49 protein-coding genes, 4 tRNA genes and 1 other RNA gene (1 of these 54 only partly in view) are annotated in these 57,211 nt (G+C 69.3%); 22 read left to right on the plus strand and 32 right to left on the minus strand.

Annotated elements, in window-relative coordinates; translation table 11 throughout:
* Positions 1-18 precede the first annotated feature (18 nt).
* The 3 genes from C3481_RS02945 to C3481_RS02955 all read right to left on the minus strand — a co-directional run bounded on the left by C3481_RS02945 (position 19) and on the right by C3481_RS02955 (position 315).
* Positions 19-90, minus strand: a tRNA-Val gene (locus tag C3481_RS02945).
* 27 nt (positions 91-117) lie between these two features.
* Positions 118-188 (minus strand) — tRNA-Cys (locus C3481_RS02950).
* A gap of 55 nt (positions 189-243) precedes the next feature.
* Positions 244-315: transfer RNA gene (locus tag C3481_RS02955), tRNA-Gly, on the minus strand.
* Positions 316-466: 151 nt separating this feature from the next.
* Here C3481_RS02955 and C3481_RS02960 point away from each other — a divergent pair.
* A tRNA-Val gene (locus C3481_RS02960) sits at positions 467-543 on the plus strand.
* A gap of 150 nt (positions 544-693) precedes the next feature.
* On the opposite strand, the gene C3481_RS02965 is transcribed toward C3481_RS02960, so the two are convergent.
* The 4 genes from C3481_RS02965 to zapE form a co-directional block, all read right to left on the minus strand.
* The gene (locus C3481_RS02965; RefSeq protein WP_103840722.1) at positions 694-1,428 is read right to left on the minus strand and encodes a VIT family protein; all 735 of its coding nucleotides are present in this window, start codon (positions 1,426-1,428) and stop codon (positions 694-696) included.
* Positions 1,429-1,562: 134 nt separating this feature from the next.
* Positions 1,563-2,126, minus strand: coding sequence for a type II toxin-antitoxin system PemK/MazF family toxin (locus C3481_RS02970; protein ID WP_219817636.1), 564 nt, complete (start codon positions 2,124-2,126; stop codon positions 1,563-1,565).
* 181 nt (positions 2,127-2,307) lie between these two features.
* Positions 2,308-3,576, minus strand: a complete 1,269-nt coding sequence (locus tag C3481_RS02975; RefSeq protein ID WP_023951284.1) for an ammonium transporter — start codon at positions 3,574-3,576, stop codon at positions 2,308-2,310.
* 165 nt (positions 3,577-3,741) lie between these two features.
* Positions 3,742-4,770: a cell division protein ZapE gene (gene zapE, locus C3481_RS02980; protein ID WP_023951286.1), complete on the minus strand. Its 1,029-nt coding sequence runs from the start codon at positions 4,768-4,770 to the stop codon at positions 3,742-3,744.
* 33 nt (positions 4,771-4,803) lie between these two features.
* Here zapE and C3481_RS02985 point away from each other — a divergent pair, with 33 nt between their 5' ends.
* Positions 4,804-5,511: a dihydrofolate reductase family protein gene (locus tag C3481_RS02985; protein WP_258039005.1), complete on the plus strand. Its 708-nt coding sequence runs from the start codon at positions 4,804-4,806 to the stop codon at positions 5,509-5,511.
* Here C3481_RS02985 and C3481_RS02990 read toward each other — a convergent pair.
* Positions 5,465-6,685: a S9 family peptidase gene (locus C3481_RS02990; RefSeq protein WP_103840726.1), complete on the minus strand. Its 1,221-nt coding sequence runs from the start codon at positions 6,683-6,685 to the stop codon at positions 5,465-5,467. The two genes, C3481_RS02985 and C3481_RS02990, sit on opposite strands and share 47 nt — an antisense overlap.
* A 25-nt stretch (positions 6,686-6,710) precedes the next feature.
* On the opposite strand from C3481_RS02990, the gene C3481_RS02995 reads away from it, so the two are divergent.
* From C3481_RS02995 to C3481_RS03010, 4 genes are all read left to right on the plus strand, one after another.
* Complete coding sequence (locus C3481_RS02995; RefSeq protein ID WP_023951295.1) at positions 6,711-7,301, plus strand: DUF3000 domain-containing protein; 591 nt, start codon at positions 6,711-6,713, stop codon at positions 7,299-7,301.
* On the plus strand, positions 7,294-8,490 hold the full coding sequence (locus tag C3481_RS03000; RefSeq protein WP_103840728.1) for an HRDC domain-containing protein: 1,197 nt from the start codon (positions 7,294-7,296) through the stop codon (positions 8,488-8,490). Before C3481_RS02995 ends, C3481_RS03000 begins: the two co-directional genes overlap by 8 nt.
* 72 nt (positions 8,491-8,562) lie before the next feature.
* The gene (locus C3481_RS03005) at positions 8,563-9,780 is read left to right on the plus strand and encodes a thiolase family protein (RefSeq protein WP_023951298.1); all 1,218 of its coding nucleotides are present in this window, start codon (positions 8,563-8,565) and stop codon (positions 9,778-9,780) included.
* An 11-nt stretch (positions 9,781-9,791) separates the two neighbouring features.
* Positions 9,792-11,936 (plus strand): 3-hydroxyacyl-CoA dehydrogenase NAD-binding domain-containing protein, encoded by a 2,145-nt coding sequence (locus tag C3481_RS03010; protein WP_103840730.1) that lies wholly within the window; start codon positions 9,792-9,794, stop codon positions 11,934-11,936.
* A gap of 59 nt (positions 11,937-11,995) precedes the next feature.
* Here C3481_RS03010 and pepN read toward each other — a convergent pair whose 3' ends face one another.
* Positions 11,996-14,500, minus strand: a complete 2,505-nt coding sequence (pepN, locus tag C3481_RS03015; protein ID WP_103840732.1) for an aminopeptidase N — start codon at positions 14,498-14,500, stop codon at positions 11,996-11,998.
* A 64-nt stretch (positions 14,501-14,564) separates the two neighbouring features.
* On the opposite strand from pepN, the gene C3481_RS03020 reads away from it, so the two are divergent.
* Both C3481_RS03020 and C3481_RS03025 read left to right on the plus strand, forming a co-directional pair.
* Entirely contained in the window at positions 14,565-15,242 is a 678-nt protein-coding gene (locus C3481_RS03020) for a TetR/AcrR family transcriptional regulator (RefSeq protein WP_064956738.1), read from the plus strand.
* Complete coding sequence (locus C3481_RS03025; RefSeq protein WP_103840734.1) at positions 15,239-15,841, plus strand: hypothetical protein; 603 nt, start codon at positions 15,239-15,241, stop codon at positions 15,839-15,841. The genes C3481_RS03020 and C3481_RS03025 overlap by 4 nt, the downstream gene beginning before the upstream one ends.
* On the opposite strand, the gene dxs is transcribed toward C3481_RS03025, so the two are convergent.
* The 5 genes from dxs to dut form a co-directional block, all read right to left on the minus strand.
* A complete protein-coding gene (gene dxs, locus C3481_RS03030; RefSeq protein WP_103840736.1) occupies positions 15,823-17,811 on the minus strand; it encodes a 1-deoxy-D-xylulose-5-phosphate synthase in 1,989 nt (662 codons plus the stop codon). The genes C3481_RS03025 and dxs overlap by 19 nt on opposite strands.
* 102 nt (positions 17,812-17,913) lie before the next feature.
* Positions 17,914-20,772 (minus strand): aconitate hydratase, encoded by a 2,859-nt coding sequence (locus C3481_RS03035; protein WP_088380324.1) that lies wholly within the window; start codon positions 20,770-20,772, stop codon positions 17,914-17,916.
* 133 nt (positions 20,773-20,905) lie between these two features.
* Positions 20,906-21,673, minus strand: coding sequence for a DUF3159 domain-containing protein (locus C3481_RS03040; protein WP_023951312.1), 768 nt, complete (start codon positions 21,671-21,673; stop codon positions 20,906-20,908).
* A complete protein-coding gene (locus C3481_RS03045) occupies positions 21,670-22,248 on the minus strand; it encodes a DUF3710 domain-containing protein (RefSeq protein WP_023951313.1) in 579 nt (192 codons plus the stop codon). Before C3481_RS03045 ends, C3481_RS03040 begins: the two co-directional genes overlap by 4 nt.
* A complete protein-coding gene (dut, locus tag C3481_RS03050; RefSeq protein WP_064956743.1) occupies positions 22,245-22,697 on the minus strand; it encodes a dUTP diphosphatase in 453 nt (150 codons plus the stop codon). The genes C3481_RS03045 and dut overlap by 4 nt, the downstream gene beginning before the upstream one ends.
* A 12-nt stretch (positions 22,698-22,709) precedes the next feature.
* On the opposite strand from dut, the gene C3481_RS03055 reads away from it, so the two are divergent.
* Positions 22,710-23,207 carry a DUF3093 domain-containing protein gene (locus C3481_RS03055; RefSeq protein ID WP_023951315.1) on the plus strand — a complete coding sequence of 166 codons (498 nt, stop codon included), beginning with the start codon at positions 22,710-22,712 and terminating at the stop codon, positions 23,205-23,207.
* Positions 23,208-23,280: 73 nt separating this feature from the next.
* Here the strand turns inward: C3481_RS03055 and C3481_RS03060 are convergent, their stop codons facing one another.
* The gene (locus C3481_RS03060) at positions 23,281-23,574 is read right to left on the minus strand and encodes a DUF4193 domain-containing protein (protein WP_023951316.1); all 294 of its coding nucleotides are present in this window, start codon (positions 23,572-23,574) and stop codon (positions 23,281-23,283) included.
* A gap of 228 nt (positions 23,575-23,802) precedes the next feature.
* Here C3481_RS03060 and sepH point away from each other — a divergent pair, with 228 nt between their 5' ends.
* On the plus strand, positions 23,803-24,840 hold the full coding sequence (sepH, locus tag C3481_RS03065; protein ID WP_103840738.1) for a septation protein SepH: 1,038 nt from the start codon (positions 23,803-23,805) through the stop codon (positions 24,838-24,840).
* 30 nt (positions 24,841-24,870) lie between these two features.
* Here the strand turns inward: sepH and C3481_RS03070 are convergent, their stop codons facing one another.
* Entirely contained in the window at positions 24,871-25,998 is a 1,128-nt protein-coding gene (locus tag C3481_RS03070) for an alkaline phosphatase family protein (protein WP_103840740.1), read from the minus strand.
* Positions 25,999-26,061: 63 nt separating this feature from the next.
* On the opposite strand from C3481_RS03070, the gene C3481_RS03075 reads away from it, so the two are divergent.
* Complete coding sequence (locus tag C3481_RS03075) at positions 26,062-28,521, plus strand: DNA topoisomerase (ATP-hydrolyzing) subunit A (RefSeq protein ID WP_023951319.1); 2,460 nt, start codon at positions 26,062-26,064, stop codon at positions 28,519-28,521.
* A 110-nt stretch (positions 28,522-28,631) separates the two neighbouring features.
* On the opposite strand, the gene C3481_RS03080 is transcribed toward C3481_RS03075, so the two are convergent.
* The gene (locus C3481_RS03080; RefSeq protein ID WP_374754834.1) at positions 28,632-30,701 is read right to left on the minus strand and encodes a type IIA DNA topoisomerase subunit B; all 2,070 of its coding nucleotides are present in this window, start codon (positions 30,699-30,701) and stop codon (positions 28,632-28,634) included.
* A 193-nt stretch (positions 30,702-30,894) separates the two neighbouring features.
* Between C3481_RS03080 and C3481_RS03085 the strand changes: the two genes are divergently transcribed.
* Positions 30,895-31,113: a hypothetical protein gene (locus tag C3481_RS03085; protein ID WP_023951321.1), complete on the plus strand. Its 219-nt coding sequence runs from the start codon at positions 30,895-30,897 to the stop codon at positions 31,111-31,113.
* Positions 31,114-31,194: 81 nt separating this feature from the next.
* Here C3481_RS03085 and C3481_RS03090 read toward each other — a convergent pair whose 3' ends face one another.
* From C3481_RS03090 to C3481_RS03110, 5 genes are all read right to left on the minus strand, one after another.
* On the minus strand, positions 31,195-32,202 hold the full coding sequence (locus tag C3481_RS03090) for a sugar-transfer associated ATP-grasp domain-containing protein (RefSeq protein WP_103840743.1): 1,008 nt from the start codon (positions 32,200-32,202) through the stop codon (positions 31,195-31,197).
* 50 nt (positions 32,203-32,252) lie between these two features.
* A complete protein-coding gene (locus C3481_RS03095) occupies positions 32,253-33,266 on the minus strand; it encodes a sugar-transfer associated ATP-grasp domain-containing protein (protein ID WP_258039006.1) in 1,014 nt (337 codons plus the stop codon).
* 10 nt (positions 33,267-33,276) lie between these two features.
* Entirely contained in the window at positions 33,277-33,975 is a 699-nt protein-coding gene (locus C3481_RS03100) for a coenzyme F420-0:L-glutamate ligase (RefSeq protein ID WP_023951326.1), read from the minus strand.
* Positions 33,972-35,294 carry an RNA polymerase sigma factor gene (locus tag C3481_RS03105; RefSeq protein ID WP_023951328.1) on the minus strand — a complete coding sequence of 441 codons (1,323 nt, stop codon included), beginning with the start codon at positions 35,292-35,294 and terminating at the stop codon, positions 33,972-33,974. The genes C3481_RS03100 and C3481_RS03105 overlap by 4 nt, the downstream gene beginning before the upstream one ends.
* A 230-nt stretch (positions 35,295-35,524) precedes the next feature.
* On the minus strand, positions 35,525-36,451 hold the full coding sequence (locus C3481_RS03110) for a proteasome assembly chaperone family protein (RefSeq protein ID WP_023951330.1): 927 nt from the start codon (positions 36,449-36,451) through the stop codon (positions 35,525-35,527).
* A 91-nt stretch (positions 36,452-36,542) separates the two neighbouring features.
* On the opposite strand from C3481_RS03110, the gene C3481_RS03115 reads away from it, so the two are divergent.
* The 3 genes from C3481_RS03115 (at position 36,543) to sucB (ending at position 41,150) form a co-directional block, all read left to right on the plus strand.
* Entirely contained in the window at positions 36,543-38,009 is a 1,467-nt protein-coding gene (locus C3481_RS03115) for a leucyl aminopeptidase (RefSeq protein WP_103840747.1), read from the plus strand.
* A complete protein-coding gene (gene lpdA, locus C3481_RS03120) occupies positions 38,006-39,376 on the plus strand; it encodes a dihydrolipoyl dehydrogenase (RefSeq protein ID WP_103840749.1) in 1,371 nt (456 codons plus the stop codon). Before C3481_RS03115 ends, lpdA begins: the two co-directional genes overlap by 4 nt.
* Positions 39,377-39,440: 64 nt before the next feature.
* On the plus strand, positions 39,441-41,150 hold the full coding sequence (gene sucB / locus C3481_RS03125; RefSeq protein ID WP_103840751.1) for a 2-oxoglutarate dehydrogenase, E2 component, dihydrolipoamide succinyltransferase: 1,710 nt from the start codon (positions 39,441-39,443) through the stop codon (positions 41,148-41,150).
* Positions 41,151-41,168: 18 nt separating this feature from the next.
* Here the strand turns inward: sucB and C3481_RS03130 are convergent, their stop codons facing one another.
* Positions 41,169-42,488, minus strand: coding sequence for a hypothetical protein (locus C3481_RS03130; protein ID WP_146053614.1), 1,320 nt, complete (start codon positions 42,486-42,488; stop codon positions 41,169-41,171).
* 120 nt (positions 42,489-42,608) lie between these two features.
* On the opposite strand from C3481_RS03130, the gene C3481_RS03135 reads away from it, so the two are divergent.
* Entirely contained in the window at positions 42,609-43,319 is a 711-nt protein-coding gene (locus tag C3481_RS03135) for a DUF4191 domain-containing protein (protein WP_064956943.1), read from the plus strand.
* Positions 43,320-43,346: 27 nt separating this feature from the next.
* Here the strand turns inward: C3481_RS03135 and C3481_RS03140 are convergent, their stop codons facing one another.
* Positions 43,347-43,781 (minus strand): RDD family protein, encoded by a 435-nt coding sequence (locus tag C3481_RS03140; protein WP_023951343.1) that lies wholly within the window; start codon positions 43,779-43,781, stop codon positions 43,347-43,349.
* 133 nt (positions 43,782-43,914) lie between these two features.
* Here C3481_RS03140 and glnA (C3481_RS03145) point away from each other — a divergent pair, with 133 nt between their 5' ends.
* Both glnA (C3481_RS03145) and arr read left to right on the plus strand, forming a co-directional pair.
* Positions 43,915-45,339, plus strand: coding sequence for a type I glutamate--ammonia ligase (gene glnA / locus C3481_RS03145; protein WP_023951345.1), 1,425 nt, complete (start codon positions 43,915-43,917; stop codon positions 45,337-45,339).
* 109 nt (positions 45,340-45,448) lie between these two features.
* A complete protein-coding gene (gene arr, locus C3481_RS03150; RefSeq protein ID WP_023951347.1) occupies positions 45,449-45,856 on the plus strand; it encodes an NAD(+)--rifampin ADP-ribosyltransferase in 408 nt (135 codons plus the stop codon).
* Positions 45,857-45,862: 6 nt separating this feature from the next.
* On the opposite strand, the gene C3481_RS03155 is transcribed toward arr, so the two are convergent.
* Entirely contained in the window at positions 45,863-46,534 is a 672-nt protein-coding gene (locus tag C3481_RS03155; protein ID WP_181021871.1) for a triacylglycerol lipase, read from the minus strand.
* Positions 46,531-47,328, minus strand: coding sequence for an alpha/beta fold hydrolase (locus tag C3481_RS03160; RefSeq protein WP_103840755.1), 798 nt, complete (start codon positions 47,326-47,328; stop codon positions 46,531-46,533). Before C3481_RS03160 ends, C3481_RS03155 begins: the two co-directional genes overlap by 4 nt.
* A gap of 98 nt (positions 47,329-47,426) precedes the next feature.
* Here C3481_RS03160 and C3481_RS16490 point away from each other — a divergent pair, with 98 nt between their 5' ends.
* A complete protein-coding gene (locus tag C3481_RS16490) occupies positions 47,427-47,570 on the plus strand; it encodes a hypothetical protein (RefSeq protein ID WP_172407810.1) in 144 nt (47 codons plus the stop codon).
* A gap of 3 nt (positions 47,571-47,573) precedes the next feature.
* Here the strand turns inward: C3481_RS16490 and C3481_RS03165 are convergent, their stop codons facing one another.
* The 4 genes from C3481_RS03165 to C3481_RS03180 are packed head-to-tail and all read right to left on the minus strand — an operon-like array spanning position 47,574 to position 53,072.
* Positions 47,574-48,476 (minus strand): DUF808 domain-containing protein, encoded by a 903-nt coding sequence (locus C3481_RS03165; RefSeq protein WP_071918265.1) that lies wholly within the window; start codon positions 48,474-48,476, stop codon positions 47,574-47,576.
* 8 nt (positions 48,477-48,484) lie between these two features.
* Positions 48,485-51,475 carry a bifunctional [glutamine synthetase] adenylyltransferase/[glutamine synthetase]-adenylyl-L-tyrosine phosphorylase gene (locus C3481_RS03170; RefSeq protein WP_103840757.1) on the minus strand — a complete coding sequence of 997 codons (2,991 nt, stop codon included), beginning with the start codon at positions 51,473-51,475 and terminating at the stop codon, positions 48,485-48,487.
* A gap of 4 nt (positions 51,476-51,479) precedes the next feature.
* The gene (glnA, locus tag C3481_RS03175) at positions 51,480-52,817 is read right to left on the minus strand and encodes a type I glutamate--ammonia ligase (protein ID WP_064956796.1); all 1,338 of its coding nucleotides are present in this window, start codon (positions 52,815-52,817) and stop codon (positions 51,480-51,482) included.
* A 33-nt stretch (positions 52,818-52,850) separates the two neighbouring features.
* On the minus strand, positions 52,851-53,072 hold the full coding sequence (locus C3481_RS03180) for a hypothetical protein (RefSeq protein ID WP_023951361.1): 222 nt from the start codon (positions 53,070-53,072) through the stop codon (positions 52,851-52,853).
* Between the two features lie 78 nt (positions 53,073-53,150).
* On the opposite strand from C3481_RS03180, the gene ppgK reads away from it, so the two are divergent.
* From ppgK to C3481_RS03200, 3 genes are all read left to right on the plus strand, one after another.
* The gene (ppgK, locus tag C3481_RS03185; protein ID WP_023951363.1) at positions 53,151-53,975 is read left to right on the plus strand and encodes a polyphosphate--glucose phosphotransferase; all 825 of its coding nucleotides are present in this window, start codon (positions 53,151-53,153) and stop codon (positions 53,973-53,975) included.
* A 242-nt stretch (positions 53,976-54,217) separates the two neighbouring features.
* A complete protein-coding gene (locus C3481_RS03195; protein WP_258039007.1) occupies positions 54,218-54,622 on the plus strand; it encodes an IS5 family transposase in 405 nt (134 codons plus the stop codon).
* A 9-nt stretch (positions 54,623-54,631) separates the two neighbouring features.
* Positions 54,632-55,165 (plus strand): hypothetical protein, encoded by a 534-nt coding sequence (locus C3481_RS03200; RefSeq protein ID WP_146053616.1) that lies wholly within the window; start codon positions 54,632-54,634, stop codon positions 55,163-55,165.
* Between the two features lie 140 nt (positions 55,166-55,305).
* Here the strand turns inward: C3481_RS03200 and rnpB are convergent.
* Together rnpB and C3481_RS03210 are read right to left on the minus strand one after the other, a co-directional pair.
* An RNA gene (gene rnpB, locus C3481_RS03205) (RNase P RNA component class A) lies at positions 55,306-55,664 on the minus strand.
* Positions 55,665-55,705: 41 nt separating this feature from the next.
* Positions 55,706-57,211, minus strand: the 3' portion of a protein-coding gene (locus C3481_RS03210; protein ID WP_103840766.1) for a bifunctional 3'-5' exonuclease/DNA polymerase. 183 nt of this gene lie beyond the right edge of the window; the window shows 1,506 of its 1,689 coding nt (coding positions 184-1,689); the start codon falls outside the window, past its right edge; it ends in the stop codon at positions 55,706-55,708.

Below are 57,211 nucleotides of genomic sequence, written 5' to 3' on the forward strand. Positions count from 1 at the left end.
ACCGGGGGTTTTACTCGGTGCGCGATACTGGGATCGAACCAGTGACCTCTTCCGTGTCAGGGAAGCGCGCTACCGCTGCGCCAATCGCGCCTATACAGGCTGTTCAGTTATGAGGCGAGGTGGCGACGGGATTCGAACCCGTGTAAACGGCTTTGCAGGCCGGTGCCTAGCCGCTCGGCCACGCCACCGTGTGTGGTTCTGACCCACGTGCCGGATCCCCCTCACGGGAGATCCTCGCACTCGAGCGGATGACGAGATTCGAACTCGCGACCCTCACCTTGGCAAGGTGATGCGCTACCACTGCGCTACATCCGCATTTCGTTCCGGATCGCTCCGGCACTTGTTAAACATTAGCCGACGATCGCACGAGTGCAAAACCGGCGACGCCCCGCGCGTGTCTCGCCTCCGCGTTCGGGAACCGTCGCGGCATCCGGTATGCTCGTGTCTCGGCCCTCACGGGCCAGATGGGCGATTGGCGCAGTTGGTTAGCGCGCTTCCTTCACACGGAAGAGGTCGTGGGTTCGAGTCCCGCATCGCCCACCATCCCCCGCCCCGGTCGCCACGACCGGGGCGCTTTTCGTTGTCGTGTGCTCTGCGCCCGCCGAGCACGCACGGTCACGACGAGAACGCACCGCACATGGTGCGCGCTCGCCGCAGCGGTGCGTCCTCGCGGTGCACGAGATCCGCGCCGGGTCAGACGGCGCCGGAGACGCCCAGCAGCGAGCCCACCGTGAAGGTCGCGATCAGCGCGAGAGCCCCGCCGGCGACGACGCGCGCAACGGGACGCAACGGCGGACTGTCGCCCAGGCGCGCGCTCAGATACCCGGTGAGAGCGAGAGCGATGAGCACCGCCACGAAGGTGACGGGAACCCGGATGTCGGCGGGCGGCAGGAGGATCGCGAGAAGCGGCAGCAGCGCACCGACGGTGAACGCGAGCGCGCTGGCGCCGGCCGCCGCCCACGGGCTCACGACCTCGTCCTCGGTCAGCCCCAGCTCGGCCTCGAGGTGCGCGGCGACGACATCGTGCTCCGTCAGTTCCTCCGCAACCCGCCGCGCAGTCTCGGGCGAGAGCCCGCGCTGTTCGTACAGCCCCGCGAGCTCGACGAGCTCAGCCGCGGGGTCTTCGGCGAGCTCGCGGCGCTCCTTGGTGATCATGGCGCGCTGGCTGTCGCTCTGACTGCTGACCGATACGTACTCACCGAGCGCCATCGAGATCGCGCCGCCCACGAGTCCCGCAACGCCGGCGGCGAAGATCGGCGCCGTCTCCGTCGTCGCCCCCGCGACGCCGACGACCAGGGCGGCGGTCGACACGATGCCGTCGTTCGCGCCCAGGACGCCCGCGCGCAGCCAGTTCAGCCGCCCCGACATGGATGACGCGTGGGGCTCGCCCGGGTGCGCCCCCGGTACCTCCGAGAACGATTCGCTCATGTCGCCATGAAACCACCCCCGCCTCGATCACGGCAGGCCCCCACGCACCGAGGACGCACTGCCGCTGCGAGAGCGCATGGTTCCCGGTACGTTCTCGCCGAGAGGGTGCACTCTCGGCGCGGGACTAGCGCAGGTCAGCGGGCGGCGCGCCACCCGTAGCGCTGCGAGAGCGATTGGGCGACCCGAGCGTAGGTGGCGCGGTCGAGGGCTCCGGCGGTGCGGCGGATCCCGCTCGCGGGGACGAGGTAGATCTGGTCGACGTCGAGCCACGACGGGCGCCGCTCGCGGTCCCAATCCCCCGCCCCGAGCGGGATGTGGTCGCGCTCGCCGTCGTGCGGCTTGCTCGTGAGCTTCATGGCCCAGCTCTGGCCGCCGTCGGCGCGCGCGAGCACGAGCAGCGGGCGATCCTTGCCGCGCGCGGCATCCTCCGCATACGGAACCCACGCCCAGACGATCTCGCCGGGATCGGGCTGCCCGTCGGGCGTCGGCTCGTAGGCGAGCCGCAGGCCGACGGCATCGGGGAGAGCGACCTCGATGACGGACGCCGCGCCGGCGACCCCGCCGCCCGGCGCGGAGGGCCTGCTCGGGCGAGCCGGTGCGACGGTCGCCGACCGCGGACGCGCTGTGGCCGGCCGACCCGAGCCACCCGCCGTCCGACGCGGTCGCAGCAGATCCCACACACGCGAAAGCACACCCATGCGCCCAAACCTACCCAGCCCGCGAGGCGCGCCCCGCCTCATCCTCCGCCTCACCTGGCAGCTCGCGCCCCTTCACCTCCCGCGAAGCGGCGGCGCCTGCCAACCGAGCGCCCACGAGAAACAGGGCGGGGCACCGCGGAGTGATCCGCGATGCCCCGCCCGAGTCAGAGCCGAGGCCTGATCAGACCTTGGCGTCGGAGAGGGTGTACCCGACCTCGCCGTGCATGACCGTGTCGATGCCGGCGATCTCGTCCTCGTTCTTCACGCGGAATCCGATCGTCTTCTCGATCGCGAACCCGATGATGAAGGCCAGCACGAAGGAGTAGACGAGAACGGCGAGGGCCGCGATCGCCTGGACGATCAGCTGGCTGGCGTCGCCGCCCATGAACAGGCCCGTGCCGTTGGCGAAGAAGCCGAGGTAGAGCGTTCCGATGAGGCCGCCGACGAGGTGGATGCCCACGACGTCGAGCGAGTCGTCGAAGCCGAGCTTGTACTTGAGCTCGATGGCCAGCGCGCAGGCGGCACCGGCGATGAGGCCCAGCACGATCGCCCAGATGGGGTCGACCGAGGCGCACGCGGGGGTGATGGCGACGAGACCCGCGACCGCACCCGATGCGGCGCCGACGGAGGTGGGCTTGCCGTCCTTGATCTTCTCGACGAGGAGCCAGGCCAGCAGAGCGGCGGCGGGAGCAGCGATCGTGTTGATGAAGGCGAGCGCGGCGGTGCCGTCGGCGGCGAGCTCGGAGCCCGCGTTGAAGCCGAACCAGCCGAACCACAGCAGACCGGCGCCGAGGAGCACGAACGGCGGGTTGTGGGGAACGTGGACGCCCTTCTGGAAGCCGACGCGCTTGCCGAGGACCAGAGCGAGGGCGAGAGCGGCAGCACCGGCGTTGATATGCACCGCGGTGCCACCGGCGAAGTCGATCGCTCCGACACCGAAGACGTCCTGCAGCCCCTTGGTGATCCAGCCGCCGTATTCGAACGAGCCGTCATCGGCGAGGCCGAAGTTGAAGACCCAGCTCGCGACCGGGAAATAGACCACGGTCGCCCAGACACCGGCGAACAGCATCCACGCGCCGAACTTGGCACGGTCGGCGATCGCTCCGGAGACGAGCGCGACGGTGAGGATCGCGAAGGTGGCCTGGAAGCACACGAATGCCATGGGCGGGAAGGCGGCGTCGTCGGGGGTCTCGAGCAGGCTGCTCAGACCGATCGCGCTCCAGTCGATCGACCACGGGGCTACGGTTCCCTCAGCGCCGGGGAAGGCGATGGCGTAGCCGAAGAGCACCCAGAGGACGCCGATGAGTCCGAGGGCGCCGAAGCTCATCATCATCATGCTGATGACGCTCTTGGCCTTGACGAGACCGCCGTAGAAGAATGCGAGTCCTGGCGTCATCAGCAGGACGAATGCGGCCGCGATGAGTATGAATGCGGTGTTGCCTTGATCCATCTCGAAGGGAACCTCTCTGCAGGGACGCAGGTGTAGCGTCGGGTCCCCTCAGTGTCGAGGCACCCAGTTTCCCCCGACGGCGCAGTCGTGTTTCCGAACGGTTACGCGAGCGCTCCCCCGGTAAACATCAGGTTTCCTGGCGCCGCGCGAGCCCTGCGCAGGTGCTCAGGAGTGGGTGAGAGCCACGAGGCGCGAGATGGCGCGCAGGTACTTCTTGCGGTATCCGCCGCCGAGCATCTCGTCGCCGAAGACCTCGTCGAGAGGCCGGCCCGTGGCGCGGATCGGGATCTGCGCGTCGTAGGCGCGGTCGACGAACGCGACGAAGCGGAGGGCGGCCGACTGATCGGTCAACTGCGTGACGTCGCGCAGACCGATCGTGGAGATGTCGTCGACGAGGCGGATGTAACGCGACGGGTGGACGGTCGCGAGGTGCGCGATGACGTCGGCGAAGGGGTCGTCCGAGACGAGACCGGATGCCGCGGCTTCCGCGATCGCCGCCTCGTACTTCTCGGGCGCGAGCGCGACGGCGTGCCCGTCGACGGCACGCTGCCGGTAGTCGGTGCCGTCGATCCGGATGGTCTGGAAGCTCGCCGACATCGCGTGGATCTCGCGCAGGAAGTCCTGAGCGGCGAAACGCCCCTCGCCCAGCGCGTTGGGCGGCGTGTTCGAGGTCGCCGCCAGACGCGTGCCCGATGCGACGAGCTCGCCGAGGAGCCGGGTCATCACCATCGTGTCGCCCGGGTCGTCGAGCTCGAACTCGTCGATGCACAGCAGGTCGGCGCCGCGCAGCAGCTGCACCGTGTTCTGGTACCCGACGGCTCCCACGAGGGCGGTGTACTCGATGAACGAGCCGAAGTACTTCCGGCGTGCCGGCATCGCGTGGTAGATCGCGGCGAGCAGGTGGGTTTTGCCGACGCCGAAGCCGCCGTCGAGGTACACCCCGGGCTTCGTCTCGGGCGCCTTCTTCGCGCGGCGGAACAGTCCCCCGCGGGCGGCCGGCGCCCCACCGCCGGCGAAGGTCTCGAGGAGGTCTTTCGCCTCCTGCTGCGACGGGTACTGCGGGTCGGCCCGGTACGAATCGAACGTCGCCTCGTCGAACTGCGGCGGCGGCACCAGGGCGGCGAGCATCTCGGTGCCGCTCACCTCGGGACGGCGGTCGCTGAGGCGCAGGATTCCGGCGGATGTGCTCGTCACGGATCAACCCTAACCGCGTGAAAGGATGACGCCGTGCGTGTGACCGAGATGCTTCCGGAAACCGGCGAGAGCGCCGATTCCACGACGGATGCCGGACGGGTGTGGCTCGCAGGGCGCTACCGGCGAGCGCCCGGCGGATACGTCCGCGTGAACATGGTCACCACCCTGACCGGGTCGGCCTCCGGCGGCGACGGGACGAGCGAGACGATCACGAGCCCGACCGATCGCAGCATCCTCGGCATCATCCGCCGGGACGCCGACGTCGTCGTCGTGGGCGCGGAGACCGTCCGCGCGGAGGGCTATGTCGTTCCGCGTACGGCGGCCCTCGCCATCGTCTCGCGGTCGGGGCGTCTCGACGGCCACCGCCTGACCGACGCCGAGGTGGGGCGGGTCGTCCTGATCGTTCCCGACGGCGCCCGTCCCGAAGCGCCCGCCGGCGTCACCGTTGTCACCGCCGGCAGCGGGCCCGACCTGTCCCCCGCCGACGTGCTCGCCGTCCTGTCGGCCCGCGGGTGGGAGCGCGTGGTCTGCGAGGGCGGACCGACCCTCGCTGCGCAGTTCATCGCCGCGGGCGTGGCCGACGAGATCTGCCTCACGGTCGCGCCGCGGATCGGACCGGTCCGGCATCCCGTCCTGCCGGTTGCGGATGAGGTGCCGACCGCCGTCGCGGGTGCGCTGATGGATGCCGCGGGCTTCAGCTATCTGCGGCTGAGCGTCGGCGCTCGAGCCAGTCGCGGATGACCGAGGTCCAACGCTCCGGATCGTAGTTCCACAGCTTCGTGTGCCGGGCGGTCCGGAACACCTCCAGCTCGACCAGATCGGGACGCGCCTCTGCCAGCTGATACGACGCGTCAGCCGGGACGAAGCCGTCGTCGTCGCTGTGCAGGATGAGAATCGGATGCCGAAGCTCGGCCGCACGGGCGACCACATCGAGCCGGTCGAACGGGATCGGGGTGTTCAACCCGACGACCCGCGACCCCCACGCGCTGTCGAGCGCGCGCACGGCGGTGCTCGCGACGGGGGCGGGGATGCGCAGCAGGTGCGCCTGGTAGTCGAGCACGATGCGCCAGTCGATCGCCGGCGACTCGAGCAAGACTCCGGCGATGATGTCGCGATGGGCCGAGTTCAGGGCGACCTGGAGGGCGATCGCGCCGCCCATCGACCACCCCATGAGGAAGATGCGGCGCGCGCCGCGGCGGCGGGCCGCTCCGATCGCGGCATCCACATCGCGCCATTCGGTCGCACCGAGCATGTACGTGCCCGATCGGCTGCGCGGCGCCTCGCCGTCGTTGCGGTACGACACCAGCAGGGACGACACACCGGCGGCGTGGAACACCGGCACCGCACGCAGCGTCTCGGCCCGTGTCGTGCCGCGCCCGTGAATCTGGATGACCCACGTGTCGCTCGGCTCCCCCGCCGCGTCCGCGGCCGGGAAGAACCAGGCGGGGCAGGGTCCGAGCGGAGACCCGACGAGCTCGGAGTGGTAGGGCAGGTGCAGCTCCGCCGGATCGGAGTAGTACCACCCGCTGAATGCCGCGGCGGCTGACAGCCGGTCGTCCGTTCCGATCTGCGTGAGCAGCTTGCGCTTGACCGACGTCTCGTCGAGCGCCAGCACGGCACCGACCTTCACGTACGAGGCGGTGCCCGTCGTGAACAGTCCGTACCGCCCCGGCAGCTCGGTGTCGGGAGTGCGCGAGAGGGTGAGCGTCTGCGCGGCGACGTCGACCGCGAGCAGCTGCGTGTCGGGCACCCGCCCGGCGGGCGTCACGACCTTGCGGGCTACGCGCATCGAAACGATGCCGAGCGCCGCCAACGAGATCCCGAGGGCTCCGGCCAATGCCGCGATCGTCGTCTTCGCCGCGGTGGCTGCTGCGGGAGATGCGCCCGCAGCCCCGGCGCGCCTGGAACCCATCATCGAGGCCTCACTCTAGTCTGTCGACGTGGCCGATTCCCGTCCTCCCGCCGACGCGACGGCATTCGTCGTCGCACGCGAGGCGGTGCTGGCGATGACCTTCCGCGACGACCTCGTGGTCCGCGAGATCCCTGCCCCGACCGGCCTCGCGCCCGACGCCCTCGCGCTTGCGGGCGATGTGCGACCCGAGGATCACGCCGTCGACTCCCCCTACGGCACCGGCCGCATCGTTGTCCTCCACGACGACGACGAGCCGGATGCCTGGGGCGGGGCGTGGCGCATCGTCGCATTCGCCCAGGCGCCGCTCGAACCCGAGATCGGCGTCGATCCGCTTCTCGCCGAGGTCGCCTGGTCGTGGCTCATCGACGCGCTCGATCATCGCGGCGCCTCGTTCCACTCCATCTCGGGGACCGCGACGAAGACGCTCTCGCGCGGTTTCGGAAGTCTCGCCGACGAGGGCGACGGTGCGCAGATCGAACTGCGCGCTTCGTGGACCCCCGTCGGCGACATCACCGCCCACATCGACGCCTGGGCGGAACTGACCTGCATGCTGGCCGGCCTTCCTCCGGGGTCGGAGGGCGTCGCCGTCTTCGGAGCACGCCGGGGGAACCGTGGCTGAATACACCGTCATCGCCGATGACGCCGGACTCGAACGCGCCGCGCAGCTGCTCGCGGCCGGCGACGGACCCGTCGCCGTAGACGTCGAGCGAGCGTCGGGCTTCCGCTACTCGCAACGGGCCTATCTCATCCAGGTCTTCCGCCGCGGAGCCGGCGTGCACCTGTTCGATCCCCCGGCGATCACGACCTTCGCCCCTCTCCAGTCCGCCATCGGCGACGTCGAGTGGGTGCTGCATGCCGCGAGCCAGGACCTGCCTTCGCTCCGCGAGGCCGGGCTCGACCCGACGTCGATCTTCGACACCGAGCTCGCCGCACGCCTGCTCGGGCACGCCCGCGTCGGGCTCGGCGCCGTCGTCGAGGACACCCTGGGCATCGTCCTCGCCAAGGCGCACTCGGCGGCCGATTGGTCGACACGCCCGCTGCCGCAGTCGTGGCTCGAGTATGCAGCCCTCGACGTGGAGCACCTCATCGACGTGCGCGATGCGCTCGCAGGCGAGCTCGAGGCGCAGGGCAAGGTCGAGTTCGCCGCACAGGAGTTCCAAGCCGTGCTCGACCGGCCGGTCAAGCCGCCGCGCGAAGACCCCTGGCGCCGACTCAGCGGTCTGCACACGATTCGGGGCCGCCGCGCGCTCGCGGTGGCGCGAGCACTGTGGACCGCGCGCGAGGAGTACGCCCGCGAGCAGGACATCGCCCCCGGCCGGCTCGTCCCTGACCGCGCGCTCGTCGCGGCGCTCGCCGCCGACCCCAAGACGAAGCAGGACCTGGCGAAGGTCAAGGACTTCACCGGCCGCGCGAGCCGCTCGCAGCTCGACCGCTGGTGGGCGGCCTTCGAGGCCGGCCGGGCCGAGCAGTCGCTGCCGCCGGACCGGCTGCCGGGCGACGGCCTGCCGCCCGTGCGGGCCTGGGTCGACCGCAACCCTCCCGCCGACGCCCGCCTGAAGGCTGCCAAGCCGCTCGTCGAGCAGCGCGCGGAGGAGTTGTCGATGCCGACGGAGAACCTGCTCACTCCTGAGCTGCTGCGCCGCGTGGCATGGGCACCGCCCGCGGAGACCTCGGCCGAGACGGTCGGGACGGCACTCGCGGAGCTCGGCGCGCGGCCGTGGCAGATTGAGCAGACTGCACAGCTGATCGCTCAAGCCTTTGTGGATTCCGTGAACGGGGATGCCGCACCTTCCTCGGCCGGTTCGTAGGTTCGACCCAACCGATTTTCCCGGCCTCCGCGGCTCTCTAGGCTGGGGAAGATCCCATCTTCTGGAGGCAAAGTGGCCGAGATCTCGGACGTCTACTTCATCGACGGTATGCGCACCCCGTTCGGGCGCGCCGGCGAGAAGGGCATGTACTGGAACACCCGAGCGGACGACCTCGTCGTCAAAGCGATCCGGGGCGTGATCGAACGCAACCCCGATGTGCCGCTCGACCGGATCGATGACGTGGCGATCGCCGCAACGACCCAGCAGGGCGACCAGGGCCTGACCCTCGGCCGCACCGCAGCGATCCTCGCCGGCCTCCCGCAGAGCGTGCCGGGCTTCGCGATCGACCGCATGTGCGCGGGTGCGATGACGAGCGTCACCACGATGGCCGGCTCGATCGGCATCGGCATGTACGACCTCGCCCTCGCGGGCGGCGTCGAGCACATGGGTCGACACCCCCTCGGCGGCGGCGACACCGATCCCAACCCGCGCTTCCTCACCGAGAAGCTCGTCAGCGCAGACGCCCTGAACATGGGTATCACCGCCGAGCGGCTGCACGACCGCTTCCCGGTCCTCACGAAGGAGCGCGCCGACCGGTTCGGAATGCGCAGCCAGCACAAGGCTCAGGCCGCGTACGAGGCGGGCAAGCTGCAGCCTGATCTCGTTCCCGTCGCGGTGAAGTCCGCGGACGGCGCCTGGGGCCTCGCGACCGAGGACGAGGGCCGCCGGCCCGAGACCACGATGGAGGGCCTCGCTCAGCTGAAGACGCCCTTCCGCCCGCACGGACGCGTCACCGCGGGCACGTCCTCACCTCTCACCGACGGCGCGACCATCAGCCTCCTCGCCGGCTCGCGCGCGGTGAAGGAGCTCGGCCTCACTCCGAAGATGCGGATGGTCTCGTTCGGCTTCGCCGGCGTCCAGCCCGAGGTGATGGGCATCGGCCCCATCCCCTCGACCGAGAAGGCGCTCGCCAAGGCCGGCCTGACGATCGACGACATCGGCCTGTTCGAGCTCAACGAGGCGTTCGCGGTGCAGGTGCTGTCGCTTCTCGACCACTTCGGCATCGACGACGACGATCCGCGCGTCAACCCGTGGGGCGGCGCCATCGCGGTCGGTCACCCCCTGGCGGCATCCGGTGTGCGTCTGATGATCCAGCTCGCCGCTCAGTTCGCCGAGCGTCCGGACGTCCGTTACGGACTGACGGCCATGTGCGTCGGCCTCGGCCAGGGCGGTTCCGTGATCTGGGAGAACCCGCACTACACCGGCAAGAAGAAGACCGCGAAGAAGTGAGGCGCGCCGACATGACCTACGACGACATCGACTTCTCCCCCCTCGACGCCCTGACCGGCGACGAGGTCATCACCCACTCGCTCGTGCGTGATGTCCGGCTCCCCTCGGGCCGCACGCTCGCGCTCATCACCCTCGACAACGGTCGCGACCACACCCGACCGAACACGCTCGGTCCGGCGACGCTCGCCGAGCTGGGCGGCGTCCTCGATACGCTCGCCGCGCGTGCGGCAGCGGGCGAGATCGATGCCGTCGGCATCACCGGCAAGCAGTACATCCTGGCCGCGGGAGCCGACCTCTCCGATGTCTCACGGTTGCCCTCGAAGGAGATCGCGAAGCTCGTCGCGCAGCGCGGGCACCAGGTGCTCGGGCGCCTGTCGCAGCTGGGTGTCCCCTCCTTCGCTTTCGTGAACGGCCTCGCCCTCGGCGGCGGTCTCGAGATCGCGCTGAACAGCACCTACCGGACCGTGGATGCCTCCGCGGCGGCCATCGCCCTGCCCGAGGTCTTCCTCGGTCTCATCCCGGGCTGGGGCGGCGCCTACCTGCTGCCGAACCTCATCGGCATCGAGAACGCGCTCGAAGTGGTCATCAGCAATCCGCTCAAGCAGAACCGCGTGCTCAAGCCTCAGCAGGCGTTCGACCTGGGCATCATGGACGCGATCTTCCCCGCGGTGAGCTACCTCGAGGACTCGCTCGCCTGGGCTGACCGCGTACTGTCGGGTGCCGTCTCGGTCACGCGCAAGAACGAGCCCGGCAAGCTCGAGCGCCTGACGAAGTGGCCGATCGCCGTCAAGGTCGCTCGCGGGATGCTCGAGTCCAAGATCGGCACCGTGCCGAAGGCGCCCTACCTGGCGCTCGAGCTGCTCGAGAAGGCCCGTAGCGGATCGCGCGAAGAAGGCTTCGCCCGCGAGGACGACGCTCTCGCCGAGCTCATCTCGGGCGACCAGTTCGCCGCGTCGATGTACGCCTTCGACCTCGTGCAGAAGCGCGCGAAGCGGCCCGTCGGCGCTCCCGACAAGTCGCTGGCGAAGAAGGTGACGAAGGTCGGCGTCATCGGTGCGGGCCTCATGGCCAGCCAGTTCGCGCTGCTCTTCGTCCGCAGGCTCCAGGTGCCCGTGCTCATCACCGACCTCGATCAGGCGCGCGTCGACAAGGGGCTCGCCTACATCCGCGAGGAGATCGGCAAGCTCGAGGCGAAGGGCCGCATCGATTCCGACACGGCGGGCAAGCTCCGCTCGCTCGTTCACGGCACCGTCGACAAGAGCGAGTACGCCGACTGCGACTTCGTCATCGAGGCGGTCTTCGAAGAGGTCGGCGTCAAGCAGCAGGTCTTCGGCGAGATCGAGAAGATCATCGCCGGCGACGCGATCCTCGCGACGAACACCTCGTCACTGTCGGTGGCGGAGATCGGCGCGAAGCTCGCTCACCCCGAGCGTCTGGTCGGTTTCCACTTCTTCAACCCCGTCGCGGTCATGCCGCTGATCGAGGTCGTGAAGACGCCGCAGACGACGGATGCTGCCCTGTCGACCGCCTTCGTGGTCGCGAAGGGGCTCGGAAAGAACGCCGTCCTGACGGCCGACGCGCCCGGCTTCGTCGTGAACCGACTGCTGGCGAAGGTCATGGGCGAGGCGGCGCGCGCCGTCTACGAGGGCACGCCGGTCGCCGATGTCGAGAAGGCATTCTCGCCGCTCGGGCTGCCGATGGGGCCCTTCCAGCTCATCGACCTCGTCGGCTGGAAGGTCGCCGCACACGTGCAGGACACGATGACCTCGGCGTTCCCCGACCGCTTCTACGCTAACGAGAACTTCCACCAGCTCGCGGAGCTCTCCGAGGTCGTCGAGAAGGACAAGGGAGGGCGCGTCACCGGATTCACCAAGGCCGCGGAGAAGATCGCGAAGAAGGCGACGGGTTCGTCGCCGGTCGCGGCCGAGACGATCCTTCAGCGCGTGCAGGACGGCCTGGCACAGGAGATCAAGCTCATGCTCGACGAAGGCGTCGTCCCGGAGGTGCAGGACATCGACCTGTGCCTCATCCTGGGCGCCGGCTGGCCGTTCATCGATGGCGGGGCCTCGCCCTACCTCGATCGGGAGGGCGCGTCGGAGCGGGCGTTCGGCGACACGTTCCACCACCCGCCCATCCGCGGGATCGCGAATCGCTGACACCTCCGCCGCATCACGACGAGGACCCCGTGGCACGAAGCCGCGGGGTCCTCGTCGTGTCACGCCGGCAAGCCGCCCTGCGCGCTCTGCACGCGAAGGTCTCGCTCGAGGATGTCGCGCTGCTCGATCACGATGCGCCGCAACGAGGCCGGCGCTTCGGGATGCGACTCGAGCCACGCCGTCGCTTCCGTGAGGTCATCCGCCGCGGGGAACAGCCCGCGCACGAGGCGCCGCGCGATCTCGATGCTGCGGGTCGCCCAGACCCGTTCGATGCGCGAGAAGTAGTCCGCGTCGAAGGCCGCGATGAGATCGCGTCGCCCTCCGGCGCGGACACCCGCGATCGTGGCGTCGAGCTCGTCGTTCGACAGGGTCTCGTCCGTCCAGGCCTCGACCCAGGCGGCCTCGCGCACCGCCGCCTCCGGCAGTGCCGCGCGGGCAGCGCGGTGGGCTCGTCTCCCCTTCGCGGTGTCGTCTCGCATCAGCTCGGCGTCGATCTCGGCGGGGTTGGCCTCGCCCGTCGCGGCGAGCGCGAAGAGCCAGCTCCACCGCAGGTCGGCATCGAGAACGAGACCGTCGGGGAGTCGCCCCGCGCCGGCGAGCAGCTGGCGCAGCGACGCCGCACGCCCCGCATCCACCGCGGCGGAGGCCCCCAGGGCACGTGCCCACACCAGTTGCGCATCGCTGCCGGGGCGGGCTTCGTGCAGGGACTGCCAGACCGTTTCCAGCCAGCGCGCGGCGAGCGTCTCCCGCTGCGCGGGCGCTGCGTAGTGGGCGATCGCGTAGTCGGCATGAGCGACCGCGTCGCCGAGCAGACCGATGTGGGTGTCGGCTGCAGCGTGCACTCTGACGATCTCGAGGTAGCGCGCGACGTCGAGACGACCGTCGCGCACCGCGTTCCAGAGCGCAGCCCATGCGACCGACCGAGCGAGGGGGTCGCCGATCGTCGACAGCGATCGCTCGAGCGCGGCCGTCGTCTCTTCGTCGAGGCGGACCTTCGCATAGGTTCGGTCGTCGTCGTTCGGGATGATCAGGCTTCGGGTATCCCCGGGCAGCGGCGTCCGAGCGTCGACGAGATCGAGGTCGACTCCATCCTCGCGCCGCAGCGCCCCCTCCGTCTCCACGTAGCGTCCCATCGTCACGCGATGGGGTCGTGGATCTGTCTGGACGACGGTGACGCCGTCCGGCCCATCGCGTTCGACCGACAGATCCGACATCCCGGTGGTCTCGAGCCAAGCGCGGCTCCACGCGCGCAGATCGCGTCCGGAGGTGTGCTCGAGCGCGTCCAGCAGATCAGCGAGCGTGGTGTTCCCGTAGGCGTTGGCGGCGAAGTACTGACGCGCACCGGCGAAGAACGCCTCCTCCCCCACGTACGCGACGAGCTGCTTGAGCACGGACGCTCCCTTGGCGTACGTGATCCCGTCGAAGTTGAGCTTGGCGGCCTGCAGGTCGGGGATGTCGGCCACGATCGGATGCGTCGTCGGCAGCTGGTCCTGCTCGTACGCCCAGCCTTTGCGCCTGCTCGCGAAGCTCACCCAGGCATCCGGATAGAGCCCGGTCGCGACCGACGCGTGCGAACCCATGAAGTCGGCGAAGGATTCCTTCAGCCACAGGTCGTCCCACCAGCGCATGGTCACGAGGTCGCCGAACCACATGTGCGCCATCTCGTGGAGGATCGTGTTGGCGCGCGCCTCGCGCTGCGCCGACGTCGCCGCCCCGCGGAAGACGTAGGCCTCGGTGAAAGTGACGAGCCCCGGGTTCTCCATCGCGCCGAGGTTGTACTCGGGAACGAAGATCTGGTCGTACTTGCCCCACGGGTAACCGAGCCCGAACGCCTCCCCGAAGTATGCGAGCCCGCGGCGAGTGATGTCGATGACTTCCTCAGCGTCGAGGTGAGGCGCAAGCGAGGCGCGGCAGAGCACGCCCAGCTCGACGGGCCCCTCCGGCCCGTCCCACACGGCGTCGACGCGGTGGTACGGCCCCGCGGCGACGGCGGTGATGTAGCTGGAGATCGGGAGGGTCTCGGCGAAGGCGACCTCGACGCCGCCGTCGATGTCGCGGCGGACGGCCTCCGCACCGTTGGACAGCACCCGCCACCCCCGCGGCGCCGCGACCCGCATCCGCCAGCGCGCCTTCAGATCGGGCTGCTCGAAGCACGGGTAGACACGCCTGGCGTCGGCCGGTTCGTACTGCGTGTACAGATAGACGCCACCGTCGACCGGGTCGACGAAACGGTGCAGGCCCTCGCCCGAGCGACTGTAGAGGCCGCGTGCCTCGATCGAGACCGTGTTCCGTTCGGCGAGGCGGTCGATGCGGATGCGGGCGCCGTCCCAGTCCACGGGCCGGCTCTCTCCGTTCACGGTGACCGCGTCGACGCTCGAACCGAGGAAGTCGACCCAGGTCTCTCCCCCGACGGTCGCATCGAACGAGAGGACCGCGCGGGTGCCGAAGGTCGTCTCGTCGGCCCGCGGCGCGTCGCGGACATCGAGGAGAACGTCGACGGTGTGGAGCCGGATCTCGGCTGCACGCCGCTGAGCATCGGAACGGGAGAGGTTGTCGCCGGTCATCCCTCCATGCTTTCACGCGAGCGTGGGCCGGACGGCCTGAGAAGTCGCGCTGTAGAGTCTGAACATGTTCAGCACACCGTCGCCGACCGGATCGAAACGAGACCGCACGCGTGCCCTGATCGTCGAGACCGCGCTCCGTTCGTTCCGCGAGCGTGGCTACGACGCGACCACCATCCGTCATATCGCCTCGGAGGCCGGCGTCTCGGTCGGCACGACGAACTACCACTTCGCGTCGAAGAACGAGCTCGTGCAGGAGTTCTACCTCCAGGTGCAGCAGGCGCACCGAGCTGCCGCCCTCCCCCGACTCGCGTCCGAGCGTGACCTCACGACCCGACTCGCGATCGTCTTCCACACGGGCCTCGATCAGTTGACGCCGACTCATGGCCATGCGCCCGAGTTCCTGACGGCCGCGGTGTCCCCCCGCTCGTCGATCAACCCGCTGTCGCCCGAGTCGGATGCCTCGCTCACGATCGTGGAGGAACTGTTCCGCACCGCCGTCGACGGCGCCGACCACAAGCTCCCGAAGGACATCGCCGAGGCGCTGCCCGGGGCGCTCGTTCTCGCGCATCTGCTGCTTGCGATGTACTGGGTCTACGACCAGTCCGACGACCAGGCGAAGACGCGGCGCTTGCTCGACAGGGGCTTGGCGCTTCTCGCGATGGCGCTCCCGCTCGTCCGCCTCCCGATGCTGCGACGGCCGCTGCGGGAGCTCCTCGACCTCATCGCGGAGACACGATCGTGACGGGCACCGACCCCGAACCGCCGCTCGCGTCCCGTCGAGGCTCGCCGCGCACGGATGCCGAACCTCTCGCGTTCACCCTCGCCGAGTTCCTGAAGGGCACCGCCCGCGCGTGGGGCGCGACGACGCTGCTGCTCATCGTCTCGTGGGCGGTGCTGACGGGCGGCTTCAGCTTGGTCGTGGGCACCGTGATGATCGTGATCGCCTCCGTCCCCGCCGTCGTGATCGGTTCGCCCGGCGCATACGCGCTCGGCCGCTCCCTGCGACGTTCGCCGCGTATCGGCGTACACCTGATCGCTTTCGCGGCGTACGGCGCGTTGGTCGGCGTCGTCACCACGGCGGGCGCCCTCATCACGCTGATGGGCGGATCGGCCGACGGCTGGGCGGGATCAATCGCTCTCCTCGTCAACGTGCCTCTCAGCGCGATGGGGCTGGCAGGAGCATGGTTCATCACCGCGCGGCGAGCACTGCGCCTCGACTCCGAGGGTTTCGGCGACGGTGTGCCGGCGTCGGATGCGGATGCCGCGACCGAGGACGCTCTCGACGAGCGCTACCGCATCATCGACCCCGATCGGAGACGACGTCAGCGACCTCGAGGCTGACGCTCGCCGTCCGCGGCCTCCGCACGGTCCGGTGCGTCAGCGGCATCCGGCCAGTCCGACTCCGCGTCCGCGCTGGGGCGAGCGATCGGGATGCGGGTGCCGAGGACCTGCGCGACGACGTCGTGCGCGATCTTCGCGGCCGTGAGGCCCGCGTCTTCGAGGATCTCGTCGCGCTCCGCGTGGTCGATGAAGTCGTCGGGCAGCCCCAGCTCGTCGACGGCGGTGTCGATGCCGGCCTCGCGCAGCACCTGGCGGATGCGGGTGCCGATGCCGCCGACACGGATCCCGTCCTCGATCGTGATGACGAGCCGGTGTTCGGCGGCGAGGTCGACGACCGAGCGCGCGACCGGCACCACCCAGCGCGGATCGATGACGGTCGCGCCGATTCCCTGTGCTCGCAGGCGCTCGGCGACATCGACGCCGAGACGCGCCATCGGACCGATACCGACGATGAGCACGTCGTCGGACTCGCCCCGCACCAGCACGTCGGTCCCGTCGTCCAGACGCTCCACGGCCGGCAGCTCGTCACCGACCGAGCCCTTCGGGTAGCGGACGACCGTGGGGGCGTCTTCGATCTGGACCGCTTCGCGGAACACCTCGCGCAGACGCTCGGCGTCGCGGGGCGCGGCGATGCGGACGCCGGGCACGAGCTGGAGCATCGCGAGGTCCCAGATACCGTGGTGACTGGGACCGTCGGGCCCGGTGACGCCGGCCCGGTCGAGCACGAATGTCACGCCGGCACGGTGCAGCGCGACATCCATCATCATCTGGTCGAACGCGCGGTTCATGAACGTGGCGTAGATCGCGACGACCGGATGCAGGCCGCCGAAGGCGAGGCCGGCGGATGCCGCGACGGCGTGCTGCTCGGCGATGCCGACGTCGAGGACGCGATCGGGGAACCGTTGCGCGAACGGCAGAAGTCCGGTCGGACGCAGCATCGCGGCGGTGATCGCCACGACATCAGAGCGGCGTTCCCCCGCCGACACGAGCTCTTCGGCGAACACGTCGGTCCAGCTGATCGTGCTGCCCGAGGAGACCGGCCGGCCCGTCGCGGGGTCGATCTTCCCGACCGCGTGGAACTGATCCGCTTCATCGAGGCGCGCGGGCGCGTAGCCGCGGCCCTTCTCGGTGATCGCGTGCACGATGACCGGCGCGCCGTACGACTTCGCGAGCCGCAGCGTCTCGATCATGGCCTCGAGATCGTGCCCGTCGACGGGCCCGAGGTACTTGATGTCGAGGTTCGAGTACAGCGCCTCGTTGTTCACGAAGCGGGACAGGAACCCGTGAGTACCCCCGCGGAGTCCGCGGTAGACGGCCCGCGCCGCCGGCCCGAGGCGGCCGAACAGCGACGCCGAACCCTCGTGGAGCGACCGGTACCCCTCGGTCGTGCGCACCTTGTTCAGGAAGCGCGCCATCCCGCCGATCGTGGGAGCGTACGAGCGACCGTTGTCGTTGACGACGATCACCAGGTTGCGATCGTTGTCGTCGGAGATGTTGTTGAGCGCCTCCCACGTCATGCCGCCGGTCAGCGACCCGTCGCCCACGACTGCGACGACGTGCCGGTCGGTGCGACCGGTGCGGGCGAAGGCTCGCGAGATGCCGTCCGCCCAGCTGAGCGAGCTCGACGCGTGCGACGACTCGACGACGTCGTGCTCGCTCTCACTGCGCTGCGGGTACCCCGCCAGGCCGCCGCGTGAGCGCAGCCGCGAGAAGTCCTGCCGCCCGGTCACGAGCTTATGGACGTAGGACTGGTGTCCGGTGTCGAACACCACCGGATCGTTGGGAGAGTCGAAGACCCGGTGGATCGCGAGCGTGAGCTCGACGACGCCGAGGTTGGGGCCGAGGTGCCCGCCGCTGCGCGCGACGTTCTCGACGAGGAACGAGCGGATCTCGCTCGCGAGAGCCTCGAGCTGCGGAAGCGAGAGGGCGTCCAGATCGCGCGGGTGCGAGATCGAGGAGAGCAGTGACATCGCGCTCCTCCTTCCATCGGTGCCGGTAAGTCTAACGAGCAGGATGCACGAGAGGCCGGAGCTGGACGCTCCGGCCTCTCGTGGACTATGCGGCTGGTTGGCTCAGACGAGCGAGCGCAGCACGTACTGCAGGATGCCGCCGTTGCGGTAGTAGTCCGCCTCACCGGGGGTGTCGATGCGCACGACCGCGTCGAACTCGACCGTCTCCTTGCCCTCGGGCGAGAACTCGCTCGGCTCGGCGACGACCTTGACGGTCTTGGGGGTGACGCCCTCGTTCAGCTGCTCGAGACCCGTGATCGAGATGATCTCGGTGCCGTCGAGTCCGAGCGACTTCCAGCTCTCGCCAGCGGGGAACTGCAGCGGCACGACGCCCATACCGATCAGGTTCGAGCGGTGGATGCGCTCGAAGCTCTCCGTGATGACGGCCTTCACGCCGAGCAGGTTCGTGCCCTTCGCGGCCCAGTCACGCGACGATCCCGAGCCGTACTCCTTGCCGCCGAAGATGACGAGCGGCGTGCCCTGCGCCTGGTAGTTCTGGCTCGCGTCGTAGATGAACGACTGCGGGCCGCCCTCCTGGGTGAAGTCACGCGTGTAGCCGCCCTCGACGACCTTGCCGTCGTTGACCGCCGCCGTGAGCTCGTTCTTCAGGCGGATGTTGGCGAAGGTTCCGCGGATCATGACCTCGTGGTTGCCTCGACGCGAGCCGTAGGAGTTGAAGTCCTTCTGCGCGACACCGTGCTCGGTGAGGTACTGCGCGGCGGGGGTGCCGGCCTTGATGTTTCCGGCCGGGCTGATGTGGTCGGTCGTGACCGAGTCGCCCAACGTCGCCATGACGCGCGCACCGGTGATGTCGCTGACCGGGGTCAGCTCCATCTGCATGCCGTCGAAGTACGGCGCCTTGCGGACGTAGGTCGAGTCCTCGTCCCACTCGAACACCGGACCGGTCGGCGTGGGCAGGTTCTTCCAGCGCTCGTCACCGTCGAACACGGTGGCGTACTGCTTGATGAACTGCTCGCGCGAGATCGACGAGTCGATGATCTCCTGGACCTCGTCCGGGGCGGGCCAGATGTCCTTCAGGAAGACGTCGTTGCCGTCCGAGTCCTTGCCGAGCGGGTCGGTCTCGAAGTCGAAGTTCATCGACCCGGCCAGGGCGTACGCGACGACCAGGGGCGGCGAGGCGAGGTAGTTCATCTTGACGTCGGGGCTGATGCGGCCCTCGAAGTTGCGGTTGCCCGAGAGCACTGCCGTGACCGCAAGGTCGTTGTCGTTGATCGCGGCCGAGACCTCTTCGATCAGCGGGCCCGAGTTTCCGATGCAGATCGTGCAGCCGTATCCGACGGTGTAGAAGCCAAGGCTCTCGAGGTCCTTGTCGAGGCCCGACTTCTCGTAGTAGTCGGTGACGACCTTCGAGCCCGGTCCCAGCGTCGTCTTGACCCACGGCTTGCGCGTGAGACCGCGCTCCGAGGCCTTGCGCGCCAGCAGACCCGCCGCGATCATGACCGACGGGTTCGAGGTGTTGGTGCAAGAGGTGATCGCCGCGAGGGTGACGGCGCCGTTGTCGAGCATGTAGCTCTCGCCCGACGGCTGCGTGACCTTGACGGGGTTGGACGCCGCGTGCGGCGCGCCGCTGGACAGCAGGCCCGCGTGGGCGTGGTCGTGCTGGTGCGAGACGGTGTCGTCGGAGAGCGTCTCGTGCTCGACACCGGGAGCGGTGCCCGGGTCGGACGCCGGGAAGGTGCCCTCGACCTCGACGGGCTCGTCGGCTGCGGCCGCGTAGTTGAGGATGTCCTTCGCGAACTGCTCCTTCGACTCCGACAGGAGGATGCGGTCCTGCGGACGCTTCGGGCCGGCGATCGAGGGGACGACCGTCGAGAGGTCGAGCTCCATGTACTCGCTGTAGCTCGGCTCGTTCGCGGGGTCGTGCCAGAGCGACTGCTCCTTCGCGTACGCCTCGACGAGCGCGACGGTCTGCTCGTCGCGGCCGGTCAGACGCAGGTAGTCGAGCGTGACGTCGTCGATGGGGAACATCGCAGCGGTCGAGCCGAACTCCGGGCTCATGTTGCCGATCGTGGCGCGGTTGGCGAGCGGGACGGACCCGACGCCGGCGCCGTAGAACTCGACGAACTTGCCGACCACGCCGTGCTTGCGCAACATGTCGGTGATCGTCAGCACGACGTCGGTCGCGGTGACGCCCGCGGGGATCTCGCCGGTGAGCTTGAAACCGACGACGCGCGGGATGAGCATCGACACGGGCTGACCGAGCATCGCGGCCTCGGCCTCGATGCCGCCGACGCCCCAGCCCAGGACGCCGAGGCCGTTGACCATCGTGGTGTGGGAGTCGGTGCCGACGCAGGTGTCGGGGTATGCGCGGAGCACGCCGTCGACGTTGCGGTCGTAGATGACCTTCGCGAGGTGCTCGATGTTCACCTGGTGGACGATGCCGGTGCCCGGGGGGACGACCTTGAAGTCGTCGAATGCACCCTGACCCCAACGGAGGAACTGGTAACGCTCGCCGTTGCGCTCGTACTCGATCTCGACGTTGCGCTCGAGGGCGTTCTCGCTGCCGAACAGGTCGGCGATGACCGAGTGGTCGATGACCATCTCGGCGGGCGAGAGCGGGTTGATGCGGTTCGGGTCACCGCCGAGCGCGGTCACCGCCTCGCGCATGGTGGCGAGGTCGACGATGCAGGGCACGCCCGTGAAGTCCTGCATCACGACGCGGGCGGGCGTGAACTGGATCTCGGTGTCGGGCTCCGCCGATGCGTCCCACGAGCCCAACGCACGGATCTGCTCCTGCGTCACGTTCGCGCCGTCCTCGGTGCGCAGGAGGTTCTCGAGCAGCACCTTAAGGCTGAAGGGAAGACGGTCGTAACCCTCGACCGTGGCGATCCGGAAGATCTCGTAGTCGGTACTGCCGACCGTCAGGGTGCTCTTGGCTCCGAAGCTGTCAACAGTGGACACGTCTGCTCTCCTTCATCGGCGGGCCGCGCGCTCGCGCGCACTGTCCCATCATCCCCTCGCCGCACTGGTCGATCTAGTGAGGCGACCCTTAGTCGGATCGGGGGAAATTTATCTTGACGTCAAGATAAATATATCACTCGGCGGGCCTCTTATAGAGCGCCCGCACGGCGAGCCAGGTGACAGCCGCGAGCGGGGCGAACAACGGAAGCCCCATGACGAGCTTCAGGGTTCCGAGGGCGGCGACCTCGTCAGCGAAGTACAGCGGCAGCTGCACCGCGAGCCTCAGGTAGAACAGGGCCGCCCATGCGATCGCGAGCCAGAAGTAGACGCGACGCTTGCGCTTGTCGCGACGCCACGCGATTCCCTCGTTCATCAGGAATCCCGCCGCGAGCCCGATGAGCGACCACCCGATGAGAGCAGACACCAGGAAGGCCGTGCCGTACGCGGCGTTGGTGATCAGCCCGGGGATGAAGTTGTCCTGACCGCGCCCTGTCCACAGCGCGAGGCCCGCGGCGACGGCGGTTGCGATGAGGCCGCCGAAAGCCGCCCCGGCAGGCCCCCGCTGGATCAGGCGGAGCAGCGTGAAGACGGCGGCGACCCCGACCGAGAGTCCGAGCGACAACCAGAGGTTCGCTTCGCGCGTCTCGGGGTCCGTCGTCAGCGTGAACACCACGATGAAGACCAGACCGGGCAGGACGGCTTCGACGATTCCGCGGAATCCGCCCATCGCCCGCCAGACGACTCCCCCGGTCGAGGCGTTCGTCTCCGGATCGAAGCCCGCCCTGCGCGCGGCCTCGCCGAGGGCGGCGCCCAGCACACCCGACGTCGATCCCGCCGGCTCCGGCGGAGTCAGGTCGTCGCGACGCTCGGTCGCCGCCTCAGGACGCTCGTCGCCGTTCACGCTGAGCCGGGGGTCGCCGGCATCTTCAGCGGGATGAGGTCGCGCGGCGGCATGGGCGACCCGCCGCGCACGACCACGAGCGACCGGAACAGGTCCTCGACCTGCGCGGCCGCCTCGACGTCGTTGGTGGCGGCCCCGCCGATGACACCGCGGAGGAACCAGCGCGGACCGTCGACGCCGACGAATCGCGCGAGACGCTTGCCGCTGCCGTCAGCTCCCGCGATCACGGGAACCTCTGCGAGCAGCTCCGGCCCGAGGGGGCCCTCGCGCTCTTCGACGCGGCCGCCCTGCTGTCGCACCTGCTGACGGATCTGCTCGCGTGTCTCGTCCCACAGCCCCGTCGAGCGGGGCGCCGCGAACGGCTGCACCTGCAGCGTGGACCCGGCGTAATCCAGACCGACCGCCACGATGCGCTTGGTCTGTTCCTCGACCTCGAGGCGCAGGTTGAGACCCTCGCGGGGCAGCACCTTGATGCCGCCGAGGTCGATGTATGGACGGACCGGGTTGGCCTCGGACTCGTCGAACGGTCCGGCTGTGGCGCGGTCGGCGGGCGCGGACTTCGCGTCGTCGCTCATGCGGATACTCCTGTCTGCTGGTAGCCGGTCGAGCCGAACCCACCTTCGCCGCGAACGCTCTCGGGCAGCGTGTCGACGGGGATGAAGCGGGCGCGGGTCACCGGCATGACGATCACCTGTGCGATGCGGTCACCGGGCGCGATGTCGTACGCCTCGGACGTGTCGGTGTTCAGGAGGGTGACCTTGATCTCGCCGCGGTAGCCGGCGTCGACCGTTCCGGGAGAATTCACCACGGTGATGCCGTGCTTCGCGGCGAGGCCGCTGCGCGGGACGACGAAGGCGGCGAAGCCTTCGGGCAGGGCGATGCGAACGCCGGTGCCCACGAGTGCGCGTTGTCCGGGCTCGAGATGCACCGTCTCGGTGGAGACGAGATCTGCTCCGGCATCCCCCGGGTGGGCATACACGGGAACGTCGACGGCGATAATGGGGACGTCCACGGATTCGGTCACCCCACGAGGCTAATGCACAGTTCCGCCCCCGCCACCCCGCCCGCTACGAGCTATCGCGAGCGCCTGAGCCCATCGCTCTGGCTGCTGGTGAGCGCGGCCGTCTGCGGCCCGATGGTCGCCCTCGTGCTCGCCCCGCTCGACTCGATCGTCGGGCTCGTCGCGGGGATCGTCGTCGGCGCACTCGTCGTCGCGGGCCTCATCGCCCTGTCGCCGGTCGTCGAGGTGTCCGGCGGACGCCTGCGCGTCGGCCGCGCGAGCATCGAGCTCGAGTATCTCGGTCAGATGGAGGCGCTGACGGGCGACGATGCACGGCAGGCGCGCGGACCGGGTCTATCACCGAGCTCGTGGCACCTGCTGCGGGGCGGCATCGACGGTGTGGTCCGCGTCGCGATCGACGACGATGACGATCCGGTCACGCACTGGGTGTTCTCCTCCCGGACGCCGTCCCGGGTCGTCGCGGTGGTCGAGAGCGCTCGCGCCGACGCCGCCTCACGCGCCCGACGCTCCTAGGCCGTCACACCGCTTCGCGCAAAAGACAGACCCTCGACGCCGGGGCGTCGAGGGTCAGCGAGAGTCGTGACGGTCAGGCGGCGCACTCGGTGCAGATCGCGCCGACCTTGGTCTCGTGGTCGATCTGAGTGCGGTGCTTCACGAGGAAGCACTCCATGCACGTGAACTCGTCCTCCTGCGGGGGAAGGACGACGACATCCAGCTCGAGGTCCGAGAGGTCAGCCCCGGGCAGCTCGAAGCCCGACGGGTTGTCGGCGTCCTCGTTGTCGATCGAGCCCGACGACTTGTCGGGCACGCGCTCCTTCAGGGCCTCGATCGACTCGCTGTCGTCCTCGGTCTTGCGGGGTGCGTCGTAATCCGTAGCCATGTCGAAAGGCCTCTACTTCCAGGTGTTGCCGGTTGCCGCGCCGAGTGGGGCGGCGATAGTTTGCATGACCGGCGCGTATTTCGCAAAACGTCGCGGAAGATCCTTCCGGGAACGGCTGCTGACGACCGGTTCGCCCCCCGAAACCGACGGCGCGCCCCGGATATTCCCACGGTCCCCGGATGCCTGTGACACCATGACGGCACACGTATCGCTGGGAGGGTTCTGCGCATGGAACAGCTCAAGGTCATCGGGACCGAGGAGGGCATCCTCGTCCTCGCAACCGAGTCCGGGGAGCGCTTCGCGTTGCCGGTGAACGAGACGCTGCGCGCCCAGTTGCGCCGCGCCCGTCCGGCTGACGAACCGCGGGCTCCCCGCCCCAGCCCTCGCGAGATCCAGTCGCACATCCGCGCCGGCATGAGCGCCGCGGATGTCGCCACGCTCCTCGGCATCCGGGTCGAGGACGTCGCCCGATACGAGCGGCCGATCATCGCGGAGCGCGAGCACATCGTCGGACAGGCCCTCGCGGTGCCGGTCCTCATCGCGGGCGAGCTCGAACCGGACGCCCAGCCGACCTTCGGCACCGCGGTTCGCACGAAGCTCGCCGAGGCGGGCGCGACCGGTGAGCGCTGGAGCAGCTGGCGCGAACCCGACGGCTGGATCGTCAAGCTCGAGTTCACCGTGGGCGAGGTCGAGCACGACGCCCGGTGGTCTTTCGACCCGCGACGCTCGTCGCTCGCGCCCCTCAACTCCGACGCGACCCAGCTGTCGCGGCAGGGATCGCTGCCCGAGGGGCTGATCCCGCGGTTGCGAGCCCTCGACACGCCGCAGGCCAAGGACGAGTCGCGGTTCGACAGCGGAGCGTTCGGCCCCCGGCATCATCCCGCCGCCGAGCCGGAGGCGGCCACGTCCGCCCCGCTCCGCAGCACGACCGCGAAGGACGCGGCGATCAAGCGCGCTCCCGAGCCGGTCGTGACGTCGTCCGAGACCGCCGACCTCCTCGAGGCACTCCGCCGCCGTCGCGGACAGCGCGAGCCCATGCCCGGCGAGGACCGCGGGCAGGACACGCGCGAACGGACACCGGTCGCGCTCTTCGACGCGCTCGAGCCCGGCTACCGCGAACCCGCTGAGCCCACCCCCGAGCCCGAGGCGCCCCAGGCGGAGCCGGCGAACGAGGACACGACCCCGGAGACCCGCCGCCGCGGCGGCCGCACCTCGATGCCGTCGTGGGACGAGATCGTCTTCGGCGCGCGCAGCGAAGACGCCTGAACACTCACGCGGCGCGCCGCACGCGGGCTCTCAGGCGAACACGCCGAAACGGATGAGGGGAACGATCCGCTCCTGGTCGGTGAGCGACCCGTGCTGTCCGACCATCCGCTGCGGCTTCTTGTCGGCCAGCCGGTCGTCGTAGTACGCCACACTCGACCGAGCGGCGACGAGAACGTCTCCGATGCGCGGCGCCACCTCGGGGTGAACCGTCCCGAAGAGTCCGGCGTCGACGGCTTCGGCCCGGGTCATCACCCACGAACGATCCGATTCCCACTCGCGCCAGCGGGAGGCCACGCGTTCGGCGGCGCCGGCTGACGCGTAGAGGTGAAGCATCCGCGGTTCGCCGCCGATGACATCGACCTCATCGAGCAGGTCGTCGCCTTCCCGCAGCAGGACGTGCCGGTGCGCGGGGACGTCGATCATGCCGTGATCCGCCGTCAGCACAGCACCGATGCCCGGCCCCAGCTGACGATCCCACCGGCGCAGCTCGGCGTCGAGCGACTCCAGCTCCGCCGCCCACCGGTCGCCCTCCCAGCCGTGCCCGTGGCCGATGACGTCGAGCTCCGGGATGTAGACGTAGACGAGAGCTCCCTCGTGGGCTCCGGCGAGGGCCTCGGCCCGCGCAAGCCGTTCACCGATCCCCGAAGCCGACACGAATTCCGCCCCCCGCACGGTCGCCGTGGTGAACCCGGTCGCGGCGTACTGAGCACGGCTCACGACGAAGCAGCGTCGGCCCGCTGCGGCCTCTCGCTCGAACACGGGCTGCGAACGCTGCCAGGAGAGCGGGTCGAGGCCATCGTCCTCCCAGCCGGTGAGCTGGTTCGGGGTCGAGGCCGTGCCGGGCACCCTCACCCGGTATCCGACGATGCCGTGCTCCCCCGGCGGCACAGCTGTGAAAAGACTGCTCAGGGCGGCGGCCGTCGTCGCGGGGAACACCGTGCGGGCGGCATCCCGCTTGGTCATGCGCTCGGAGAGGAAGCGAGCGTAGGCGGCGCGCTGCGCGAGGTTGCCCCGTCCCAGCCCGTCGGCGACGATGACGATGGCCGACCGTGCCGGAGCGAACCAGTCGGACCGGCCCGACAACGAGGTCAGCAGCTGCGGCAGCACACCGGTGAGGCTCCGGGCCGTGGGCGGGTCGGTCGGTAGGCTTGAGGGCATCGCGGACAGTCTGACACAGACCGCATCCGCCCTCCCATCCCCGATCGAGGTCCGAACAGCTTCATGGCCGCTTCCCGCACCGCTTCACCCGTCCCCGACCAGCCGGAGCGCATCGAGGACGTCGACGTCTCAGCGGAGATGCAGGGATCGTTCCTCGAATACGCCTACTCGGTCATCTACTCGCGCGCTCTCCCCGACGCTCGCGACGGCCTGAAGCCGGTGCAGCGGCGCATCCTCTTCCAGATGGCCGACATGGGCCTTCGCCCCGACAAGGGCCACGTCAAGAGCGCCCGTGTCGTCGGTGAAGTGATGGGAAAGCTGCACCCGCACGGCGATTCGGCGATCTACGACGCGCTCGTCCGCCTCGCGCAGGACTTCGCTCTGCGGGTGCCCCTGGTCGACGGTCACGGCAACTTCGGCTCGCTCGACGACGGCCCCGCGGCGGCGCGGTACACCGAGGCGCGGCTCGCGCCGTCTGCTCTCGCCCTCACCGAGAACCTCGACGAGGACGTCGTCGACTTCATCCCGAACTACGACGGTCAGTTCCAGCAGCCGGCGGTCCTGCCCGCCGCATACCCCAACCTGCTGGTCAACGGCACGACCGGCATCGCGGTCGGTATGGCGACGAACATGGCGCCGCACAATCTCATCGAGGTCGTCGCGGCAGCCGTGCACCTTCTCGAGAATCCCGATGCGACGCTCGACGAGCTCATGGAGTTCGTTCCGGGCCCCGACCTGCCCGGCGGCGGTGTGATCGTGGGTCTGGACGGCATCAAGGATGCCTACACCAACGGGCGCGGCACCTTCCGCACCCGCGCGAAGGTGTCGGTGGAGTCGCTGGGTCCGCGCCGCACCGGCCTCGTCGTCACCGAGCTGCCCTACATGGTCGGTCCCGAGCGGATCATCGAGAAGATCAAAGATGCGGTCAACGCCAAGAAGTTGACCGGCATCTCTGATGTCCAGGACTTCACCGATCGCAACCACGGGCTGCGTCTCGTCATCACGATCAAGACCGGATTCGACCCCAACGCGGTGCTCGAGCAGCTCTACCGGTTGACCCCGCTGGAGGACTCCTTCGGCATCAACAACGTCGCGCTCGTCGAGGGACAGCCCCAGACCCTCGGGCTCAAGGAGCTCCTCCGGGTGTATCTCGACCACCGCATCGAGGTCGTCACGCGACGCAGCCGTTACCGGCTGGCCCGGAAGCAGGAGCGCCTGCACCTCGTCGAGGGACTGCTGATCGCGATCCTCGACATCGACGAGGTCATCCAGGTCATCCGCACCTCGGATGACGGCGAGCAGGCGAGGACGCGACTGATCGACGTCTTCGATCTCTCGCAGCCGCAAGCCGAGTACATCCTCGAACTGCGTCTGCGCCGCCTGACGAAGTTCTCCCGTATCGAGCTGGAGACCGAACGCGACCAGCTGAAGGCCGAGATCGCACACCTCGAGGAGCTCCTCGCGAGCGACGTGCTGCTGCGAGCCCAGGTGGCCCGCGAACTCGAGGCGGCGGCCGAGACCTACGGCACGCCCCGTCGCACGCTGCTGCTCAACGGCGGCCCCGTGACCGCGCGCTCGGGCAAGAAGGCCGCCGCCGACCTGCAGATCGCCGACGCGCCCTGCCGCGTCTTCCTCTCGGCGACCGGCCGGATGGTCCGAGCAGAGCTCGGCGAAGACCTGCTCAGCAGCGGCATCGTTCCGCCCGCCCGGCGCAGCAAGCACGACGCCATCCGCTCCGCCGTCGACGCGACGGTCCGCGGTGACCTCGGCGCCGTCACCAGCACCGGACGCCTCGTGCGCTTCTCCCCCGTCGATTTGCCATCGGTACCGGGCAACAGCGTTCAGCTCGCGGCGGGCTCGAAGGCCGACCAGTATCTCGGGCTCGGAGCAGGCGAGCACGTCGTGGCGATCGTGCCGTTGACCGGCGAACCGCCCATCGCCCTCGGCACGGCCCAGGGCGTCGTCAAGCGCGTCGCGGCGACCGAACTGGCGGCGGGCAAACCCGACGCCGAGATCATCTCGCTCAAGCCCGGCGACCGCGTCGTCGGCGCCGCCCCGGCACCCGACGGCTCCGAACTGGTCTTCGTCACCTCCGACGCCCAGCTGCTGCGATTCGATGCGGCGGCGGTGCGTCCGCAGGGCCGCGCAGCCGGCGGAATGGCGGGGGTCCGTGTCGCGGACGGTGAGCGCGTCATCGCGTTCACCGCGGTCGCGGCATCCGATGACACGGTCGTCGTGACGATCGCGGGCTCGACGCAGTCCCTCGCCGGGGCCGATGCCGGCAGCGGCAAGGTGTCGGCGTTCTCGGAGTTCCCCGCGAAGGGACGCGCGACCGGCGGAGTCCGGGCTCAGCGGTTCCTGCGCGGCGAGGACACGCTGACCGTCGCGTGGGTGGGCGACTCCCCGCGCGCGGTCGGCCCCGACGGTGCGACGCGGAGCCTGCCCGAGGCCGGGGCTAAGCGCGATGCCTCCGGCCAGCCGCTCGACGGCGTCATCGGCGCGATCGGCACCGTCGTCGCCTGAGCCTGCCGCCCCCGAGCCTCGGAGAATGACGTCGACCTCGGACGGTTGACCGGAATTCCTCCGAGGCTCGCGTTGTCCTCCGAGTTTCGGAGGGGCAGCCGCGACGCGGGTCAGGCGTCGATGGACTCGCGCGAGAGCCGATCGCTCGAGGTGACGATGAAGTCGCGGCGCGGGGCGACCTCGTTGCCCATGAGCAGCTCGAAGACCGCGTTGGCGGCATCTGCATCCTCGACGCGGACACGGCGCAGCGTGCGGCCGGCGCGATCCATCGTGGTCGTCGCCAGCTGATCGGCATCCATCTCGCCGAGGCCCTTGTAGCGCTGCACCGGCTCCTGCCACTTGCGCCCCGACTTGCGGAGCTTTGCGAGCAGTCCGTGCAGTTCGGCCTCCGAATAGGTGTAGATCGTCTCGTTCGGCTTCGAGCCGGGATTCACGACGACCACACGATGCAGCGGAGGCACGGCGGCGAACACGCGGCCCTCCTCGATCAGCGGTCGCATGTAGCGGAAGAAGAGGGTCAGCAGCAGCGTGCGGATGTGCGCGCCGTCGACGTCGGCATCGCTCATCAGGATGACCTTGCCGTAGCGGGCCGCGCTCAGGTCGAACGAGCGCCCGGAACCGGCACCGATCACCTGGATGATCGCGGCGCACTCGGCATTGGAGAGCATGTCGCTCACCGAGGCCTTCTGGACGTTCAGGATCTTGCCGCGGATCGGGAGGAGCGCCTGATACTCGCTGTTGCGGGCGTGCTTGGCCGTACCGAGGGCCGAGTCGCCCTCGACGATGAACAACTCGGATTCGGCCACGTCGTTGCTGCGGCAGTCCGCCAGCTTCGCCGGCAGCGACGACGACTCGAGGGCCGTCTTGCGGCGCTGCGTCTCTTTGTGCGTGCGCGCCGAGATGCGCGCCTTCATCTCGGAGACGACCTTCTCGAGCAGCTGCCCGGTCTGCGCCTTGTCGTCGCGCTTCGTGGAGGAGAAGAGCGCCCCCATCTCGCGATTGACCACCGAGGCGACGATCTGGCGCACGGCCGGTGTTCCGAGGATCTCCTTGGTCTGGCCCTCGAACTGGGGCTCGGGGAGCCGGACCGTCAGCACGGCCGTGAGGCCGGCGAGGATGTCGTCCTTCTCGAGCTTGTCGTTTCCGACCTTCAGCCGTCGCGCGTTCTGCTCGACCTGGCTGCGGATGACCTTCATGAGCCCCTGCTCGAAGCCCTGCTGGTGCGTTCCGCCCTTCGGGGTGGCGATGATGTTCACGAACGACCGGGTGACGGTCTCATAGCTCGTCCCCCACCGCAGCGCGATGTCGACCTCGCAGGAGCGCTCGACTTCGGTCGGCACCATGGCGCCGTTGGCCTGCAGCACGGGCACGGTCTCGGTGAACGTTCCCGAGCCGGTCAGGCGCCACGTGTCGGTGATCGGCGCGTCGGGGGCCAGGAACTCCGCGAACTCCGAGATGCCGCCGTCGAAGCGGTAGCTCGTCTCGACCCGCTCCTCGCCGCGCTCGTCGACGATGACGATCTCGAGGCCGGGGACGAGGAAGGCGGTCTGACGTGCACGCTGCACGAGCTCTTCGAGGTGGAACGCGGCATCCTTCGTGAAGATCTGCCGGTCGGCCCAGTAGCGGATGCGGGTTCCGGTGGTGCCTCGGGGCGCCTTGCCGACCACGCGCAGCTCTGAGGAACGCTCGAACGGCGCGAACTCCGAGTCGGGAGCATCGCCCGCGAACAGACCGGGCTCGCCGCGGTGGAACGACATCGCGTAGGTCTTGCCCCCACGGTCGACCTCGACGTCGAGACGCTCGGAGAGGGCGTTGACGACGGAGGCCCCGACGCCGTGGAGTCCACCCGACGCGGCGTACGAGCCGCCACCGAACTTTCCGCCGGCGTGCAGCTTGGTGAACACGACCTCGACACCGGTCAGACCGGTGCGGGGCTCGACATCGACGGGGATGCCGCGCGCGCGGTCGCGAACCTCGACGCTGCCGTCGGCGTGGAGGACGATGTCGATGCGCGAGCCGTAACCGCCCAGGGCCTCGTCGACGGAGTTGTCGATGATCTCCCAGAGGCAGTGCATGAGGCCGCGCGAGTCGGTCGAGCCGATGTACATGCCAGGGCGCTTGCGGACGGCCTCCAGCCCTTCGAGCACCTGGAGGTGATGGGCGGAATACTCAGCAGTCACGATCTCCAAGCGTATCGGCGCGCACCGACACGACGGGGAGGACACACACCCTCGGGAGCGACTCGGGCCCGAGTGCGGGCGGTGAGCGTACGCGCTGAGCGAAATGATCGTCAAATGGGGCATACCCCCGGCTGGTCGTGGTTGTATCGAGGGACTCAGTTGCACGACCCGATCGACCGAGGAGGCACCCATCATGACCACGAACACTTCCGAGAGCACCGCCGTCCTCGACCACCGCCTGACCGCGGCCGATCGCTGCGACTCGTGCGGCGCCCAGGCTTACATCGCCGCAGAGGTGAACGGCAGCGAACTGCTCTTCTGCGCCCACCACGGACGCAAGTACGAAGAGAAGCTGCGCGCCGTCGCCACCAGCTGGCACGACGAGACCTCGCGCCTCGTCGCCGCCGGCTGAGGACGGCTCCACGACGAAAGCCCCGAGCATCGCGCTCGGGGCTTTCGCGTTCCCCGGCACCGCGGGGTGCCGGGTCGCGGGTCAGAAGCCGACGGCTGCCTGATAGACGGGGAGCAGACCGGTACGCACGCCCGAGGCGGACGGCTTGGGCTGGAACACGCTCGAGTTGTGGTTCCCCTCGATCACGACGGGGCCGTTCGGCGTGATCGCCAGGTCCCACCCGACGTAGGGTGCTTCCGGCGTCCGGCGCGCCAGCTGCTCGGTGAGGGCGAGCACCTGGTCGAACAACGGCACCGTGAAGCCGACGATAGGGGTGCCGGTGACCGGGTGCTCACGATAGACGTTCGAGTTCTTGTCGACGCCCGGATACAGCGCGACGCCGTGCTCGTCGAGCATCGTGAACATGCCGCCCGAGGCGAAGTTGTCGATGACGTCGCCGTTCCCGATGCGCAGGACACCGGCCAGAAGGCGGACGTGGCCGTCGGGGGTGAGGAACGTGATCATCCTCACCGTGTTGACGCTGTCGGGGTAGAGCGAGGCCATCTCGGGGTGCTGGACGATGAACTCGTCGACGATCGACTGGCCGGCCGCGGTCGCCTCGGCCCGGAACGCGGCGGCATCCGTCACGTTCTCGTGCAGGGTGATCCCCCCACCGCCGTGCCCGTCGAGCGGCTTGGCCAGCACCTTCGGGTGACGCGTCAGGAACGCGCCGAGCTCGGCGTCGTCGACATCCCGGAGGTCGAGCGTCTCGCGGCCGAGCAGATCGGCGTACTCGCGCGCGAAGCGCCGCTTGTCTTCGAGCTTCGCGCGCCCCTCGGGCGTATTGTGCATGCGGGTGATCCGGAACGACTTCGGGTGCGTCATCCAGGTCGCGCGCTCGCGGGCGTTCAGCAGACGGATGTCCCACACCGCGTAATCGCGGAAGCCCATGTCGTACTTGACCGAGCACCACAGCATGTCAGCGATGATGAGCGGCAGCGGTGCTCTCGACACCTTCTGCACCTGGCGCCCGAACTCGATGAGATTGCCGACCCGGATGTTGCGGGCTCGGTCCAGGAGGTAGCCCAGCCGGACGCGTGATCGACCCATTGCTCGTTCTCTCCGTGTTCTCGGTGTTCCGGTTGCGGATCCGCGGGCGCTCAGAAGCGCATCGCGGCGCGGTAGCGCGGCAGCAGCCCGCGCCGGATGCCCGACACCGACGGCTTGGACTGGAACACGCCCGTGTTGTGGTTGCCCTCGATCACCACCGGGCGCTCCGGCGTGATGGCGATGTCCCAGCCGATGTACGGCATCTCGGGAACACGGCGGGCAAGGCGATCGACGAGCTCGAGGACCTGCGGGTACAGCGGGACCTGGTACCCCGTGATCGCGACTCCCGTGATCGGGTGCGTCTCGAAGGGGCGGCCCTCTTCGTCGCTGGCGGCGTGGAGCGCCCGCCCCTCGTCGTCGAGCATGGTGTACATGCCGCCGTTGGAGAAGTTGTCGATGACGCCGCCGTTGCCGACCTTCAGAACCGCGGCGAGGACGTGCACGACATCGTCGGGATCGCGATAGGTCACGACTCGCAGCGAGTTGACGCTGCCGGGATACAGGCGCGCCATCTCGGGATGCTGCACCAGCACCTCCTCGACCAGCGTCTCGCCCGACGCGAGGAGTTCCTCGCGGAGGCTCGCCACGTCGCCGATCGACGCGACCTCCCGCATTGTGATGCCGTTGCCGCCGACTCCCCCGGGGTTCTTCGTGATGACGCGCTCGCGCCCGTCGAGGAAGGCTGCCAGCGCCGCGGTGTCGGATGAGGCGACATCGAGCCACGCGCGCCCGAGCTCGTCGCCGAACCGGCGCGCGAACTGGAGCTTGTCGTCGAAGACGCCGCGCACGGAGTTGTCGTTGAGGCGTCGTGAGAGGTGGAACGACTTGGGGTCGGTCATGTAGGTGCGGCGCTCGCGAGCCTTGAGGATCCGGAAGTCCCACTCGGAGTAGTTCTCGAACGTCGTCTCGTAGCGGACGGCGCACCATGCCATGTCGGCCGCGACCCACCAGACGGGCGCCTTCGAGAGGGCGGCGGACTGCCGGGCGAACTGCAGCACCCGCTCGCGATCGAACGAGACGACGCGGCGGACGAAGAAACGCGCGCGCCGGTAGACCCGGTTCACCGCTCCCACGTCAGACCTCGCGGATGACGCCGAGCGGCGTCGACTCGTGACCCTGGCCCAGCGGGTTGTCGCGCAGGATCCGCACGAGCCGCTGCTCTCCGGCCTTGTCGAGCGTCGAGCCGAGGATGTTTCCGCCGATGTCGTTGATGTCGACGACCGCTACCTCGGCGATGCCGCCCAACCGGGACTTGATCCGCGCGGCGACGCCCTTCGGATCGGTCGGCCCCAAGACGACCGCCTTGTTGTACGGCGGGATGGTGCCCGACGTCGGGCCGTCGATCGCGCGCGCCTTGTCTCCCGCGACGCGGTAGAAGTCGCCGCGTCGACCGAAGATCTTCGTCACGGCGCTGACAGCCGCGGCGAACAGGATGCGCGGTGTACCGCACTCGCGGAGGGCCATCTCCATCGTCTCCGGCATCCCCAGACCGATTCCGTAGGGCGTGCGGGTGACGTACTTCGACAGGAACCTCGCGAGCGGGCGGACGCGGATCTCGTCGAGCGTGTACGAACGGCCCTGCGTGATCGCGACGATCTTCTCGGTGACGAACAGCAGGTCCCCCGGCTGGACGGCCGAGGCGGCGTACTCCGAGATGACGGCGTCGAGATCGTCGCCGGGCATCACCACGCGGGTACGGATCGGGATCCGCGCGTAGGACGTGCCGTCGACGACGACCTCGAGAGCCTTGCCCTCGTTCGCGGCGCCGGTCACTCGAGGTAGTCCCGGAGCGACTGCGACCGCGACGGGTGGCGCAGCTTGGCCATCGTCTTCGATTCGATCTGACGGATGCGCTCGCGCGTGACACCGAACGTGTCGCCGATCTGGTCGAGGGTCTTCGGCTGACCGTCGCCGAGGCCGAAGCGCATGCGGATGACGCCTGCCTCGCGCTCGCTGAGCGAGTCCAGAAGCGACTCGAGCTGGCGCTGCAGCATCGTGAAGCCGACGGCGTCGGCCGGGACGACCGCCTCGGTGTCTTCGATGAGGTCTCCGAACTCGCTGTCGCCGTCCTCGCCGAGCGGGGTGTGCAGCGAGATCGGTTCGCGGCCGTACTTCTGGACCTCGATGACCTTCTCGGGGGTCATGTCGAGCTCGCGGCTGAGTTCCTCGGGCGTGGGCTCGCGGCCCAGGTCCTGCAGCATCTGACGCTGCACGCGGGCGAGCTTGTTGATGACCTCGACCATGTGCACCGGGATGCGGATCGTGCGGGCCTGGTCGGCCATGGCGCGCGTGATCGCCTGGCGGATCCACCAGGTCGCGTAGGTCGAGAACTTGAAGCCCTTGGTGTAGTCGAACTTCTCGACGGCGCGGATCAGACCGAGGTTGCCCTCCTGGATAAGGTCCAGGAACTGCATGCCACGGCCCGTGTAGCGCTTGGCGAGCGAGACGACGAGTCGCAGGTTGGCGCCGAGCAGGTGACTCTTGGCACGCTGTCCGTCACGCGCGACCCACTGCAGGTCGAGTCCCAGCTGGTTGGACTTCTCGGCGGCCGACATGTGCGACAGCTTCTCTTCGGCGAAGAGTCCGGCTTCGATGCGCATCGCCAGCTCGACCTCTTCGGCCGCGTTGAGCAGAGGCACCTTGCCGATCTGCTTGAGGTAGTCCTTGACCGGGTCGGCCGTGGCGCCGGTGATCTGCGTCGAGTAGACGGGGACGTCTTCCTCGTCGCTCGAGGAGATGACGATCGCGCCGGTGGGCAGAGCCTCGGTGACGGCCGGCTTCTTCGGCTCGTCGTCATCCTCGTCGTCGTCGGCCTTGGCAGCGTCGCCCGCGGGGGCTGCGTCGTCGTCCGAGGCGTCGTCGGCGTCGACCTCGACGTCGACCTCGACGTCCTCGTCGTCCATCTCTTCGTCGTCGTCGGCCTTGGCCTTGGAGGCCTTCGCGGGCGCGGCCTTCTTGGTCGCGGCCTTCTTGGCGGGCGCCTTCTTCGCGGCGCTCTTGGGCGCAGCCTTCGCGGCGGTGGCGGGCGCGTCCTCGACGAGTTCGGTGTCCTCGCTCGCGCGGGTGCGGGTGGTCTTCGTGCCTGACGTCACGGTTAGCCTCTCACCGGTGCGAACGCACCGGGTTCTCGGACACTAGTAAGACCCTTGTCAAGTCCCCCGCCACTCGAGCGAACGAGGAGCACAGGATCGACAACGGGTCAGGTCCTTCATTGTCTCATATCTCGTGCGCTGTTCCTGCGCAAGCATTCATTCCTATGAGAACGCCGACCGGGCGTGACGCATTCCCTCCATCGGGAATCGCGGTGCGCAACGGGCCGATGTCAGGAGCGTCCGCGCTTGTCGTCGTCGCCCGGTGGGCGCGAGGCGAGGAATCGTTCGAGCTCGGCGGCCAGCTCATCCGCGCTCGGAAGATCACCCGTATGGATGATGGGCTGCCCGAGAGCCGACGCCGCCATGTAGGAGTCGTACCGCTCCTCGAGCGTGTGCAGCATCGTCGTCAGCTCTTCGCTGCCCGAGACCTGGTCCTCGACCTTCTCGAGGTAGTCGCGGTTCTCGTTGCGGAGCGTGTCGCTGTCGAAGACGAGCCCGGTCGCGACACTCAGACTGTCGAGGCCGGCGATGGCCGCAGCGGGGTACTCGGTGTCACCGAGGTAATGAGGAACCAGCAGCGCGAAGCCCGCAACGCGCGCATCCGCCTCGGCGAGACGGAGCTCGAGCAGATGTCCCGCGGTGGCGGGGATCTGCGTGCGCGGCTGCCAGACCGAGTGAGCCGCGGTCAGCTCCGATCGGGTACCGCTGACCGTCGCCCCGATGGGACGGGTGTGCGGCACCGGCATCGGAATGGCATGCACCCACGTGATCGAGGCGACCTGCATGCCCTCTGCCAGCCCCACGACCGTCTCAGCGAAGGCTTCCCAGGCGAAGTCCGGCTCGTAGCCCGCGAGCAGCACGAACGGCTGACCCAGCGAGTCGTGCGCGAGCGACAGCTCGAGGCGCGGCGCACGGTAGTCGGTCAGGTGGTCCTCGTCGAAGGTCACGATCGGCCGACGCGCGCGGTAGTCGAACAGGACGTCGTTGTCGAAGGCGACGATCGGCGTCGGGTCGAGCTCTCCGCGGAAGTACTCCACGATGCGGGAGACCGCGCCGCCGGCATCCGTGAATCCGGTCAGCGCGATGACGAGCGGCAGCCCCGCGGGGACGGGCGGGGACCCGGCGGCACGTGCGTAGAGCGGTCCGGACAGCGGCATGCTTCAACTCTACGAGGCGCTTCATGCCCCGGAGGCGGCTCGCCCCTCGCTGACAGCGAACGCCGCCGGCTCGCGAACCTAGGATGGGAGGATGCCGTTCCCCGAGATCGCGCACACCAGCGCGCCCGTCACCGAGTCCGACGCCGACGCCCTGGTCCTCGCTCTGCCACCGCTCGACGAGCACGCAGACGTCGCCGGCTGGCCGGGCATCGCCGAGATGCTGGCAGCCGTCGGATTCACCGGCGCACGAGGATCGGTGCACCGCGTGTTCCTGCCCGCCGTGTCGTCGACGCCCGTCGTCGTCGTCGGAACCGGAAGCGACCCCGACGTCCACGCGCTGCGTGATGCCGTCGGCACCGCGGTTCGCGTGACCACCGGGTTCGCCTCGCTCGCCGTCGCCGCACCGCTCGCGCCCGCCGAGACCTGGGGCGCCCTCGCCGAGGGCGCCGTCATGGGCGGTTACCGCTTCGCGGGATACAAGGGCGGCACGCCGAAGTCGCGAGCAGAGCGCGTCACGATCCACTCGTCCGCCTCGCCCTCCGCCGAGGAGATCGCCGGGGTCAACGCGCTCGGACGATCGCTCGCGCTGGTGAAGGACCTGGTCAGCACGCCCGCCGAGTGGCTCTCTCCCGCCGACTTGGCGGAGCGCGCGATCGAGGCCGTCGCCGGCCTGCCCGTCGAGGTCGAGGTGCTCGACGAGGCGGAGCTCGAACGGCAGGGCTTCGGCGGAGTGCTCGGTGTCGGGCAGGGCTCGGACCGGCCGCCGCGCGTCGTGCGGGTGGAGTACTCCCCCGCCGATGCCGCGCGCCACGTCGCTCTGGTCGGCAAGGGCATCACGTTCGACACGGGAGGCCTCTCACTGAAGCCGGCCGCGAGCATGGTCGGGATGAAGTACGACATGGCCGGTGCCGCGACGGTGCTCGCCGTCGTCCAGGCCGCGGCTGCGCTCGCTCTCCCTGTGCGGGTCTCGGCATGGCTGTGCGTGGCCGACAACATGCCTTCCGGCCGCGCGACGCGTCCGGGTGATGTGCTCCGGATGCTGGACGGGACGACCGTCGAGGTCCTGAACACCGACGCGGAAGGTCGCCTCGTCCTCGCGGACGGCCTCGTCGCCGCCAGCCGGACACGACCCGACGCGATCGTCGACGTGGCGACCCTGACGGGGGCGATCATCGTCGCGCTCGGAAACCGTCACACCGGCGTCATGGGAGACGACCACGCCGTCGCCGACTACCTGGCGGCCGCCGAGCGCGCGGGCGAAGCCGCCTGGCAGCTGCCTTTGCCGGCGCACATGGAGGACGAGCTCGACTCCCCCATCGCCGACATGCAGAACGCGAAGATCGGCGACCCCTCCGGCGGCTCGCTCTTCGCCGGGCTGTTCCTCCAGCGCTTCATAGGTCGCGCCGGCGACGAGGACGACGCGCCCCGCATCCCCTGGATCCACCTCGACATCGCGGGGTCCGGCACGACCAAGGCCGCGTTCGGCGGCACCGACAAGGGGCCGACCGCAGCCACCGTCCGCTCGCTCGTCGAGTACCTGCGGGGTTCGCAGCGATGACCGATCACAGCGTCGATCTCGTCGTCCTCGGCGGCGGCAGCGGAGGCTACGCGGCCGCGCTCCGCGCGGCTGAGCTCGGTTCCTCGGTGGTGCTCGTCGAGAAGGACAAGGTCGGCGGAACCTGCCTGCACCGGGGCTGCATCCCGACCAAGGCACTCCTGCACTCCGCGGAGGTCGCGGACAACGTCCACGGCTCGGAGCACGTCGGCGTCCGCGCTGCGTTCGAGGGCATCGACGTCGCGGGGGTCCATGCGTATCGCGACGGCATCGTCGCCAAGAAGCACAAGGGTCTCGAGGGTCTGATCGCGGCACGGAAGATCACCGTCGTGCACGGCGAGGGCAGGCTCGAGGCGGACGGTGGCGTGACCGTGGGCGGCGACCGTTACCGCGGCACCGACGTCGTGCTGGCGACCGGTTCGTACAGCCGCTCGCTGCCGGGGCTCGAGCTCGACGACCGGATCATCACGAGCGAGGGCGCCCTGGCGCTCCCCACTGTGCCGCGTCACGCCGTCATCCTCGGTGGTGGTGTCATCGGCGTCGAGTTCGCGAGCATCTGGCGCTCCTTCGGCGCGGACGTGACGATCATCGAGGCGCTCGATCGATTGCTGCCGGCGGAGGATGCCGCGATGAGCAAGACGATCCAGCGCGCGTTCCGCAAGCGCGGGATCGACGCGCGCACGGGAGTCCGCTTCAGCGCCGCGGAGTCGCACGCGGACGGCGTCCGGGTGTCGCTCGAAGACGGCACCACGCTGGAGGCCGACGTACTGCTCGTCGCGGTCGGCCGCGGTCCCGCGACGGCGGGCCTCGGCTTCGAGGACGCCGGTGTCGAGCTCGATCGCGGCTTCGTCCGCGTCGACGAGCGGCTGCGCACCACGCGCGACCGCGTGTGGGCCGTCGGCGACATCGTTCCCGGGCTGCAGCTCGCCCATCGCAGCTTCCAGCAGGGCATCTTCGTCGCCGAGGAGATCGCGGGCCTGCGCCCCACCGTCGTTCCCGACAGTCTCGTTCCGCGCGTGACCTACAGCAGTCCCGAGGTCGCCTCCGTCGGGCTGACCGAGGAGCAGGCCCGCGCCGCGCACGGCGACGCGATCGTCGTGCGCGAGTACAACCTCGCCGGAAACGGGAAGAGCGAGATCCTCGGGACGGCCGGGCTGGTCAAGGTCGTCCGACGCCTCGACGGCCCGATCCTCGGTGTGCATCTCGCGGGCGACCGCGTCGGCGAGCTCATCACCGAAGGCCAACTCGCCGTGGGCTGGGAAGCCCACCCCGAGGACATCGCACCATTCATCCACGCCCATCCGACTCAGAGCGAAGCTCTCGGAGAAGCATTCCTGGCGCTGGCGGGCAAACCGCTGCATGCGCTCTGACCGGTCGACCGATGCAGATCAGTAAGCTAGAAGGACATCGGCATTTCTTGAAGGAGACAGATTCATGAGCACTTCCGTGGTCCTCCCCGCGCTCGGAGAGAGCGTCACCGAGGGAACGGTCACCCGCTGGCTCAAGAAGGTCGGTGACACCATCCAGGAAGACGAGGGTCTTCTCGAGATCTCCACCGACAAGGTGGACACCGAGATTCCGTCGCCCGTGAGCGGCGTCATCGAAGAGATCCTCGTGCAGGAGGACGAGACCGTCGAGGTCGGCGCCATCCTGGCGAAGATTGGCGATGGCTCGGGTGCGCCCTCCAGCGACGCCCCCACCGAGCAGGCGACGGCCGAAGAGGCCCCCGCCCCCGCGCAGGAGGCCCCGGCTGCCGAGGCGCCCGCGGAGTCCGCGCCGCAGCAGTCCGAGCCCGCGCCCGCAGCATCCGGCGACGCGAAGGATGTCGTCCTCCCCGAGCTTGGCGAGAGCGTCACCGAGGGAACCGTCACCCGCTGGCTCAAGCAGATCGGCGACGACGTCGCCGTCGATGAGCCGCTCCTCGAGATCTCGACCGACAAGGTCGACACCGAGATCCCCGCCCCCTTCGCGGGCACTCTCGTCGAGATCCTCGTCCAGGAGGACGAGACCGTCGAGGTCGGCTCCGCGCTCGCGCGCATCGGTTCGGGTGCTCCCGCTCCGGCTGCCGAGGCGCCCGCCGCTCCCGAGCCGGCTGCCGAGAAGCCGGCCGCACCGGCCGAGGCCCCCGCGCAGCAGTCCGCGCCTGTCCCCGCCCAGCAGTCCGCTCCTGCCCCCGCGCAGCAGTCCGCGCCCGCCGCCGCACCGGCAGCTGAGGCCGCCCCCGCAGCCGACAACGACGGCGTCACGTACGTGACCCCGCTCGTGCGCCGCCTCGCGCAGCAGCAGGGTGTCGACCTCTCGTCGATCAAGGGCAGCGGCGTCGGCGGTCGCATCCGCAAGGAGGACGTCCTCAAGGCCGCGGAAGCCGCGTCGGCGAAGCCCGCCGCAGCGGAGGCACCCGCCGCGCCCGCTCAGGTCGAGGTCTCGGAGCTCCGCGGCACGCGGGCACCGATGTCGCGCCTGCGCAAGGTGCTCGCCAAGCGCGCCGTCGAGTCGATGCAGCAGACCGCTCAGCTGACGACCGTCGTCGAGGTGGACGTCACCAAGCTGTCGGCGTTCCGCGACAAGGTGAAGGTCGACTTCAACGAGAAGACCGGGGCCAAGCTGTCGTTCCTGCCCTTCTTCGCTCTCGCCGCGGCGGAGGCGCTCCAGACCTTCCCGATCGTGAACTCGACGGTCGACGGAGAAGAGATCGTCTACCCGGCCACCGAGAACATCTCGATCGCGGTCGACACCGAGCGCGGACTGCTCACGCCCGTGCTGCGCGACGCCGGTTCGAAGAACCTCGCCCAGATCGCACAGGACATCGCTGACCTCGCCGCACGCACGCGCGACAACAAGCTGAAGCCCGACGAGCTCGCCGGCGGCACGTTCACGATCACCAACACCGGTTCGCGCGGAGCGCTCTTCGACACCCCCGTGGTGTTCCTCCCGCAGTCGGCGATCCTCGGCACCGGCATCGTCTACAAGCGCCCCGGCGTCGTGACGGTGGACGGGAAGGACGCGATCTCGGTGCGCTCGTACGTCTACCTCGCGCTTTCGTATGACCACCGCACGATCGACGGCGCCGACGCGGCGCGCTTCCTGAGCGCCATGAAGGCACGCCTCGAGGGTGCCCAGTTCGAGGGGAACCTCGGCTACTGATCAGCTGAGTCCACCTCATCACGGCTGGTCCGCGACGTCGTATACGTCGCGGACCAGCCGTTTCTCGTCATGGGTGACGACGACCACGATCTGAGAGGGACGTTCCCCCGAGGGGTCGTCGACGCGCACCACTTCCACTCCGCCGAGATCGTCGAGCAGGCGCACCTCACGCGGCGCGTCGGCGGTCGCGATGCCTTCCGGCAAGGCTGCATCCGGTCGTTCGAGAACCGTGGCGCGGCACGCCGGATCGTCGCTGCGCAAGCAATCCGCAAGGTCGTCGACGACCCGGAGATCAGGGTCGGTCGGCGGTGTCTCGACACGCGACGACGGCGACGACCGATCATCCCCCGGGGCGTCCCCGCCGGCCGACGGATCGGGGGAGCCGGCTTCCGCCCGGGGCTGCTCCTCCGCTTCCGAGGCCGGCACGTCCGCAGCGGATCCTTCATCGCCGCCCGCGCCATATGGCAGAGAGAGGCCGATGGCGACTGTCGCACCGACCGCGGCCAGCGCGACCCACATCACGCGTCGCCGGCCGGCGGACGGGGCCGCGCCACTCCGCTCGGGTCGTCGTCGCTGCCGCGAGAAAAGACCGGTCGCATGCTGCAGTGCCGCACGGGTCCCGGCGATCGCGGTGCTCACGCGCCCCATCAGCTCGCCGTCGACGAGCCCCGCCGCCGCGCTTCGCGCCACGACCGCGGCATCCGCCGAGGGGCTCTCTCCGGCAGCACCGCCCGACGGGCGATGTAGGCCCATCGGCGGCGCGATGACGAACGGCTCCGGAGAGGCCACCGCGAACAGGTCGTCCTCGAGACCGGGCGCCGCGAACGGCAGTGTGATCCGGTCCGCCAGGGCGTCACCGACCCGCTGGCGGATATCGGGGGACAGCGCCGCGTCGGGGATGCGACCGAGCACGGTGCGCGACGACATCTCCCATCCCCGCGCTCCCGTGGGGACGAGCACAGGGCGTCCATCGCTCGTCGACCACCACTCCCCCGTGCGCCATTCCGACCGCGCCGCATCCACCGCGCCGCGCAGGACGCTGACGACCAGGGTCACCGCTTGACCGGATGTGAGGTCGAACGCTGCGTCTGCGCCGCACAGGCGCGCACGGAGGAGCGGCAGGATCACGAGCGTCTCGTCCGCGACCCGATCGACGTCGTCGGGAGCGAGAAGGTGACCGCCGGAGCGCGCTGACCACATCTCGTGAGGCACACGCGTCGCTGCGACCCGGTACACAGCACCGTGGGGCGACGCCAGGATCTCACCGGGGAAGGGAGCGTCAGGGGGCGCCACACGCCGCAGCGGCGCGGGCACATTGGCGGACGGCGTGTGATTCATCGTGTCAGCGTCGCTCCCGCTCGTCCCCCTCTCACCGGCATCGAGTCGATCTGTGCACGGTCACCGCGCAGGGGCGGTTGTGGAGGCGGAACGACGCGGCCGAAAAGGTAGGCTGTGAGCATGTCGTCCCGCAGCACCGCACCCGAGAAGCGCCCCGGATTCTTCTCCCAGCTCCGCTCCCTCTTCACCTTCACGAAGGAGTACTACAGCTGGTTGCCGTGGCTGCTCATCGGCATCGTGGTCGCCGGTGTGGGCCTGGGCGTGCTCGTCGGGTTCCTGATTCCGCCGGGAGCGATCTGGAGCGTCATCCTGTGGGGCGTCACGGGCCTGCTCTTCGGCATCCTCGGCGCCATGATCACGATGACGCGTCTGGCGACGCGGGCGATGTACAAGCGCATCGACGGGATGCCGGGCGCGACGGGACACATCATCTCGACCAACCTGGGGCGCAAGTGGCAGGCCTCGGAGATGCCGGTCGGCGTCAACCCGAAGACGCAGGAGGCTGTGTACCGCGCGGTGGGTCGTGGCGGTGTCGTCATCATCGGCGAGGGCGCCCGCGGGCGTCTGACGCGACTGATCAACGACGAGCGCAGCAAGGTCAAGCGCGTCGCTTCGGGTGTTCCGATCCATGTCCTCTACGTCGGCCACGGCGAGGACGACGTTCCCATCGCCAAGCTCGCCCCGACGATCAAGGCTCTGCCGAAGGCGATCGACCGCACCACGATGGCAGCCGTCATCAAGCGCATCGAGTCGGTCTCGCAGTCGGTGACGTCGCTGCCGATCCCGAAGGGCGTCGACCCCATGAAGGCCCGCGCCCAGCGACCCCGCTGATCCGTCCGGAGGCGCGGCCCCGCTCGGTCAGACGCGGACGAGGATCGTGCCCGCTGCCTTGTCGTGCAGCCCCCGCTGATCGGGATCGAACACGACGGCGGGGATGACGAGGATGAGGAGCAGCGTCCGGACGATCGGACGCCAGAGACCGGTCCAGCCACCGTGCAGGAGCTCGAGGCGCAAGCCGACGATGCGGTGTCCCGGGCTTCCACCGATCAGGGGGATGAAGATGACCTGCAGCGCCGCGAAGACCGTGAGCGGCGCGAACTGCGTCACCCCCGCCTCTCCGGGAAGAGCGAACTGGTCGAACCCGAGGAACGCGGTCGCGAGCAGGGTCGCCGCCGCGTAGTCGATAGCGAGCGCCGCGAGACGCCGTCCCAGGCGGCCGACGCTGCCGGGCCCGTGCTCGGGACGCCCCAGCCGCTCGCCGGGATAGGTGTTCTCGCGCAGGGATTCGGGCACCCGTCCAGCCTAAACGGGGCCGGCCGCGTAACATCCCGGAAACATCCGAGATACTGCCGGGCAACTGGATGCCGATAGGTTCGAAGAGGTCTGGATGACTCCAGGCTGTTCCTCACCCGATCTTGGAGACTCCATGTTCAAAGATTCTTCCGAGGTGCTCAAGTTCATCCAGGACGAGGACGTCAAGTTCCTCGACATCCGTTTCACGGACCTTCCTGGCGTGCAGCAGCACTTCAACATCCCGGCCTCGACCGTCGACGAGGAGTTCTTCACGGTCGGTCAGCTGTTCGACGGCTCGTCGATCCGCGGCTTCGCGAACATCCACGAGTCGGACATGCAGCTGATCCCGGACGTCTCGACGGCCTACGTCGACCCGTTCCGCGAGGCGAAGACGCTGATCATGATCTTCGACATCTACAACCCGCGCAACGGCGAGATCTACGCCAAGGACCCGCGGCAGGTCGCGAAGAAGGCTGAGAAGTACCTCGCCTCGACCGGCATCGCCGACACCGCGTTCTTCGCCCCCGAGGCCGAGTTCTACATCTTCGACGACGTCCGCTACGAGGTGAAGCAGAACTCGAGCTTCTACTCCGTCGACTCCGAAGAGGGCGCGTGGAACACGGGCCGTGTCGAAGAGGGCGGCAACCTCGCCAACAAGACCGCTTACAAGGGCGGCTACTTCCCCGTCTCGCCGGTCGACAAGACGGCCGACCTGCGCGACGACATCTCGCTGAAGCTCATCGAGTCAGGCCTCGTGCTCGAGCGCGCGCACCACGAGGTCGGCACCGGTGGACAGCAGGAGATCAACTACCGCTTCGACACCATGGTGCACTCGGCGGACGACATCCTGAAGTTCAAGTACATCGTCAAGAACACCGCCGAGATGTGGGGCAAGGTCGCGACCTTCATGCCCAAGCCGCTCTTCGGCGACAACGGCTCGGGCATGCACACCCACCAGTCGCTGTGGCTGAACGGCGAGCCCCTCTTCTACGACGAGAAGGGCTACGGCGGTCTCTCCGACATCGCCCGCTGGTACATCGGCGGCCTGCTCAAGCACGCTCCCGCGGTCCTGGCGTTCACCAACCCGACGCTCAACTCGTACAAGCGTCTGGTCAAGGGCTACGAGGCTCCGGTCAACCTGGTGTACTCGGCCGGCAACCGTTCGGCGGCCGTCCGCATCCCGATCACGGGTACCAACCCCAAGGCCAAGCGCATCGAGTTCCGCGCTCCCGACGCCTCGGGCAACCCGTACCTCGCGTTCGCCGCTCAGATGATGGCGGGCCTCGACGGCATCAAGAACCGCATCGAGCCCCACGAGCCCGTCGACAAGGACCTCTACGAGCTGCCGCCCGAGGAGGCCAAGAACATCCCGCAGGTTCCGAACTCGCTGCTCGACTCCCTCGAGGCGCTGCGCAACGACCACGAGTTCCTGCTGGCCGGCGGCGTCTTCACGCCCGAGCTGATCGAGACCTGGATCGAGTACAAGATCGAGAACGAGATCCAGCCGATCAACGCCCGTCCTCACCCTTACGAGTACGAGCTGTACTTCGGCGTCTGACGCCTCGGCTGCGACGAGCCCCGTCGCCCACTCTGCACGAGTCGGGCGGCGGGGCTCCGTCGTCGGTGCGTGGTTGCATCACGGGCATCGCCGGGGCGATCCTGATCGGGTGAATCTCACCGACATCCCCGGACCGTTCTTCCACGGTACGAAGGCCTCGCTTCGCGTCGGCGACCTGCTCACCCCGGGCTTCCCATCGAATTACCGCCCGGAGATTACGATGAACCACGTCTACTTCACAGCGGTGAAAGACGGCGCCGGTCTCGCGGCCGAGATCGCCCCGGTCCCGGGTGAGCCGCATGTCTACGTCGTCGAGCCCACCGGCGAGTTCGAGGATGACCCGAACGTCACCGACAAGAAGTTCCCCGGCAACCCCACGCGGTCGTACCGCTCCGCCGCTCCCCTGCGCGTCGTCGGCGAAGTCACCGACTGGACCCGCCTGTCGGCCGAGGCGCTGCAGACGTGGCGGGAGCGCATCGATCGGATGGCGGCCGAACGCGCCGAGATCATCAACTGACGAGCCTCACTCGGCCAACCGCACGACCTCGGCGATGACCCGCGGGTGCGCGAGGATCCGGAAATGTCCTCCGGTCTCCAGTCGGACGTTGCGCGCGCCGTCGAGCTCGCTTCCGCCCGGGATGTGAGGGTCGAACTCGCCGTAGACCGACACAATGCGCGCGTTGGGTGCGACTTCGCGCGCCAGCGCCAGGATTCCGGGCGCGCTCGGCGAGAACGCACGCAGCGCGGGCACGAGCATGAGCCGACCGTACACAGACCCCGCAAACGGGCTCGCGACGGCCACCATGCCCCGGACGCGGCTGCCGACAGCGGCATCCACCATGACCTGCTTGCCGACGAGCCCGCCCTTGCTGTGCGCGACGATCACGACGTCGTCGAGTGCGTGCCGCTGCAGGTACTCCGCGACGTGGCGGGCAGCACGCGGCACCGGCCAGCGGTTCCGCCCCAACGCGGTGATGACGTGAACCGGATGCCCGCGATCGTGCAGCTCGGTGATGAGCGGCTGGAGGAACCGCCACGTCTCGTAGACGCCGGGCAGCACCACGATGGGTCTACCTTCTCCCGACCCGAAGTCGCCGGGATCCGTCCGCGAGAAGAAGGCTCGAACCTGCCACACGGCGGCATAGGCGTAGTCCGCGACCCACCAGACGGCATTCCTCACGGGGCGGAAGGTCACGGGCCCTCCCCCGACTCGCTCGACGCGGCGACGGCGAGGATGCCGCGAGCGACGGGCTCCGCCGCGGTGCGCTCCACGTGGTGGCCTTTCCCCGGCACGACCAGGACGCTGCCCCGTGCCGCTCGGCCGGCGAGGCGCTCGACCCACGCGTCCCTGGCGATCGGGTCGCGGCCGCCGCGCACGAGAAGCGTCGGGACGTCGACCTCCGCCACGCGGTCCTCGATGGGATAGGCGAGCATATGGCGGACCTGCGCGAAGAACCAGCGCGGGCGGGTGCGGAAGTAGTCGAGCGTGACGCGGGCGTTCACCCGGGGCGGCTCGAGCAGTCCATCGCGGGAGAGTGCCAGTGCCTGCGTGCCGAGCGTGCGGTGGTGATCATCGACGACCGGGCCGATCAGGGCGAGCCCACTCACCAGATCCGGATGCCGCGACGCCGTCTCCACCGCCCACTGCGCTCCCATCGAGTGCCCGACGATCACGGCCGGTCGGCCGACCACGCGGCGGAGCAGTTCCGCAAGCGCATCGGCCATCATGGCGACCGGCACGTTCCGGTCCGGCACCGGCAGGCCCGCGAAGCCGGGCAGATCGATGCTGTGCACGGCTGCGGTCTGCGCGAGCAGCGGGTGCAGCCGCAGGAACGACCGATGCGACATCCCCACACCGTGGAGAAGCACGATAGCCGGGAAGGACGCCACCGCGTCCGAGCTCCAGACGCGGAACTCCAGTCCATCGAGGGAAAAGCGACGTTGCGAAGGTTCGACACGCGCCGCGCGGGGCAGCGTCGCGGTCGTCATCACTCCGTCAGGCTATGAGACGCATCGACCGTGAGCAGGCGCCTTGACTTCGTGTCAACCACCGTGACCGGATGCCGCCGCCACGGTGGACTGCTGTTATGACCGACGCATCCCGTGACCAGCAGCCCATCGCCGACCCCGCCGCGCAGGACACCGATCGCGATGACACCTCGATCGTGCCCGACCTCGACGCCGATCCCGTCGAGGCGGAGGAGCACCGGATTCCGGACGCCGAGCACTGACGCTCAGTGCGTGCCGGCGCCTCCGGCGTGCTGCGGTTCGCCGTTGCGGAGGCGCCGGAGCACGGTCAGCACCCCGACGATGACGAGGCCGACGAGCAGCCCGGCGACGGCCGAGACGGCGGTCTCACCGATCCAGACGACGACACCGCCCGCGGCTTCGAGAAGGTGCTCCACCCCGTGCAGAAGGTCGAGGGTGAAAGTCACACCCACCTCGCCGAGGTTCGCGAGCACGAGGTGTCCGCCGACCCACAGCATCGCGACCGTTCCCACGACGCTGATCACGCGGAACACGGCGGGCATCGACCGGACGATCCGCATGCCGGTGTGCCGGACGCGTGACGACGGGTTCTTCGCCATCCGCAGGCCGATGTCGTCAATCTTCACCAACAGGGCGACGGCGCCGTAGACGATCCCCGTCATGAGCAGGGCGATCACCGCGAGGACCGCCAGGGTCTGCCAGATACCCATCCCCTCGTCGAGATTCGACAATGAGATGAGCATGATCTCGGCCGACAGGATGAGGTCGGTGCGGACGGCGCCGAGCACGAGCTTCTTCTCGTCGCGCGGACCGTCGTCGTCCGCTCCGTGGTGCACACCGAACCACTCCAGCACCTTCTCGGCTCCCTCGTAGCAGAGGAACATCCCGCCGAGGATGAGGAGGAAGGGCAGCACGGCCGGCGCGAACGCGGTCAGCAGCAGCGCCACCGGGATGATGATGAGGAACTTGTTCGCGATCGACCCGAGCGCGATCTTCGCCACGACGGGCAGCTCTCTGGCGGGGGTGATCCCCTGGACGTACTGCGGCGTCACGGCGGCATCGTCGATCACGACACCCGCCGACTTCGCGGAGGCGCGCAGAGCCGCGCTCAGGATGTCGTCGACGACAGCCAGCAGACCAACCGACATGTTTCCCCTTAGCCGTAGAAGAGCTTCTCGAACACGCGGCGGGCTTGACGCGCAGCGCGCATCCAATCCTCCTCCACGATGGTCGCCGATCGCGCCGGATACTCCAGCAAACGACCGATTCCGTCCAGTCGTCCGCGATCGGTCGGCAGGACGTCGCTCGTCTGTCCCGACAGCAGGGTGTTCGCCGACCGGAGCCGACTGGCCAGCCGCCACGCCGCCGCGAGCTTCTCCGCGGCATCGCGCGGGATGAGCTCGGCTTCGACGGCCGCCTCGAGGGCCGCGATGGTCGAGGTCGTGCGCAGGCCCGGCACCCGGTGGGCGTGCTCGAGCTGGATGAGCTGCACGAGCCACTCGACGTCGCTCAGACCGCCGGGACCGAGCTTGAGATGCCGAGAGCGGTCCTGTCCCTGCGGCAGTCGCTCGCTCTCGACCCGGGCCTTGATGCGCCGGATCTCACGGAGACCTTGAGGATCGGGGGCCACCGGATAGCGCAGGTCATCGGCCAGCGCGAGGAAGCGATCGATGAGCGTCACGCTGCCCGCGACGCCACGTGCGCGCAGAAGGGCCTGCGCCTCCCACGACAGGGACCAGCGCCGGTAATACTCCGCGTACGACTCCAGCGAACGCACGAGCGGGCCGTTCCGCCCTTCGGGTCGCAGCCCCGCGTCGAGCTCGAGCGGCAGGCGATGATCCTCGGAGTATCGGCGCACACCCTGAACGAGCTGGAGGGCGAGTTCCTGAGCGCGCTGCGCCGGCACGCCGTTCGCGTCGAAGACGTAGATGATGTCGGCGTCCGAGCCGAACCCGAGCTCGGAACCCCCGAAACGCCCCATCGCGATGACGGAGAAATCTAGGCGGTCGTCTTCGGGCGGTACGACCTCGCGCCGCACGGCGCGCAGTGTCGCCTGGATCGTGACCTCCGTGACGGTGGTCAGGCCTTCGGCGAGCTCTTCGATCGACAGCTCGCCGACGACGGCCGCCATCGCGAGGCGCAGCAGCTCTCGCCGGCGGAGGGCCCGGACCGCCGACATCGCGTCGTCGATCGAGGCATGCCGGGTCTGAATGGCCCGCGCCTCTTCCTGAAGCACGAATCCGGGTCGGGGCCGCAGTTGATCGGGCGAATCGAGCCAGGCGATCGACTCGGGGATCCACTCCATCAGTTCACCGACGTAGCGCGAGCCCGAGAGCAGCCGGGTGAGACTCTCGGCGGCTCCCGACGAGTCGCGCAGCATCCGAAGGAACCACGGCGTGTTCCCCAGTCGCTCGCTGATGCGCCGGAACGCCAGCAGCCCGTAGTCGGGATCGACTCCGTCGGCGAACCAGCGGATCATGACCGGCATGAGGTGCCGCTGGATGACGGCCTTCCGGCTGAGGCCGCTCGTCAGCGCCCCGATGTGCCGCAGCGCGCCCGCGGGGTCACGGAACCCGATGGCGGCGAGCCGCGCCCTCGCTGCCTCGGGCGAGAGCGTCTGCTCGTCAGCGGGCAGCGCCGCGACCGCCGAGAGCAGCGGCCGGTAGAACAGCCGCACGTGGATCTCGCGCACCTCGCGCTTGATCTCCTCCCACACCGCGACGACCCGGTCGCCGCCGTCGCCGATACGCGACGACCGAGCGAGTGTGCGCAGCGCCGCCCCGTCTTCGGGCATGAGGTGGGTCCGGCGCAGCTCGCGCAGCTGCAGCCTGTGCTCCATGACGCGCAGACGGCGGTAGTCGAGCGCGAAGCGCGACGCATCTTCGCGTCCGATGTATCCCTCCGACACGAGCGCGTCCAGCGCGTCGAGAGTCGAGCGCTCCCGGATACGGTCGTCGGTCGCGCCGTGCACGAGCTGCAGCAGCTGGACGGTGAACTCGACATCGCGGATGCCGCCCGGCCCGAGCTTGAGCTGCCGCGCGACCTCGGCCGGAGGGATGTGGTCGGTCACCCGCTCCCGCATCTTCTGCACGCTCTCGACGAAGTTCTCGCGGGCCGCGCTCGCCCACACCATCGGTTGCACGGCGTGGACGTACTGCTCGCCGAGCTGCACGTCGCCGGCCAGCGGACGGGCTTTGAGCAGGGCTTGGAACTCCCAGCTCTTGGCCCAGCGGTCGTAGTAGGCGATGTGCGAGTCGAGGGTGCGCACGAGTGCGCCCTGCTTCCCTTCCGGGCGCAGGTTCGGATCGACCTCCCACAGCGGCGGCTCGATCTCCACTTCCGAGATGCCGCGCATCGTCTGGATCGCCAGCCGCGTGGCGATCTCCACGGCCTGCGACTCCGAGACGGTGTCTTCGTCAGCCGATCCTCCGACGAAGATGACGTCGACGTCACTGACGTAGTTCAGCTCGCGCGCCCCGGACTTGCCCATTCCGATGATGGCGAGGCGCGTCGCGGCGACCGCGTCGCGCTCGAAACGACCGGCACCCGGGACACCCGCGACGAGCCTGCTGCGTGCCACGGCGAGGGAGGCCTCGAGGGCCGCACCGGCGGCGTCCGCGAGCGCGGCGGCGACCGCGTGCAGGATGATCGTCGGATCGGATGCCGCGAGGTCGAACCGGGCGATGCGCGCCAGCATCCGGCGGTAGCGCACCCGCAGCGCGACCCAGGCATCGTCACCCGAGGAGGCCGCGAAGCCGTCCTCGGCGCCGACGGCATCCAGCATCTGCACGATCAACTCGTCGCGTGTCGGGAGCCCGTCGCCCTCGGAGGCGAGATCGGCGAGCTCCTCGGGATGCCGCAGATAGAAGTCGGCCAGCCCGACTGACGCGCCGAGAACGGACCACACCGCCGCAGGCCGCCGTCTCAGCGCGTCGGTGACGATCTCGGCATCCCGCCGCGCGATGCGCAGCAGCGCCGCCACCGCTCCGTCGGGGTCCGCCGCCAGCTCCGCCGATCCGACGAGCTCCTCACGCTCGATGCCGGTCAGCTCGGTGAGCTCGGCGAGGTCGGCGTCCGCGCGCGCGAGGTCATCGAAGCCCGCCCGGGCCAGCCCCGTCAGCCCGGTCGAACGAGGTGACCGGGTCATGGCCTCAGAGCATCTCCAGGTTGCTCTTGAGCTCGAACGGCGTCACCTGTGCGCGGTAGTTTTGCCACTCGCGACGCTTGTTCAGCAGCACGTAGTTGAAGACCTGCTCGCCCAGCGTCTCGGCGACGAGCTCGGACTCCTCCATGTACTCGAGGGCGTGGTCGAGGCTCGCGGGCAGGGGCGCGTAGCCGAGGGCGCGCCGCTCGGAGTCGGTGAGCGACCACACGTTGTCCTCGGCCTCGGCGGGAAGCTCGTAGCCCTCTTCGATGCCCTTCAGGCCCGCTGCGAGCAGCAGTGCATAGGCGAGGTACGGGTTGGCCGCCGAGTCGAGCGCGCGGTACTCCACACGCGACGACTGGCTCTTGTTCGGCTTGTACATCGGCACGCGCACGAGCGCCGAGCGGTTGTTGTGGCCCCACGTGATGAAGCTCGGGGCCTCGTCGCCGCCCCACAGACGCTTGTACGAGTTCACGAACTGGTTGGTGACCGCCGAGATCTCGTTGGCGTGACGGAGAAGACCGGCGATGAACTGTCGACCGGTCTGCGAGAGCTGGTACTGCGCGCCCTCCTCGTAGAACGCGTTCACGTCGCCTTCGAAGAGCGACATGTGGGTGTGCATACCGCTGCCCGGGTGGCCGCTGAGGGGCTTCGGCATGAAGGTCGCGTAGACGCCCTGCTCGATCGCCACCTCCTTGATGACGGTCCGGAAGGTCATGATGTTGTCGGCCGTCGCGAGGGCGTCGGCGTAGCGCAGGTCGATCTCGTTCTGGCCCGGACCGCCCTCGTGGTGGCTGTACTCGACGGAGATGCCGAGGTCTTCCAGCATCCGCACCGAGCGCCGGCGGAAGTCGTGGGCCGTGCCGCCAGGGACGTTGTCGAAGTAGCCGGCGGAATCGACCGGCTCGGGACCGTCGGGCCCGTACGACGACGACTTCAGCAGGTAGAACTCGATCTCGGGGTGCGTGTAGAACGTGAATCCGGCGTCGGCGGCCTTCGCGAGGGTTCGCTTGAGAACGTTGCGAGGGTCGGCGACCGCGGGCTGGCCGTCGGGCGTCGTGATGTCGCAGAACATCCGGGCGGTGGGGTCGATCTCACCGCGCCAGGGCAGAAGCTGGAACGTCGTCGGATCCGGGTGGGCGAGCAGGTCGGACTCGTAGCTGCGCGTCAGCCCCTCGATGGCCGAACCGTCGAACCCGAGCCCCTCGGCGAACGCGCCCTCGACCTCGGCCGGCGCGATCGCCACCGACTTCAGGGTGCCGATCACATCGGTGAACCAGAGCCGCACGAACTTGACGCCGCGCTCCTCGATCGTTCGCAGTACGAAGTCCCGCTGCTTGTCCATCGCGTCCTCTCCGAGACAGGGTCGGATCCCAGACTACTGGCGGCGAGCGCCCTCCGACGGCGGCGTGCCCCAGTCGTCCTCTTGAGCCTCGTCCTCGCGCCACGCCTGCGCCCGCTGCGCCATGATCTGCGGCGCCCGGGCCGCTTCTTCTGCCGAGGCGAACGGACCGGCACGATCGGCGCCGGGCGACTGCTTGCCGCGCTCGACCTCGTGCGTCGTGAGGTTGTACCAGTACTCGCCGTCGCTCTCGGGCATGGTCGCTCCAGACTGCGCCTGCGGTGGCGCTCGGTCCGAGCCTAATCCGCGCGGCTCGTGCTCGATAGGCTGAGCCGTATGAGTGCGAGTGCGACGCGGGCCGTCGGAGTGGACATCGGGGGAACCGGGATCAAGGGAGCCGTCGTCGACCTGTCGACCGGCGAGCTCCTGACCGACCGCATCAAGGTCGCCACCCCGAAGGGCGCCGAGCCCGAAGACGTCCTGGATGCCGTCAAGGTCGTGCTCGACCGACTGGAGGTGACCGACGCGGGCGACGTGCCGCTCGGCGTCGCCTTCCCCGCGATCGTGAAGAACGGCCGCACCCTGTCGGCGGCCAACGTCGCCGACACCTGGATCGATTTCGAGGCCGAGAGCTTCTTCGAGAAGGGGCTCGGCCGTCAGATCCACTTCGCCAACGACGCGGATGTCGCCGGGGTCGCCGAGCTGCGTTACGGCGCCGCACGCGGCCAGGACGGGCTCGTCATCCTGACGACCCTCGGCACCGGCATCGGCTCGGCCATGATCTACAACGGCGTCCTGATCCCCAATTCCGAGCTCGGCCACGTCCACCGGGCGAAGCACGGCAAGGACGCCGAGGCGTGGGCCGCATACTCCGCGATGGAGCGCGACCAGCTCGACTGGCCCGAGTGGGCCGAGCGGCTGCAGTGGTACTACAGCCACATCGAGTTCCTCTTCTCCCCCGACCTGTTCGTCGTGGGCGGCGGAGTGTCCAAGCACGCCGACAAGTTCCTGCCGCTGCTCGACCTGAAGACGCCGATCGTGCCTGCCGTGCACCGCAACAACGCCGGCATCATCGGCGCAGCGGCTCTCGCGCTCGCGGGCGAACGCCCCGGTGTCCTCGACGAGACGACGGAAGACCTCGCCGGCACGACCGCCCACTGACCCTCGTGCGGCCGGTTCGCGGCGGCCGCTCCGGCGTCGGGTTGGTCCTCTTGATCTTCGTACCGTCAGGCGAGGGACCCGACCGCGGCCTCTTCGGCGCATTGGATACAGAGGGGAAGATGCTCGGACTCGTTGCCTTCCTCTTCTCGCTCGTCATGATCGGGGTGTTCGCTTTCTCCCGCCGGAGCCGTTAGGGCCTGTTGCTAAAGGTTGATTCGTGGTGTGCGGGCGACGCTTGGAGCGTGTCGCGTACTGAGATCTCCGATGAGGCCTGGGCTGTGAACGGGCCGCTGTTTCCTGCTGTGAAGGCGACGGGGCGTCCGCCGGTGGATCGCCGCGCTGTCGTTGAGGCGACCGCGTGGCGATGCCGGACCGGCGCGCCATGGCGGGATGTCCCTGAGCGATTCGGGAACTGGAACACGATCTACAAGAACTTCAACCGGTGGTCCGCACAGGGCGTCTGGGCACGGGTGCTCGAGAAGACGCAGTCGCTCGCGCATCAACGAGGCGAACTGGACTGGGTCGCTTCGATCGACTCGACCATCGTGCGCGTGCACCAGCACCGCGCGACCCTGAAGCGCGAGACAGGGGGCTCGGTCGAACTACAAGAAGTGGTGACCGCCTGCCTATGCCAGGCGGGTCGGTAGCCTGGGAGCATGCCGGAACTCTTCCGAAGTGCCGCCGGAAGCTTGCAGAAAGCCGGGTGGACGTTTGAGCCGCCGACGTCGGTGGAGAACGGCGTTCCCTCCCCGCTGCGCGCGGCACCCGAAACGGTGATCCGCTGGGTGTCCTCGTTCTCAGTCCTGTCGAGCTCAGACGAGACGGTGTGGTTCTTGTCCCGCGACGACTACTCGACCGGCGCGGAGGGGGCGTTCGCGTGGAACGAGTGTGAACTGCTGAGCATCCAGGCTGCGACGACGGATGATGAGGCGGTCGCGGTGTCCCGTTTCTGGAGGCGCCACGCACCCATCCTGCTTTCCGTTCGCAACGGATACGAGTACCTGGCGGTGCGAGACGACGGAGCCGTCGTCCACGGTTCCGAGCCAGAGTTCGAAGAAGCGGTCGTCGTGTTCTCTCACTTCGAAGATCTGCTGAGGTACACCACCGCGCGACCGGACCGGCGCGACCAGGTCGTCGACAGCTTGCTGTTCGGTGCCGCCGACGTCACTGACCCGACGCCAGGCGACTAATTTGACCGGGTTATCAGATCGTCACTTCGTCAGCCGCTGCATATTCCCGCAGGCCGTGAACAGCGTTCTCGGCGCTCTGCGGGTTCATCGCGGACTGCGGCCGGCGGCGGCGCGTGAAACCCGGGCCATGCGGGGTTAGGCGAATGGGCCGGCCTGTACGCCGGGTTCTGTCCGGGGGCGTGAGCCCCGTGGACGGCCATCTCTCTCGGCGACACGTTGCCGTGCCGCTCCAGCGGTCTACCCGGGGACTCGGCGGACCGCGTCAACATCCCCTGTCTGACCTTGCTCCGGACGAGGTTTACCGTGCGAGTCGTGTCACCACGACCCCGGTGGTCTCTTACACCACCCTTTCACCCTTACCGGCGCGAACGCCGGCGGTCTGCTTTCTGTGGCACTGTCTCGCGGATCACTCCGGGTGGGTGTTACCCACCGTCCTGTCCTGTGGAGCCCGGACGTTCCTCGGTGCGGTTGCCCGCCACGCGACCGTCCAGCCGACCCATTCGCCCGTCGAGTCTACCGGCGGGCCGCCTTCGCCCGTCGTCAGCTCTTGTCGGCGGATGCCGCGATGCGCACGTCCAGCAGGAAGTCGAGGGGGAACGAGCCGAAGAGCAGCCGCCCGGCGGCATCTGCGGCCTCGCGAACGGCTGCCGCAGCCCCCTCGGCGTGTTCAACCGGGGTGTGCACGATGATCTCGTCGTGCAGGAAGAACGCCAGGTGCGCCCGCCCCGTCACGGGGTGGTCTCCGACGCTCGGAAACGACACCAGGCGCTGCCGCAGGTCGGCGAGCCAGGCGAGCGCCCACTCGGCGGCGGTTCCTTGGACGACGAAATTGCGCGTGAAGCGGCCGCGCTCGCGGGCCCGTGACCGGGCGAGCGTCTTGATGGCGTCGGATGCCTCGGGCTCGGCGGCATCCGCTTGGAGGTCTCGCCACCCGGCTGACGGGGCCGGGCTGGTGCGCCCGAGGAGCGTGCGCACCGAGCCGCCCTCCTCACCCACGCGCGCCGCGTCGTCGACGAGGGCCATCGCCCGCGGGTAGGCGCGGCGCAGCGACGGGACGAGCCGGCCGCTGTCACCCGTCGTCGCCCCGTACATCGCACCGAGCAGCGCCATCTTCGCCTCCTGGCGCGTCGGGACCGTACCGCGTGCCACGATGCCCTCGTACAGGTCGCGCCCCCGCGCGGCATCGGCGAGAGCGAGATCGCCGGACATCGCTGCGAGGATGCGCGGCTCGAGCTGAGCGACGTCCGCGACCACCAGCTGCCACCCCGGGTCGGCTCGTACCGCCGGTCGCAGCATCCGCGGCAGCTGCAGCGCTCCCCCGCCCGATGACGCCCAGCGCCCCGTGACGACTCCTCCCGGCACGTAGACCGGACGGAACCGATCGGTCGGAATCCACTCGTCCATCCACGCCCAGCCGTTGGCGCTCAGCAGCCGCATCGCGCGCTTGTAGGCCAGGAGCGGCTCGATGACCGGGTGGTCGTGACGTCGGAGCTCCCACTTGCTCGTCGACTCGACGAGCACACCCACCCGGTGCAGCGAGCGCAGCAGTCGCGGCTGCGAGTCGAGGCTCGCCGCCGGATCGCCGAGGGCGGCCCGCACCTGATCGGCCAGGTCGCGTACGAGACTCGGCAGCTCACCCGGTCGCGGACGTGGACCGAGCGCGTCGGCGAGGATCGCGTCGTGCACCTCGCGGCTCCACGGGACGCCGGCGGTATGCAGTTCGACGGCGACGAGCGCTCCAGCGGACTCCGCAGCCGTCAGCAGGCGCAGTCGGCCGGGGTCGGTCGCGCTCTCGATCGCCCGGGCCTGACGCGCGAACTCCGCCAGCGTCGCGTCGAGGTCGTGCGGGAGCGCGTCGGCGGCCGGCTCGAGCGAGAAGAGGACGTCGCGGTCAGACCCCGGGTCGTCCGGCGCGGCATCCCAGACGGTCGCCGCCCGCAGCTTTGCGCCGTCCGTGACGAGCGAGCTGTCGCGAAGAATCGCATGGCACAGGCGCACATCGTGGCACCGCGCGACACGCACCCCCGCGGCGAGGATGTCGTGGTA

This window comes from Microbacterium sp. Ru50, from assembly GCF_002920555.1.
Classification (GTDB): domain Bacteria; phylum Actinomycetota; class Actinomycetes; order Actinomycetales; family Microbacteriaceae; genus Microbacterium; species Microbacterium arborescens.

What these genes read in the sequence shown, in the direction of transcription:
- C3481_RS02965 (WP_103840722.1), bottom strand. Translation starts at nt 1,428, where the DNA reads ATGAGCGAATCGTTCTCGGAGGTACCGGGGGCGCACCCGGGCGAGCCC.
- C3481_RS03010 (WP_103840730.1), top strand. Translation starts at nt 9,792, where the DNA reads ATGACCTACGACGACATCGACTTCTCCCCCCTCGACGCCCTGACCGGC.
- C3481_RS02970 (WP_219817636.1), bottom strand. Translation starts at nt 2,126, where the DNA reads ATGGGTGTGCTTTCGCGTGTGTGGGATCTGCTGCGACCGCGTCGGACG.
- C3481_RS03160 (WP_103840755.1), bottom strand. Translation starts at nt 47,328, where the DNA reads ATGACGACCGCGACGCTGCCCCGCGCGGCGCGTGTCGAACCTTCGCAA.
- C3481_RS03090 (WP_103840743.1), bottom strand. Translation starts at nt 32,202, where the DNA reads ATGGGTCGATCACGCGTCCGGCTGGGCTACCTCCTGGACCGAGCCCGC.
- C3481_RS03070 (WP_103840740.1), bottom strand. Translation starts at nt 25,998, where the DNA reads ATGCCCTCAAGCCTACCGACCGACCCGCCCACGGCCCGGAGCCTCACC.
- C3481_RS03200 (WP_146053616.1), top strand. Translation starts at nt 54,632, where the DNA reads ATGCCGGAACTCTTCCGAAGTGCCGCCGGAAGCTTGCAGAAAGCCGGG.
- dxs (WP_103840736.1), bottom strand. Translation starts at nt 17,811, where the DNA reads ATGTCACTGCTCTCCTCGATCTCGCACCCGCGCGATCTGGACGCCCTC.
- C3481_RS03075 (WP_023951319.1), top strand. Translation starts at nt 26,062, where the DNA reads ATGGCCGCTTCCCGCACCGCTTCACCCGTCCCCGACCAGCCGGAGCGC.
- C3481_RS02990 (WP_103840726.1), bottom strand. Translation starts at nt 6,685, where the DNA reads ATGATGGGTTCCAGGCGCGCCGGGGCTGCGGGCGCATCTCCCGCAGCA.
- C3481_RS03045 (WP_023951313.1), bottom strand. Translation starts at nt 22,248, where the DNA reads ATGAGCGACGACGCGAAGTCCGCGCCCGCCGACCGCGCCACAGCCGGA.
- C3481_RS03110 (WP_023951330.1), bottom strand. Translation starts at nt 36,451, where the DNA reads ATGCCGCTGTCCGGACCGCTCTACGCACGTGCCGCCGGGTCCCCGCCC.
- C3481_RS03170 (WP_103840757.1), bottom strand. Translation starts at nt 51,475, where the DNA reads ATGACCCGGTCACCTCGTTCGACCGGGCTGACGGGGCTGGCCCGGGCG.
- C3481_RS03180 (WP_023951361.1), bottom strand. Translation starts at nt 53,072, where the DNA reads ATGCCCGAGAGCGACGGCGAGTACTGGTACAACCTCACGACGCACGAG.
- pepN (WP_103840732.1), bottom strand. Translation starts at nt 14,500, where the DNA reads ATGACCGGCGACAACCTCTCCCGTTCCGATGCTCAGCGGCGTGCAGCC.
- C3481_RS16490 (WP_172407810.1), top strand. Translation starts at nt 47,427, where the DNA reads ATGACCGACGCATCCCGTGACCAGCAGCCCATCGCCGACCCCGCCGCG.
- C3481_RS03060 (WP_023951316.1), bottom strand. Translation starts at nt 23,574, where the DNA reads ATGGCTACGGATTACGACGCACCCCGCAAGACCGAGGACGACAGCGAG.
- C3481_RS03020 (WP_064956738.1), top strand. Translation starts at nt 14,565, where the DNA reads ATGTTCAGCACACCGTCGCCGACCGGATCGAAACGAGACCGCACGCGT.
- sucB (WP_103840751.1), top strand. Translation starts at nt 39,441, where the DNA reads ATGAGCACTTCCGTGGTCCTCCCCGCGCTCGGAGAGAGCGTCACCGAG.
- glnA (WP_023951345.1), top strand. Translation starts at nt 43,915, where the DNA reads ATGTTCAAAGATTCTTCCGAGGTGCTCAAGTTCATCCAGGACGAGGAC.
- C3481_RS02975 (WP_023951284.1), bottom strand. Translation starts at nt 3,576, where the DNA reads ATGGATCAAGGCAACACCGCATTCATACTCATCGCGGCCGCATTCGTC.
- C3481_RS03055 (WP_023951315.1), top strand. Translation starts at nt 22,710, where the DNA reads ATGCACAGTTCCGCCCCCGCCACCCCGCCCGCTACGAGCTATCGCGAG.
- C3481_RS03085 (WP_023951321.1), top strand. Translation starts at nt 30,895, where the DNA reads ATGACCACGAACACTTCCGAGAGCACCGCCGTCCTCGACCACCGCCTG.
- C3481_RS03115 (WP_103840747.1), top strand. Translation starts at nt 36,543, where the DNA reads ATGCCGTTCCCCGAGATCGCGCACACCAGCGCGCCCGTCACCGAGTCC.
- C3481_RS03130 (WP_146053614.1), bottom strand. Translation starts at nt 42,488, where the DNA reads ATGAATCACACGCCGTCCGCCAATGTGCCCGCGCCGCTGCGGCGTGTG.
- C3481_RS03135 (WP_064956943.1), top strand. Translation starts at nt 42,609, where the DNA reads ATGTCGTCCCGCAGCACCGCACCCGAGAAGCGCCCCGGATTCTTCTCC.
- lpdA (WP_103840749.1), top strand. Translation starts at nt 38,006, where the DNA reads ATGACCGATCACAGCGTCGATCTCGTCGTCCTCGGCGGCGGCAGCGGA.
- ppgK (WP_023951363.1), top strand. Translation starts at nt 53,151, where the DNA reads ATGAGTGCGAGTGCGACGCGGGCCGTCGGAGTGGACATCGGGGGAACC.
- glnA (WP_064956796.1), bottom strand. Translation starts at nt 52,817, where the DNA reads ATGGACAAGCAGCGGGACTTCGTACTGCGAACGATCGAGGAGCGCGGC.
- C3481_RS03165 (WP_071918265.1), bottom strand. Translation starts at nt 48,476, where the DNA reads ATGTCGGTTGGTCTGCTGGCTGTCGTCGACGACATCCTGAGCGCGGCT.
- sepH (WP_103840738.1), top strand. Translation starts at nt 23,803, where the DNA reads ATGGAACAGCTCAAGGTCATCGGGACCGAGGAGGGCATCCTCGTCCTC.